This is a genomic window from Thermostichus sp. OS-CIW-29, from assembly GCF_054058195.1.
In genome coordinates this window covers 1-55,986 of the sequence record NZ_JBSSAB010000014.1, presented here as the reverse complement: position 1 = coordinate 55,986, position 55,986 = coordinate 1, and the positions used below count along the sequence as shown (strand labels likewise).

Below are 55,986 nucleotides of genomic sequence, written 5' to 3'. Positions count from 1 at the left end.
AGCTGGGCTTTTTGGGGGCGCTGCGGGCGCAGGGCTCGGTGATCCTGTCGCAGCCTCTGGGAGAGGCAAGGGGCCAGGTGGCCTGGGATGGGGCGGGCCTAGTGATCCAAGAAGGTGAGATCTTGGCCGACGCAACTCGGCTGGCCGGCATACGGGGGCGGATCCCGGTGGATCCTCAAACCCTGCAGGTGGGATCCCTGGATTTGGCCTTGGCTGTGGATGGGGTTTCCTTGGCAGAAGTGCCCGGCCTGCCACCCTTGGTGGAGGGGGTGCTGCAAGGTTCGGGGCAGATTCGGGGATCCCTGGACAACCTAGAGGTGGAGGGAGAGGCTCGGCTCCAGGGCCTCAGCATAGCAGGAGTTGAATTTGAAGACTTGGCCGGATCCTTCCAGGGGTCTGCTCGAGGGGTAGAGGTGGATCTCCAGGGACAGCAGGACAGGCTGGCGTTGCAGTTGGATCCCCAGTTGCAGCCTTTGCAATTTCAAGTCCGGCGAGGGGAGGCGGAGGCAGTAGGTCAACGACAGCAGGAACAGCTCCAGGTGACGGTGAATCGGCTGCCGCTGGCTTTGCTGGGGGGCTTAGCTGCCGGGCCGTGGGCCAGCCTACAGGGGAACCTCGATGGGGAGGTGGCAGTTGACCTGGCAAGTGGTGCTGCCCAAGGACGGGCTGCGGTAGCGGATCTGCAGTGGGGAGGGATGAAAGTGCAGGGCTTCTCGGTGGATTTTGACTACCAGACTGCGGGCGACTCCGGCTCTCCCCGGCTGACCATTGCTCAAGCCCAACTGGATTTGTTCGAGAGCACCTATACGGCTAGGGGCACCTTAGAGCTGCCTGCAACTCTTCTGCAAGCCGGTTTGGATCCCACCTTGGCGGCTCTCGCTCCCCAAATTGACCTAGAGATCAGCACCCATCAAGGTCGGCTAGAAGATATCATCTCCGCCTTCAAGTGGCGGCAGTGGCGCGACCTCACCACCCGGGGTTTCCAATTGCCCCCCTTGGGCCCTGCCTCGGTGTTGGAGACCGATCCGGTTGGTTTGCCCAACCATCCTCTCCTGGAGCAGCTAGAGTACTATGCCCAGATCCTGGCCGCCCACCTGGAGACTCTGGCCAGCCGCATGGATCCGCTGTTCGCGTCAGCGGTGCGGAGCACTTTCCCGCCGCCCACGAGTCTGCGAGGGGAGTTTCAGGGCAGCTTGAGTATTGCCGGCAACCTTGCCCAGCCCCGTGTCAGCTTTCAACTGGAGGGCCGGAATTGGCAAGCCGAGGAGTTTGGCATTGAAACCCTCACTGCGGTCGGCAGCCTTGTCGTTCCCACAAGCGGTGCGGAGGGAGCAGTGGTGCTGGAGCCGCTGCTGTTGCGCAGTGGAGAGCGGCAAGCCCTGTTCTCCGGCAGGCTGGGGCTGGAGGAGCAGTCGGGATCCTTGCAAATCCAAGGATTGCCTCTGGCTTTGCTGGACCGCTTCCTGCCAGAGGAGCTGGAGCTGCAGGGGGATCTCAACCTGGACGTGGAGCTGGCCGGCAACCTGCGGGATCCCCATGCCCGCGGATCCCTGACAGTGGTCAACGCCCAGATCAACCAGGTGCCGCTGCGGGAGGTGGGAGGACAATTTGACTACCAGCGGGGGCAGCTGCGCCTGGACGGCGCCCTGCTGGCCAATGGTGACGAACCCATTCGCCTCTTTGGCCTAGTGCCCTACACCCTGCCCTTTGCCGAGGTGCGGGCCGAATCCGACCAGATCGACCTCACCCTGCAAGCCAAGCATGGCGGTCTGCGCCTGATCAACCTCTTCACCGACCAGGTGCGCTGGGAAGGCGGCCAAAGCCAACTGGAGCTGGCCATCCGCGGCACCTTGCGAGAGCCCAGCCTGCAGGGGAACTTGAGCGTCAACTCGGGGATCCTCAAGCTGGCAGCCCTGCCGGAGCCCATTACCGACCTCACAGGCCAGATCGCCTTTAACCTCAATCAGCTGCAAGTCCAGGAGCTGCGGGGACAGTTGGGGGGTGGATCCCTTTTGGCTGAAGGCTTTTTGCCCGTCAACTCTCGCGGTGCCCTGCAGATGGACGAAACCTCGCCACCCTTAACTCTGCAACTCCAAGGGATCCAGCTCAACCTGCCTAGCCTCTACACTGGCCATCTGGACGGCGAGGTGGCTGTCAGAGGGCTGCTTCTGCAACCTTTGCTCGAGGGGCGGCTGGAGGTTTCTCAAGGGATCGTGGATGTCAGCCCCCGCCGGGCAGAACCTGAGGCCGCAACAGCTGCCGCCGGCTCGACTTCGCCGGATCCCTTCTGGCAGCCGCGGCTCAACGGACTGGAGCTGGTCTTGGGGCCAGGGATCCGCGTGCAGCGTCCCAATCTGTTTGAATTCAATGCTGCCGGCACCTTGCGCCTGTTTGGCACTCCCCAGGATCTGCGCCCAGCGGGCACCATTGCCCTAGAGCGAGGCCGCGTCAACCTGCCCCTTGCCAACTTTCGCCTGGATCGCTCCCGCTCCAATACCGCCACTTTTGACCTAGACAACCCCTTCGATCCCTTCCTGAACCTGCGCTTGATGACCCAGGCCATCGAGGTCTATCGCTTTCCCCAAGAGCTCTCCCCCTTTGACACCAACCGCAACCTGCCGGGATCCCAGCAGAGCATCGAGATTTTCGCCACGGTCAACGGGCGGGCCAGCCAGCTGGCTGAGGCGGATCCCCGCAACGGGGTTCTGGCCCTTTCCAGCAGCCCCAGCCGCTCCCCCGAAGAGATCGTCGCCCTCCTGGGAGGCACAGCTCTGGCCCGCCTCAACCCCGAAGCGGGAGTGGCCGGCCTGGCCGGAACTGCCTTGCTCAACGATGTGCTGGACACGCTGCGGGACACCCTGGGCCTAGACGAGGTGCGCATTAGCCCCGTCCCCCAGGTCGATACCCGCGCTGCCAACCGCTCCTCGATAGGGCTAGCGCTGGAGGTGGCCCGCGATCTGGGGCCAGCCACTTCCATCTCGGTGCAGCGCAACCTAACGGATCCCTTTCAGCCCACCCGCTACAGCGCCCGCTACCGCCTCAACGAGCAAACCCTCACCCGCGCCAGCACCGACCTCGAGGGCAACAATGTCATTTCCATCGAGTTTGAGACCCGCTTCTAATGGGATCCACTCCGGAGTTTGGCAGCAGGCTTTGGATGGCCAGGGATCCCTTGAAAAAAGATTTAGTGGAAAAAGCTGCCTTACAGGTAACGGCTAATGTCTTCTCCTCGCTCCGCCAAAAACGACAAGGCCCGGAAGCGCAGCCCTGCCACCTGGTCGTAGAGGGGGTTGAGCTTACACATGGGCGGAATGTGCATCACCTTATGGCCAAACAGCACCACATCTCGCTCAAAGGGGCAGCGGGCCGGGATCCACTGGCAAAGGAAATGGGCCAAGCGTGGATCGCGGATGCTAAAGTTATCCATAGCCGATTGAATGGGACGCAACGGAGCCTGCAACCAGTCGCGCAGGCGACCCGTGGACTTGAAAAGCACAGAAGTCATGGAACCAGACAGCTCCTGAGGAGCTTTGCGAGCACGTTGCCAAGAAATCGTTGTGGAACCCATACGCTTTCACCTCAACCTTTGAAGAAGCAGCAGCCTTTGGTCGGTTACGGCGCGCAAAATTACTAGCCATCGACAATTCTCTGTGTCGAGCTTGTATTCAGGGAAACATTAGCCATCTCTCTTCCCTCTGTTAGTCTGCCTTCTCCAACGGAAAACTTGCTTCTGTAAACAAGAATCTCTGCTCAATGTTGTAGAGCTACATGTTTTGTCTCCAAAAGTTAACATGTAACGAAAAATACAAAAACTCCTCTGCTCTTGTCCACCAGCCGATTCCCTGTCAGGATCCCTGAAGTTCCTCAGCTTGGGCTCTGGAGCCAGATGGGTATCCATCGCTCCTATTTCTAGGATGGAACAAGCCCTTTGGGCGGAGTAGGGGGATCCCCGTAATCACACTTGCCTTGGCAGGGTTGTTTTTCTTTTGATCGAGTTTGGCTTGGGAGCGTCTCGGTTGGGAGTTACGGAGGATAACAGCCAAGGGATGCCGGCTGCTGAGCGTTCTACAATGCCAGGAGAGATTCCCAGCGGGTGCACATCCGGCGGTGGGTTGGGATCCTTGATTTTGTCTCTGGCTTTCTTGAGAGGCTGCCCATGAAATTGGCCTATTGGATGTACGCTGGCCCTGCCCATATCGGCACGCTGCGGGTGGCCAGCTCCTTCAAAAACGTTCACAGCATCATGCACGCTCCTCTGGGAGACGACTATTTCAACGTGATGCGTTCCATGTTGGAGCGAGAGCGGGATTTTACTCCGGTAACCACCAGCGTCGTTGACCGGCAGGTGTTGGCGCGGGGATCCGACGAAAAGGTGATTCGCAACATCGTCCGCAAAGACGGCGAGGAGCAGCCGGATCTGATCGTCGTCACCCCCACCTGCACCTCTAGCATTTTGCAGGAAGATCTGCATCACTTTGTCCGGCAGGCCCAGTTGGCCAGTCGCTGCGATGTGGTGCTGGCAGATGTCAACCACTACCGGGTTAACGAATTGCAGGCAGCGGATCGCACCCTGCAGCAGATTGTGGAGTTCTATATCACCAAAGCTCGCAAAAGCGGGGAGTTAGACAGCCTGCCCCAAAAGACGGAGCGGCCTTCCTGTAACATCCTTGGCATTTCCACCCTAGGGTTTCACAATGCCCATGATCTGCGGGAGCTGAAGGTGCTGCTGCGGGATCTGGGGATCCAGCTCAACCTGGTGATCCCGCAAGGGGCCAGTGTCCACGATCTCAAACACCTGGGGCGGGCTTGGTTTAATGTGGTGCCCTACCGGGAGCTGGGGCCGATGACAGCTCGCTATCTGCAGCAGGAATTCGGCATGCCTTACATTGAGATCACCCCGATGGGGGTGGTGGAAACGGCCCGCTTCATCCGCCAGATCCAGCAGATCCTAAACGAGCAAGGGATCCCTGTCGATTATGAAGCCTACATCCAGGAGCAAACCCTGCACATTTCCCAAGCGGCCTGGTTTTCCCGCTCCATCGACTGCCAAAACCTAACCGGCAAAAAAGCGGTGGTCTTCGGGGATTCCACCCACGCGGCGGCCATCACCAAAATCCTGGCCCGCGAGATGGGGATCCACGTGGTGTGGGCGGGCAGCTATTGCACCTACGATGGGGAGTGGTTCCAGGCAGAGGTGGGAGGGTATTGCGATCAGATCTTGATGACGGAGGATCACACCCGCGTGGCGGACGCCATTGCCCAGGCGGAACCTGCTGCGATTTTCGGCACCCAGATGGAGCGGCATGTGGGCAAACGGCTGCGGATCCCTTGTGGGGTCATCTCGGCCCCCATCCACGTGCAGGATTTCCCCATCGGCTACCGGCCCTTTTTGGGCTACGAGGGCGCCAACCAAATTGTGGACTTGATCTACAACTCCTTTACCCTGGGCATGGAAGATCACCTGTTGGAGATCTTCGGTGGCCACGACACCAAGGAGGTGATTCACAAGAGCCTGAGCGCCGATTCCGACCTCATCTGGACGCGGGAAGCCCAGGCGGAGCTGAACAAGGTGCCCGGCTTTGTGCGCGGCAAGGTTAAACGCAACACCGAAAAATTTGCCCGCGAACGAGGCTTGACCGAGATCAGTGTGGAGGTCATGTACGCCGCCAAAGAAGCTTTTGGAGCTTGAAGGGATCCCGTTGACAACCTTTACCCTGGGTGGGATCTTCCATCTGACGTTTGCCTATGCGTCTCCTGGTTACCGGCGGGGCGGGCTACATCGGCAGCCACACTTGCAAAGCTCTGGCGGCCTCTGGCCATCTGCCCATCACTTACGACAACTTGGTTTACGGGCACCCCTGGGCAGTTCGCTGGGGGCCGTTGGAGATTGGGGATCTCGCCGACCGCCAGCGGCTTGATCAAGTCATCCAGCACTATCGCCCGGAAGGGGTGATCCACTTTGCTGCCTATGCCTATGTGGGCGAGTCGGTCAAGGATCCCGGCAAATACTACCGCAACAATGTGGCCGGATCCCTGAGTTTGTTGGAGGCCATGCGGGATCACGGGATCCCTTACCTGGTGTTCTCCAGCACCTGTGCCACTTATGGGATGCCAGAGCGGATTCCCATTCCCGAAAGTCATCCGCAACGTCCCATCAACCCCTACGGCCAGAGCAAGCTAATGGTGGAGCAGATCTTGCAAGATTTCCAGGTTGCCCACGGGATCCGATCCATTAGCCTGCGCTACTTCAATGCCGCCGGAGCCGATCCCGATGGTGAAATTGGGGAGGCCCACGACCCGGAAACCCACCTGATCCCCTTGGTGTTGGAGGTCGCCGGCGGCCAACGTCCCCACATCACGGTCTTTGGAGAGGACTACGATACCCCCGATGGCACCTGTATCCGCGACTACATTCACGTCACCGACCTGGCTCAAGCCCACGTGTTGGCGGTAGAAGCGCTGGCCTCTGGCCGACCCGTACCAGCAGCCTACAACCTGGGCAATGGCCAAGGCTTTTCCGTCAAAGAGGTCATTGCCACCGCAGCAGCCGTGACCGGAAGACAGATCCCCATGCAAATGGGAGCGCGCCGCCCTGGGGATCCCCCGCGCTTGGTGGGCGATGCCGGCGCCATCCTTCGCGATCTCAACTGGAAACCTCTCTACACCGACCTGGCCGAGATCATTCAAACTGCCTGGCGCTGGCACCAGAAGCGACCCTATTTCGGCAAATCTAGGCCCCCGTTGAGCTAGGAGCGTCTAACTTGGCGGGCGATAGGATAGGGAGGAACCGCTTGGTTAACCACTGCCCCGCATGGACGACAAGATCACACCCGATACCCTCGCGGTTGTCATGACCACGGTGGGATCCGAAACCGAGGCCCATCGCTTGGCCCATACCCTGGTGGCCGAACGTTATGTGGCCTGTGCCCAGGTCTTGCCCGGGATCACGTCCTACTATCGCTGGCAGGGATCCCTGCAGACCGATGCCGAGTTCCTCATCCTGCTCAAATTGCCCGCAACTGCCTACCCCCGCCTGGAACAACGGCTGCGAGAGCTGCACCCCTACGCTGAGCCCGAGATCCTGGCTCTGGCAGCCACTCAAGTGAGCACAACCTATTTGGCTTGGGCCCGAGACCAGGTAGGGTGAGGAATAGCACGAGGTTGGCCATGATCGCCCTCTACCCCGGCAGCTTTGACCCCATTACCCTTGGACATCTCGATGTTATCGAGCGGGCCAGCCGTCTTTTTTCCAAGGTAATCGTCGCCGTCTTGAAAAACCCCAACAAAACCCCTCTGTTCAGCCCAGAGCAGCGGCAAGCCCAGATTAGCCTGTCCACGGCCCATCTCAAAAATGTTGAGGTTGATACGTTTTCAGGTCTGACGGTGGCCTACGCCCGTCAACGGGGGGCAAAGGTGATCGTGCGCGGCTTGCGAGTCTTGTCGGACTTCGATGTGGAGCTGCAAATGGCCCACACCAACAAGCTGCTGGCTCCCGAACTGGAAACCCTCTTTCTGGCCACCGCCAGCGAGCACAGTTTTGTCAGCAGCAGCCTGGTGAAGGAGGTCGCCAAGCTGGGCGGCCCCATCGATCACCTGGTGCCCGCTCCGGTGATTCGAGATTTGCGGGAGCGCTTTCCCCCGGCCTGAGGGCTCAGGGATCCCCTCTCCTTCCCCAATCAAAATTCAAAGGGCTGCATCCCTGCCGTCACCGGATCAAACCCCACCGGGAAGCAGGTGCTGTGATTGTAGAGGGATCCCCTCAAATTGGCCCCTTCCAAGCAGGCTCCCTCAAGGTCGGCATAGCGCAGGTCGGCACAGCGCAGATCAGCCTTCGCCAGATTGCTGCCCCGCAGGTTGGCGTAGCGCAGGTTAGCCCCATGCAAATCGGATCCCTCGAGATTGGCCCCTCGCAGATCGACCCCCCTCAAAAAGGCATACTCCAAGCAGGACTGGGGAAAATGGCGCTCTCCCTGCCGGTAGCGGCTGAGCAACTCTGAGGCCCCTTGTAGAGCACACTGGGCAATGGTTTGAGTCATGGTACTGCTCCCAAATCAGACTGGATGCTTTATCTCTATCCTCATCCCTATCATCGGGTTGACCAGGTTTTGATCATCCCTGCTTAACAAATAATTTCAGTTTTTGAGTGGATTGTTGCCCCCAAGTTTTTTTGGAAAGATCTATCCTCAGAGATATAGAAGTCTTTCCTAATCGGCAGCTTGTGCAGCAATGTTTCTTAATCCTTTTTGTGAAGGATGCTTAACGGCTGGGCTTGATCGCCAACCCCAAACCCCACCGGGAACGCAAGCTGACCTGATCTTGCTGGGCTGTATGGATCCCTCAATTTCTTCTTTTTCAGCACTCCCCCAACCAGAAGGTGTTTCTCCAGAGCTGATTGAACCAAGATAATTGGGATAATGATCGACTGGATCACATCCGTAGTTTGCGATTGAGTAGGGATTCTCTGCAAGCGATATAGACCCTTATCTCTGTTCAGGATGTTCACCTTTCTTTAACTAGAGCTCTATGCCCAAACGTAAGCGAATCGGGATCCTCACCAGTGGCGGCGATTGTGGCGGCCTCAACGCTGTGATTCGAGCAGTGGTGCGGCGGGCCCGCGACTACGATATGGAAGTTTATGGCATCAAAGATGCGACGGCAGGACTCATGGCTCGACCGGTGGAGGCGGAGCTGCTGGATGTGAAGCGGGTTTCCGGCATTTTGCGCTACGGCGGCACCATCTTGGGCACCGTGAACAAAGGCAACCCCTTCGCCTACCCTATGCCCGATGGCAGCTTGGTGGATCGCTCGGCAGAGGTGATCACCGGCTACCACCGGCTTGGGTTGGATGCGCTGATCGGGGTGGGGGGGGATGGCAGCTTGGCCATTCTCCGGCAACTGGCCCTGCAGGGGGATTGGAACTTTGTCGGGATCCCCAAGACCATCGACAACGATGTCGGTGCCACCGAGTATTCGGTGGGGTTCAACACAGCTCTGAGCGTGGCTGTGGAAGCTCTAGATCAGCTCACCTACACGGCCATCAGCCACAGCCGAGTCATGGTCATGGAAGTCATGGGGCGGGATGCCGGTCACATTGCCATCAGCGCCGGCATTGCCGGGGGGGCGCATGTGATTTTGATCCCGGAAATTCCCTACAAGCTGGAGAATGTCTGCAAAAGAATCCGCGACCGCAAAGAGCGGGGCAATAACTTCAGCATCGTGGTGGTGGCGGAGGCAGTTCGCACCGAGTCGGGGGAGCCGGTGACCTACACCAACAGCCTGGGGCAGTCTCTCTACGGCGGCATCGGCCATTACATCAGCAATGAGATCGCCCTGCGCACCGGCATCGAAACCCGGGTTATGGTTTTGGGCCACCTGCAGCGGGGAGGTACGCCTTCTCCTCTGGATCGCCTGCTGGGAGCAGCCTTTGGGGTGGCTGCTGTGGACTTGATCGCCCAAGGCAAATACGACCGCATGGTGGCCTGGCAAAATCGGCGGGTGGTGGATGTGCCCCTGGCAGAGGCCATCTCCCAGTATCGGCGGGTGGAGGTGGACGGGGCTTTGATCGCCACGGCCATTGGGCTGAATACCTACGTGGGCGAGGTGGATCCCCAGCTTTTGCGCAGCATTTCCCCCTGATCTTCCGGCAAAAACGACACGTGGGCAGAGACAATCTTCCAGCCGATATCGGGGAACCTGTACCACATCTGGCTTTGGCGGCCCAAGCGAGGGATCCCGTTCACCGGACGGCGAAACTCTAGGGTGACCGAGCCGCAATCTTCCCCAAAGGTGACCACCTGCAAACGCAGCATCTCGCGGGCCAAATTCGTGGGAGGGCGCTGTTGGCGAAAAGCCTTGATCTCCTCTCCCCCGTAGAGATTTTCCCCCACCCCAAAGCGCACCACCTGGGGGCCATCCCAAAACAGGCGGGTTAGGGTGGGCACATCATTGCTCGTCAGGGCAGCTTCGTACTGATGGTAGAGTTCGGTTAGCTCTGCCACCACCTCGGGGCGATTCACCACACTCATGGGCCGGGCTCTCGTGCAATCGAAATGGGATCCTATCGGCTCCAGGAGCAGCAGGAGGTTCTAAAAGAACAGCGGGATCCCCCACCTTGCTCTGTCAGACAGCAGACAGCGGCAAGACATCTCCGAGTAGTCGGATCCAAGTCTAGGGGCTGAGAACGGCTTGCAAAGACCACACATCGCAGTAGTACACCTGATGGCGGTGGGCATACCCCTTCAGCTCCACAGCCTGATGGGAGAAGCAGGCGGCTGCCTGCCCCAGCTGTTTGGCCAAGCAGGTATAGGTGTCCTGGCTGATCGCCAGGTCGGCGTTGAGGGTGCGGGTAGCGCTCTCGATGCGAAAGGCCAAATTCACCGTATCTCCCAGAGCCGTATATTCTTGGCGGGTGTTGTTGCCCACCTGGCGCACGATTGCCGAGCCTGTGTTGACCCCTGCCCCCAGACGAATGGGAGAAGGCAGCGGAAACTCACCGTTCAGCTGCTCGGTCATTTGAAACAGCTTCGCTATGGCCTGCAAAACCGACTTCACATCGAGGTGAATTCCCGGCGCTTCCGTGCCCAGAGAAGCAGTGTTGGCTTGGGGCACATGGAACCAAACGGCCATAATCGCATCGCCAATGTATTTATCGACAGTGCCCCCGTACTGCTGAATGATATCCCCACCCCGCCGGAACCAATCGCCCATCACCTGGGAAAGCAGGCGCTCGTCCAGTTGTTGAGTCAGTTGTCCGTAACCTCGCACATCCACCACCGCCACCGAGATCAGCCAGCGGGTTTGTAAAACCAGGGTGTCCGAAGGTTTGGCCGCAGGGCTGGGTTCCGAGCTGGCCAGGGATCCGCTGTGGAACTCCAGCTGGGATTGTCCAAGGGTGAGGTGATCCCCATCCTGCAGCAGGGTGGGAATGCTGACGCGGCGATTGTTGACAAACGAGCCGTTGCGGCTGCCCAGATCGATGAGATAGATGCTGTTGTTGTCGAGGTATTGCAGCAGGGCATGTTGGCGGGAAACGCTGGGATCGCTCAAGACGATGGCGTTGTCCTCATCACGGCCTAGGGTCCAAGCGGTCGCTCCCGAGAGAACGTGTTTTCTTTGGCTGCCATCCGGCTCTTTTAAGACTACATAGGGTGCGGCAGTGGCGGCAGATTCGCTCGTGACGCTCATGATGGGATAAGTTGTAGACGCGACCACACTTTAATAAATACGATACCCCGCTCCCCTTCGGTTGATCGGGAAGATGCCTGGGCTGGATTTCTAGGCTGTCTTCGTCGAGAGATGGAGGTCTGAGGATGGGCTTGGCGGGGGGCCAACCCGACCGATATCATTTTGTGTAGATACGTTAAGGTCTATGCTGGATCCCTCCCATCCCATTCCCGCTGAGCAACAGCCGCTCCGGCAATATGCAGAGCTGAGGGAAGCCTTTCCTTTTTCCTGGCCTGCTTTGGGGTGGATCCCTTACTTAAAACGAATCTTTGGGGTTTGGGGAGCTGTTGTGCTGGCGGTTTCCCCGCTGGTTTGGAGCAGCTTTGCCGGAGATTGGGGCCACTTTGTCTCTGGGTCGGTGCTGGGGGCCAATGTCTTGCTCGGCCTGGTGTTGCTCCATCTCTACTTGGGATGGGCTTATGTGCGGCGGCGCTTGGTACAAGCCCAGATTCCCTATGAAGAAAGTGGCTGGTACGATGGGGCGATGTATGCCAAGTCAGAAGAGGAGCTGGCTCAGCATCGGCTGATTGTCAGGTATCAGATTGATCCTGTGTTGCAGCGCCTGCGACGGAGCTTGTGGGGCGTAGTGGGCTTGAGTGGGTTGGTGGCCCTGCTGTGGCCTCTGGGGTAGGCAGTTGGTTGGCTGTTTTTAGGATCCCGAACAGTGCACATCACTTCTGATCTGGCTCAAACCTTGCGACCCACCGCTGTGGCCATCGGGAACTTCGATGGCTTGCATCTGGGCCATCAGAAGGTGCTGCAGCCGATTCGAGATTCTCTTCAGGGGGTACGTACTGTCCTCACCTTTCATCCCCATCCCCAGGAAGTCTTGACGAGGCGGCCTCAGCTGTTGCTCACTCCCCCTGCCGAAAAGCTGGATCTGTTGGCGCAAATGGGCTTTGAGCAGGTGGTACTGCTCCCCTTCACCCCTGCATTTGCCTGCCAGCCCCCCCAAGAGTTTATCCAAACGGTACTTGAACAGGGCCTGCGCGTTCGCCATCTCAGCGTCGGTTGGGATTTTTGCTTTGGTCACCGTCGCTCCGGCAACGCCCAAACGCTCCAGGCTTGGGGATCCGAGCGCTGCATTCCGGTGGAGGTAATCCCGGAGACGAAACTCAACGGGGAACGGGTGAGCAGCTCTCGCATTCGAGCTGCCTTGGCGACTGGGGAGGTGTCCACCGCCGAAGCGCTCTTGGGTCGTCCTTACCGGCTAACGGGAGAAGTGGTGCAAGGGGATCAGCGGGGCCGACAACTGGGCTTTCCCACCGCCAACCTCCGCTTGCCTCCGGAGAAGTTTTTGCCCCGCGATGGGGTGTACAGCGTTTGGGTGGATGTGCCTGCTGCTGCGGCAGCTCTACCTGGGGTGATGAACATTGGCCATCGGCCCACCTTTGCCGGTTTACAGCACACCGTCGAGGTGCATCTATTGGATTGGACAGGAGATCTCTACAGGCAAGAGGTGCGGGTGGCGCTACGGGGCTTTATCCGCCCAGAGCGGAGATTTCCCACGGTGGCAGATTTGATTCAGCAAATTCAGCAAGATTGCCAAACAGCCCGCCAGCAATTGGGTTTGGCTGAGCAAGTGGGTATGGTGTAGGGGGATCTATGCCGAAGAGAGCTCGCAAGCGCCAAGGCTCACCCAGGCGCTGGTGCCATCTCGCCAGTATTCTTTTTTCCAGATGGGGGCGTTGTGCTTGAGGGTGTCGATGGCAAATTGGCAGGCAGCAAACCCTTCGGCCCGATGAGGGGTGCCCACCGCCACCAAGACGCTGATCTCGCCAATGCGCAGCTTGCCGATGCGGTGGTGGATGACCACACTGTTGGCATCTGGCCAGCGCTGCTGAATTTGTCGGGCAATATCGGCGAAGACCTTCAGGGCCATGGGCTCATAGGCTTGGTATTCCAGGTAATCGACAGGGCGGCCATTGGTGTTGTCTCGAACGGTACCGCTCATCACCACCACGGCCCCATTGCCCGGATGGTAGGCCTCTTGGTGGACACGGTCGATGGACAGGGGAGCCAGGGTAATCTGGAAGGAAGTCTTCAGGACGGTCAGGAGCATGACTCTAGTCAATAATAAGCTCAACTATACTGAAAATAATGTATAATATGTTCAGTACGGATTACTACCAGTTGATCTTTCTGTTTACTTTCGAGTCTGCCAACATGGTAGCCAAAGCAAAGCAGAAAATTGGTAGTAAGACGACACGGAAACTGCGCTTTGGGTATTCTACTCAAAGCTTTGCGGGATACCGCCATTCTGTTTGGACTCCGTCCCGCTAACGCGAATGGAAACAAACAGAATGCTATCGCTGCATAGTTGAACAGTGATGTTCAGCAGTGTTCAGCGTAAATGTATCAGATTCATGATGGCCCAATAAGGGATCCCCACAGCAATGCTATCGCTTCTGACCATTCCACCGTAGCTCCGTAGGTATCGCCCGTGTGTCCTCCCAACTGGCGGTAGATCCAGTAGCCCACGGCCCAAGCCCCCAGGGCGGATCCCAGCGTCCAGAGCAGCAAAGGGGGCCAAGCCAAGATCCCAGCCCAGCCCAACCCCCCGGTGATGGCCAGCACAAGCAGAGTGCCCGGCCACAGGGATCCCGGCAGGGAAGTGGAGTCTTTGAGGAAGCGGGCGGATCCCTGCTCTCGCAGATAGGGGTACAGGGCAATGGCGAGCAACTGGCCCCAACGCCCCCAGGCGGGCACCAGCAGCAAGAGGGGCCAAGCTCGAACGCTGCTCAGGGCAGCAAATTTCAGCAGCAGCAGCAGCACCAAGGCCAGTACCCCATAGGCCCCGGTGTGGCTATCGCTCATCACCTGCAGACGGCGACGGGATCCCTGCAAGTCAGATTTTTGTCCATCCTCAGTTGACCGTTCCGGATCCCCTTTGTAAGGATTCTTGTGGACATTGATCGCCAAGCCATCGGCAGTATCGGCCACCCCGTCCAGGTGTAGCCCACCGGTCAAGAGAACCCACAGGGCCAAGAGCAAAGCGGCCCGCACCGGATTGGGGAAAATCTGCAGCAGGATCCCAGCCAGGGAGAGGATCCCGCCCAGCAACACACCTACCCCTGGCAGCCAGGCGGCAATGCCCTCAAACGGCAAGTCTCCGACCCACCCCAGAGGCAGGGCCGTGTAGAAAGTCAAGGCTGCCCAGAAGCGCCGCAATCGCTCAGTCCTTGAGTCTGTGTAAAGGGATCCGCCAATCCAGCCCTCTGGGAGAGAAAATAGGAATCCTTGCGAACGGTGCGCCCCACCACAATGGTGAGCTTGACAATGGTGAGCTTGGCCACCAAAGCTCCGATGGCGCCCACCGCGGCCAACACCAGAAAGAGGGCTGCTTTTTCAGAAAGACTGGGATCCGCGGAGTCTGGTTCGAGTTCATGCTGAAGATCCTCCATCGCGCGGGTTGGCAGTTCCAACTCAGTCTGCCTTAGGGGGCCGGGAACTCTCTTGGATCCCTTGCCCCGGCTCTCCCTGAGAGCTAGAAGGAATGGGCCCCAGAGTCACCGGATGTATTCCTTCAACACGCTGTTGCGGTTGGGGTGGCGCAACTTGCGCAGAGCCTTAGCCTCGATCTGCCGGATTCGCTCACGGGTGACATTAAAGATCTGGCCGATTTCCTCCAGAGTTTTCATGCGGCCATCATCCAAGCCGTAGCGCAACTTCAACACATCCCGTTCGCGGGCGGTGAGGGTTTCCAAAACGCTTTCCAGATCTTCTCTGAGCAAGACTTTGGCCACCCGATCCTCCGGCGTCTCCCCATCCGACTCGATAAAGTCTCCCAGCCGAGAATCCTCTTCCTTGCCGATGGGGGTTTCCAAAGAGATGGGAAGCTGGGCCGACTTGGCGATAAAGCGCAACTTCTCGATGGTGATCTCCATGCGGGTGGCGATCTCCTCTTCGGTGGGCTTGCGGCCCAATTCCTGGGAAAGCAACTTGGTTACCTTTTTGATGCGGGAGATCGTCTCGTAGAGGTGGACAGGCAGGCGAATGGTGCGGGATTGGTCGGCAATGGCGCGGGTGATGGCCTGTCGAATCCACCACGTCGCATAGGTGGAGAACTTGTAGCCCTTCTCGTGGTCGAATTTCTCGGCTGCCCGAATCAGGCCCAGGGATCCCTCCTGAATCAAATCCTGAAAAGACAGGCCCCGGTTCATGTACTTTTTGGCGATGGACACCACCAAACGCAGATTAGACTGCACCATCTTTTCTTTGGCCCGCCGCCCCCGATGCAACCGCCGCCGAAATTCCGGCAAGGACATCTTGACCTCTTCTGCCCAGAGGGTGTCCGGCACCTCTTCTGGGTCTGACCAGAGGCCCATACGCTGAAAAACGGCCTCGCGAGCGCGCTCTAGCTCCAGCAGATCGGCAATTTTTCGGGCTAGCTCGATTTCTTCATCGGCCCGCAGCAGCCGGATACGCCCAATTTCTTGCAAATAGACCCGGATAGAGTCATCGGTGTAGGGCTTTTTCTTACTGGCCGCCTTGCGCTTTGAGCGACCTTTGGCACCGGCGGCGGCAGTCTCTCCATCCTCCTCTGCTGCCTCTTCGTCGTCGTCATCCTCATCAAAAGCATCAGTGTCACCGGTATCCAGTTCGCTCTCGAGGGTATCTGTCTCCGTGTCCAACTCCAGGGTGCCAGAAGGTGGATTTTCCAGATCCGATTCGAGAAGAGCTGTTTTACCCGATTTCACCAATTCCTTTGCTTGAGCCATGCTGAGTTCCTCGTGATCCTAATCACAGACAACTAAAGGTGACTAAGGGAGCTTAGACGCCAAAGGGAGAGGAGCAAGTTGCAGCCCTGCTGCATCCCACAACGCCAGAGTGAGGGAGCCGATATCCGCAAGCCAAAGCCTGAGTTGCCCTAGGCAAGCCTGCCCGCTTCTGGATAACCGATTGCTCGGGTCAATCTGGAAGCAGATATCGCTCATGGGGCTCAACTGAACTGGCGCAAGACCCGTCATCTTGGTGGGCGGAACCTCTCAAGATGGCGAGAGGTGGATCTTTCTCTTCGCCAATCCTGCGACGGGGTGCGAGGCACTTCACTGGGGGGGCGGAACATTCAGCACCTCAACCACTCCAACCTGCGAGGAGAAGATCGCTCTACAGCAGGCGGCAAGTGACCCTGGGAGGAACACTTGCGAGCAACTGTAGCCGTTCACACCAAAACGTCTTCCCTAAATTAGCCCGACCTGGGGGAAACAGCAACGGGGCAGGCAAAGAAAATGTTAAATTCGCCTCAACAATGGCCAGAATGGAAGCCCTGGCCAGGGATCCATCCTTCGGCCTAGTCCGGGCAAATGGCTCGATGCTAACTTAAATCAGACTCTAGGTCGATGACACCCTGCCTGACTTTGACTTCTATGACCCATCCCTTCCTGCAGCATCTCCAGGAACGTGTGATTGTCTTTGATGGGGCGATGGGATCCTCCCTCCAGGCCCAGAACCTGACGGCAGCGGATTTTGGTGGGCCGGAGCTGGAGGGTTGCAACGAGATGCTGGTGCTGACCAAGCCGGAGGCGGTGGAGCGGGTACACCGCGGCTTTCTGGAAGTGGGGGCCGACGTTGTTGAGACCAATACCTTTGGGGCTACCTCCATCGTTTTGGCCGAGTACGGGATCCCGGAAAAAGCCTACGAGCTGAACGTGGCGGCGGCGCGACTGGCCAAGCGGGTAGCAGCCGAGTTTGCGACGCCGGAAAAGCCCCGTTTTGTGGCCGGCTCCATTGGCCCCACCACCAAGCTGCCCACCCTGGGGCACATCAGCTTTGATGAGATGCGGGCTGCCTACGAGGAGCAGGTGCAGGGGCTAGTTGACGGTGGGGCGGATCTGCTGATCATCGAGACCTGCCAGGACATTTTGCAGACCAAGGCGGCCCTGGTGGCCGTGCAGCAGGAGTTTGCCCGACGCGGGATCCGCCTGCCGGTGGTGGTGTCCCTCACCTTTGAGGTGCAGGGGACAATGCTGGTGGGCACGGAGATCGGGGCGGCCCTGGCCATCCTGGAGCCCTATCCCATCGATGTGCTGGGCCTCAACTGCGCCACCGGCCCAGACAAGATGGTCGAACACATCCGCTATCTGTCCCGCCATTCTCCTTTCCCCATCTCCTGCATCCCCAACGCTGGCCTGCCGGAAAACATCGGCGGCAAAGCCCACTACAAGCTCACCCCGGAGCAGTTGCGCTTCCACCTGGAGCATTTTGTGCGGGATCTGGGGGTAGCGGTGGTGGGAGGGTGTTGCGGCACCCGTCCCGAGCACATCGCCGCCTTGGTGGAAGCCGTGCAGGGGTTGCGGCCCAAACGTCGTAGCATCGAACGGATCCAGGCTGCTGCCTCGATCTACACGCCCCAGCCCTACCTGCAGGACAACTCGTTTTTAATCATCGGCGAGCGCCTCAACGCCAGCGGCTCCAAAAAGATGCGGGAGCTGCTCAACGCCGAAGACTGGGACGGCCTGGTGGCCCTAGCGCGGGAGCAGGTGCGGGAGGGAGCCCACATCCTGGACGTGAATGTGGACTACGTGGGCCGGGATGGCGTGCGGGATATGCGGGAGCTGGTCTCGCGGCTGGTCACCCAAATCCAAATCCCCCTGATGCTGGACTCCACCGATTGGCAAAAGATGGAGGCGGGCCTCAAGGTGGCGGGAGGCAAATGTCTGCTCAACTCCACCAACTACGAGGATGGGGAAGAACGTTTCCTAAAGGTGCTGGAGCTGGCCAAAACCTACGGCGCCGGGGTGGTCATCGGCACCATCGACGAAGAGGGCATGGCCCGCACCGCCGACAAGAAGTTCCAGATTGCCGAGCGCGCCTATCGCCAGGCGGTTGAGTACGGGATCCCGCCCTACGAGATTTTCTTTGACCCTTTGGCCTTGCCCATTTCCACCGGCATCGAGGAAGACCGGGCCAACGGGGCAGCCACCCTGGAGGCCATCCGCCGTATCCGCCAGGCTTTCCCGGAGACCCACATTCTCTTGGGCATTTCCAACATCTCCTTTGGGCTCTCGCCGGCAGCCCGCGTGGTGTTGAACTCGGTGTTTTTGCACGAGTGCCGCGAGGCCGGCCTGGATGCCGCTATCGTCAGTGCCGCCAAGATCCTGCCCCTGAACAAGATCCCCGCAGAGCAGCAGCAGGTGTGTCGGGATCTGATCTGGGATCGGCGGCAGTTTAACGCCGTTCGCGTTAGCGGGACGGAGTCCTCGGGCATTTGCACCTACGATCCCCTGGCGCGGCTGACGGAGCTGTTTGCGGGCGTTTCCGGGAAGGAACTGCGCTCTGGCGGATCTTTTGCAGATTTACCCCTGGAGGAGCGGCTGCGGCGGCACATCATCGACGGCGAGCGGATTGGCCTGGAAGAAACCTTGGCAGAGGCGCTGCAGAACTATCCTCCCCTGGAGATCATCAACACCTTTTTGCTGGATGGCATGAAGGAGGTGGGGGAGCTCTTCGGCGCTGGCAAAATGCAACTGCCCTTTGTGCTGCAATCGGCAGAGACCATGAAAGCGGCGGTGAAATACCTGGAGCCCTTCATGGAAAAGGTGGGAGGGGAAGTGTGCAAAGGCACTCTTTTGATTGCCACCGTCAAGGGGGATGTCCACGATATTGGCAAAAACTTGGTGGACATCATCCTCACCAACAACGGCTACAGGGTAATTAACTTGGGCATCAAGCAGCCGGTGGAAAACATCATCGAAGCCTATGAAAAGAGCAAGGCCGACTGCATTGCCATGAGCGGCCTGTTGGTAAAATCCACCGCCTTTATGAAGGAGAACTTGGAGGTGTTTAACGAGCGGGGCATCACGGTTCCCGTCATTTTGGGAGGGGCTGCCCTCACCCGCCGCTTTGTGGAAGAAGACTGCCGCCAGACCTACAAAGGCCAGGTGATCTATGGCCGCGACGCCTTTACTGATCTGAACTTTATGGATCGGCTGATGCAGGCCAAAGCTGCCGGACGCTGGGACGACCGGCTGGGTTTTCTGGATGACTTGGAGCAGGGATCCCCCTCTGCCAATGGCCAGAAAGAGGCTTCTTGGGTTCCAGAGGAAACGGATCCCAGCCTGCCCCCTGCGGAGACCACCGTGGGAGCTGCTCCCGCCCTCACCCTCTCCGAGTCCCAAGACACCCGCCGCTCTGAAGCCGTTGCCCTGGAGACCGAGCGACCCATCCCGCCTTTCTGGGGATCCAAACTTCTCGCCTCGGATCAGATCCCCTGGCCGGAAGTCTTCTTCTACATCGACAAGCAGGCCCTGGTGGCCGGACAATGGCAGATTCGCAAGCCCCGCGACCAGTCGGCGGAGGAGTTTGCCGAGTTTATCGCCACCCAGGTGGAGCCGGTGATCGAGCGCTGGAAAGAGCGGATCCTGGCAGAAGATCTGCTGCACCCCCAAGTGGTCTACGGCTATTTCCCGGCGCAGGCGGAAGGAAATACTCTAATCCTGTTCGACCCGGCCAGCTTCCCGGAGCTGTTTGCCCTGGAGCCAGGCTCCACCACCTATTTCCAACTGCCGACGGTCGAGCGGCCCCAGCTTTCTCCCCAGGTGCGGGAATTGGCCCGCTTCACCTTCCCCCGCCAAAAGAGCGGCCACCGCTACTGTATCGCCGACTTCTTCGCCGCTCGCTCCACTGGCCTAGTAGATGTCTTCCCCATGCAGGCGGTCACGGTAGGGGCAGAAGCCACCGCCTATGCCCAGCGCCTCTTTGCCGAGGGCCAGTACACCGACTACCTGTATTTCCACGGCCTGGCTGTGACCCTGGCGGAAGCCCTGGCGGAATGGTGCCATGCCCGCATCCGGCGGGAGCTGGGGTTCGGCCACGAAGATAGCCCCGACATCCGCAAGATCCTGCACCAGGGCTATCGGGGATCCCGCTACAGCTTCGGCTATCCCGCCTGCCCCAACATCGCCGACCAACGGGTTCTGCTGCAGGTGCTCCAGGCCGAGCGCATTGGCCTCACCATGGACGAAAGCGATCAATTGGATCCGGAACAGTCCACCACCGCCATCGTTGCTTACCATCCGGCAGCCCGCTACTTCAACACTTAGGCTTAGCTTGTCGGGGTGTGGGGGTAGCTAAGCCCCGCACTGTACTCGTAGAGTCAGTGTCGGGATACAGATACCCCCACATGGTGTATGATGGGAGTACTTGCACAAAACGGCTTTTGCCGGAATCTGGTGCAACTACGCGGTAGGGCATTCCGTGTCTGCTCGTGGAGGGTTCTTGCGTAGGCTCCCCGTTCGCGTCAGCGGTGCGTAGCACTTTGAAGCGAGAAGCCCACGCTGTACCCGTAGGGTCAGCGATGGGAGTATGTCACGCCCTCATCTCCAACCTCTCTCAGGGGGAGAGGGGGAACTGTCGAGAACGGCTAGCGGGATCCCAGGCGGGAGCGGCTGTTCGCGTCAGCGGTGCGGAGCACTCCGCAGGGGGAAGCCCACGACCAAGATCAAGGTAACCAGAATGATCAAGGTGGAGAGGGCATTGATTTCCGGGGTAACTCCTCGTCGCGCCGTGCTGTAGATCAAAATTGGCAAGGTCAGGCTCTCCGGCCCACTGGTAAAAAAGGAGATGACAAAATCATCTATCGAAAGGGTAAAAGCCAGCAAAGCGGCAGCTTGGATCCCTGGCATGGCCAAGGGCAAGGTGACATAGCGTAGCTTTTGCCAGGTGTTTGCATAGAGGTCATAGGCTGCTTCTTCCAGGGCGGGATCCAAAAGTTGGAGACGGCTGCGCACCACAATAGCCACAAAAGCAATCTGAAACGTAATGTGGGCCAAGATCATCGTCCCCAAGCCCAGCTCAAAGAGGCCCGTGTAAAAGCGCACAAACTGGTAGAATAGCAGCAGCGCGATGGCCATCACAATATCGGGGACGATCACCGGCAACAGCATCAGCCCCTGCAGGATCTTTTTACCGGGGAAGCGATAGCGATACAGCCCATAGCCCAGCAGGGATCCCAGCAGCGTGCTGACCAGCGTGCTGACCAACGCCAGGACGAGGGTATTTTGCGTGGCCTGCCAGACCAGGGCATTCTGAAACAGGGAAAGGTACCAATCGAAGGTAAAACCTGTCCACGCCAGGCCAAAGCGGGCTCGGTTAAAGGAGTAGACGGCGATCAGCAGAATTGGCAGGTAGAGAAAGCCATAGATGGCATAGCTGACTCCCCGCAGCCAGGTGGGTATCCTTGCCAACATTCGCGTGTGCTATCTCAGTTGCGTCTATCCCACTGTAGAGCAGGCTGCCAAAATTGCAGCAACTCCCTAGGCTTTATACATCAGCCTGCAACCCTGTCTATCACGCCAAAGTCCGTTATCAATGGGATATCAATGTGAGGTTATCTGTGGCTGGATTTGTTGAATTGATGATGGGATCCCTGAAGCTGTAAAGACGGCAATCAAAGAACGTGAGCCAAACGAAATGTTTTGCTGTTCGCGTTAGGGGGACGGAGTCCTTGCCTTATTCGGGCAACCCGATACCTGTGACTGGGAAATTGGCAGCACAGGCATTCCCCAACGCCGGCAGTGGGCACTTCCGCGAGGATTGCTAAACTTAGGCTCGGAGTGGTGTGAAAAAGCTGCAACCCATGCCCAAAAGCAGTTCTGGTCGTCTTCGAGAAAAACAAAATCCAGAGGAACCGCACGCGAAAACCAAGGGTATGTCTCGGCCTGTCGGTCGCGTCAGCGGGACGGAGTCCAAACCGTTGCGGTGGGGCAATACAGCCTACTGGGAGGCGGTTGGGTTGATGTTGCTAGGGATCCTGCTGATCGTTTATCGCTGGCGGGGCACCCTGCTGATGTTGATCAATCCCGGCTATGTGAATGTGGCGTTGTTGGCTGGGCTGTGTCTGTTGGGCTTGGGGATTGGCCGTTGGCGAGGAGCCAAAGTTGCCTCTTCTGAAGTCCATGCCTCACTATTGGGGCCGCGGCTGGGCGCAGGACTGTTGATCCTGACGGCCCTGCTGGGGTTTTGGGTCGAGCCACGACCACTCTCCAGCCAAACTGCCCTCAACCGAGGGGTATCTCCCTATCTGGGGGTATCTCGTAGCCAGCCGCAGGCTTTTCGCCCCAAGCTCGACCCCCGTCAGCGAACTCTGCTGGACTGGGTGCGCACCTTGGATGTTTACCCGGATCCCTACACCTATGAAGACCAGCCGGTGCGGGTGCAGGGGTTCGTCATTCCTGACGAGCGACCCGACCACTTTGTTATTGCTCGGTTTTTGGTTAGCTGCTGTGCTGCCGATGCTTACCCCGTGGGCTTGCCGGTGCGCTGGCCAGAGGCAGAGCAGTTAACTGCCGACAGTTGGCTGCGTCTGGAGGGGCGCATGGCCGTGGAGCAGCGGGATGGCCAATCTCAGTTGGTAATCGCTGCCGAGCAGGTGGAGCCGATACCGGTGCCGGCCAATCCCTACGCCGACGAGTGAGAGTAGGCGCTCAGATATCGGTTTCGCTCAGCTTAGCGCTCAGGTAATCGAAGGGCTCGGCCACAAAGCTATAGTCTTCGCCGGAGCCAAGCAGCTCCAGGGTGCGGGTTTTCATGTTTTGGATCCCAATCACCGTCGGGGCGATGGGCACACCGAGGGAGTTGTAGGTCTCCCGCAAGCCCGCCAACACCCGCTCATCCAGAATACTGTTATCGGCAGCCACCAGCGCGTAAGAAGCGTAGCGCAAGAAGTAGTCCATATCCCGCAAACAGGTGGCATAGCGGCGGGTGGTGTAGGCGTTGCCTCCCGGACGAATGAGATCTGGCACCTGGGCGAACATGGCCGCAGCAGCCGTTTTGACGATATCCACTGAGTTGAGATTGATCACGTTCACGGCCTTGATGCGCCGCAGCCCCGAGTCATAAAAAGCCTTGAGCGCATCCATTGCCTCCCGATCCAAGTAGCGGCCCGTCAGGTCGTAGGTTTTGATCAGCGTGGTTACGGCATCCCGCATATCCCCAGCTCCATTCTTGTGACTTTATTTTGTAAAGTAGCTTGAGATGAAAAAATGAGAAGAGATTTTGCCGGACAACATCCAAAGGTCAACCTTGGAAAATCGAGCCAGAGCCCGGCAACGGCGACGCTTCAGGCTCCCCTTCGCCCTCAGAAGTTTAGCATGCAGGGGTTTCTTTCCCGCTTCCCCCTGAGACAATGGCAAATGTTGTTACGAAAATGTAACTTTTCTGCAACACTCTAGGGATCCGGCGACAACACCCGCAGCGGCTTGAGCTGACCTGCCTGACCGTACCCCAAGCCCAAAAACTTGCCCTCCTCATCCAGCACCCGCAAAGTAGGGGCACCGATAATGGGCCGGTCGAGGGGAATGGCCTGACCCTGCAGCCACTGCTTCGCTTCGGCGGAAGAGAGCTGTACCGCACCCCAATCGGCAAATCCCCACTCAATGGGCAGCAGGGCAGCAGCGGGATCCGCGGATCCCTGCCATTTCTCCAGGGGCAGGCTTTCTGCGATGCGAAAGGGGCCACTTTGCAGCCGTCGCAGCCGGCTCATCAGCCCTCCACAGCCCAATTTTTCCCCCACATCGCGGGCAAGGGCACGGATATAAGTGCCGGGGCCACAGGCAATTTCTAGATCCACTTCCGGAAAGTCTCCGGCTCGCCAGCCCAGGATGCGCAGTTGCCGAATGACCACCCGTCGGGGTTCCAACTGGAGTTCCGCAGCCTCCACGCCGGCACGGGCCAACTGGTAGAGCTTTTTCCCCTGCCGCTTAAGGGCGCTGTAGAGGGGCGGCACCTGCCAGATCTCGCCGGTAAACTCCCGCAAGCACTGCTCCACCTGCTCGCGACTCAACCCAGGACAAGGGGATCCCAACCGGATCTGCCCTTCAGCATCGTCGGTGTCGCTACGCTGTCCAAATCGGAAGGTTGCTTGATACACCTTATCCCCCGACAAAAACGACAAAAAGCGTGTTGCCCGTCCCACCGCAATCGGCAAAACCCCCGTTGCCGCCGGATCCAAGGTGCCCCCATGCCCCACCTTGCGGGTGCGCAAGACCTGCCGCACCACTGCCACACAGTCGTGGGAGGTGAGCCCCGCCGGCTTGTCCAGGTTGAGAAAGCCCTCCAGGGATCCCATGCCAGGCATAATATGCATCAACAGTTAAGATTTGTAACTGAGCTGCCCCAGCGCTTAACATGGGGTTAACTTCCGTCTCCAAGTTTGAAGCACCTATGGCTCAGTCTGACCTGTTCTTTCAGCCTATCTGGCAACGCCTCCTGATGATTGCCCCCTTTTTCCTGTGGGGCTCGGCGATGGTGGTGATGCGAGATGCCCTCTCCGAGACCACCCCCCTCTTCATTGCCATTCTGCGGTTGCTGCCGGCAGGGATCCTGGTTCTGGCCTTTCGGCTCTGGCAGGGGCGGGGTTCTGCGTCTCACGCCTGGCATCCCAGAGGGCTGCGCGGCTGGCTATGGGTGTTGGCGTTTGCGCTGGTGGATGGCACATGTTTTCAGGGATTTTTGGCCCAAGGGCTGAAAGAGACAGGGGCGGGCCTGGGATCCGTGCTCATTGACTCGCAGCCGCTGGCGGTGGCTCTGATGGCCACCTGGTTTTACCGCGAGCGGATGGGATCCCTAGGCTGGCTGAGCCTGGGGCTGGGGGTTTTCGGCATTGGCCTCATCGGCCTATCCGGCGAGGGATCCCTGCAGTTGGGGGCCGGCGTCGTTTGGATGTTGATGGCCTCCCTGTCGATGGCCATCGGCACCGTGATGATGCCCAAGGTGGCGGAGGTGGCGGATCCGGTGCTGGCGACGGGCTGGCACATGGTGTTGGGCAGCCTGCCCTTGATCCTGCTGTCGGGACTGACGGAGACTCAGCAATGGCAACACCTGAGCGGGATCCACTGGCTGGGCCTCCTCTACGCTTCGGTGATGGGGAGCGCCTTGGCCTATGCCCTCTTCTTCTATTTCGCCTCCCAGGAAAACCTCACCGAGTTCAGCTCCCTGACCTTCCTCACCCCCATCTTTGCCCTGCTGTTTGGCAGCACCTTTCTGGGGGAATCGCTGACGCGGCTGCAATGGCTGGGAGTGGGCATCACTCTGGTCTGTGTGTACTTGATTAACCACCGGCAAGAATGGCAGGAGCGCCTCCACCTGGGCTGGAAAGGGATCCTCTCGGAGCTGGGTTTAGACTGGCTGGTGAGCGCCTTCAGCACCGTCGAGATCCGCGATGGCAACCCCGACTGATCCCATCAAAGCTTGGGCAGGGATCCCTTAGGGGGGCAAGAACCCCATGGCCTCTCTCACCCTTTGTAGCGTTTGCTCGGCGATGGCCCGGGCCTTAGCGGCATTCTCCCGAATCAGAACGAGCAGGTGGTCGGGGTTGCTCCACAGTTCCCGGTAGCGCTGCTGAATGGGCTCCAGGGCAGCGATGATGCTGTCGGCAAGGAGGGGCTTGAACTGCCCCCACCCCATCTCGGCACACTCAGCCGCCACCACCTCCTTGCTTTTGCCGGAGGTGAGCATGTAAATCGTCAACAAATTGTGGGCTTCGGGACGAGCCGGATCGTCAAAAGTAATGCCCCGAATGGGGTCGGTCTTGCATTTTTGGATCTTCTTGCGGATGGTATCTGGGTCATCCAGCAGATGGATACGGCTGAAATCCGAGGGATCCGACTTGGACATCTTGCGCGTACCATCGGTCAAGCTCATTACCCGCGCCCCCTCCGGACGAATCAGGGCCTCCGGGATCAGAAACACCTCTCCAAAACGGTCATTGAAGCGGCGAGCGATGTCCCGACACAGCTCAATATGCTGCCGCTGATCCTCCCCCACCGGCACATACTTGGGTTGGTAGAGCAAAATATCCGCCGCCTGCAAAATCGGGTAGCTGAACAAGCCAACGCTGGTCTCCTCTCCCTGTTTTTCTTTCTTCTCCTTGTATTGGATCATGCGCTCCGCCCAGTTCATGGGGGTGATGGTGTTGAACAGCCAGGCCAGCTCCGTATGGGCAGGCACGTGGGACTGGACGAATAGCACGCAATGCTCCAGGCTGAGACCGCAGGCCAAATAAAGGGCAAACAGCGAACGGGTACGCTCCCTCAGCAGCTTGGGATCCTGAGGGACGGTGATGGCGTGTTGATCGACGATGCAAAAAAAGTTCTCGTAGTGCTCCTGCTCGGCCACCCAATTCTTAATCGCCCCCAAGTAATTGCCCAAATGCAGTTCGCCAGAGGGCTGAATGCCAGAAAGGGTGCGCGGCTTGGCCATAGGGAAAGCAGATCTCAAACGCCAACAAGACGGAGGACAAGAGCAAGGAAAGTCTTTTTCAGGATATCAAGAGAGGCGCAACCCGTTGGTTCATGATGGAAAAAAGACGCCCAACCCCACACCATGTTAGACTCAGAACCCGAACTGTTACGTGCTGCCAACCACTATGTGCTGCTGATCCCGGGCTTGCCGGAGCAATTTCTCAGCCCTGAGGAATTGCAGGAGTTTCTCGTGCGGCTGTTGCAGGAACATCCCCACCTGGTGGATGCAGATCTGGCCCGCTATCCCACCCCTCAAGCGCAGGCACAGCGGCTGATCGACACCGCCTGTGAGCTCGAGGTTTGCCCCGGCGAAACCGTGCAGTGGCATCCTGTGCGCCTGAGCAAGCGCTCCTCGACACGGTCTTAACAGGCTCGGAAGTTCCTTGGCCAAGCCGTTTGCAGCCTCGTTGCAGCAGCGTTGCAGTTCCCCTCCCGCAGGCATAGCAAAAACCTCACCAGAGGTGGGGCGGGCAGTACGGGGTTGTGTTTCGGATCCCGCCTTGGGCGTGATACAACGCAAGAGTAGAGATCCTTAGTCCTAAACTTAAAAGGGGTCAGCCATGCCGCGCAGCATGAAGAACGACAACTTCATTGACAAGACCTTCACCGTCATGGCCGATCTAATTCTGAAACTGCTGCCAGGGGTGAGTTCCGAGGAAAAGAAAGCCTTTGCCTACTACCGGGATGGCATGGCCGCTCAGAGCGAAGGAGAATACGCCGAGGCCCTAGAAAACTACAGAGAAGCCCTCGCCCTCGAGCAAGGGGAAGAAGACCGCAGCTACATTCTCTACAACATGGGCCTGATCTACCAGAGCAACGGCGAGCTTGACAAAGCCCTCGACCACTACCACCAAGCTCTGGAGTTAAACCCAAGACTTTGCTCTGCCCTGAACAACATTGCCGTATTGCTGCACCACAAGGGCGAGCTGAGCCTGCAAGCCGGGGATGAGGAAACAGCAGAGGCCCTGTTCAACGAGGCTGCCCAGTACTGGATTCGGGCCATTCGCATTGCCCCCAACAACTACATCGAGGCCCAAAACTGGCTGAAAACCACCGGGCGCGCCAACCTGGAGGTGTACTGAGCTTTCCTGCAGAAGGACTCCGTTCCGCTAACGCGAACGGTTGATCTCGGCTACCCTGGGCTAAGTCAAGTCGATAATCTGGGAGCCGGAGGAGAGGATGCTGAAACGGGAAGAAGTCCAACATGTTGCTCACTTGGCTCGTCTGGAGCTGACCGAGGAGGAAGAGATCCAGTTCACAGAGCAGCTAGCAGACATCTTGGCCTATGTGGAGCAACTGAAGGAGCTGGACACGGAGGGGGTAGAGCCCACCTTTCACGTCCTGGACATGGAACTGCCCACCCGCCCCGATGAAGTCGAGCCCTACCCGGATATCGAAGGGATCCTGGCCAACGCCCCTGACCGGGCAGACATGTTCTTCAAGGTGCCCCGCATTTTGGAAGGGGAAGACTGACATGGGTCGGCAGGGATTCGAACCCTGGGCCAATCGGTTAAAAGCCGAGTGCTCTACCGCTGAGCTACCGACCCAAGTTTGCAGCTTTGTCATATTAGCAAAGCTTCTGTCACATTCGCAAAGGTTCTGGCCGTATCCCCAAAAATCTTGCTATGCTGGACTCAAGTCAACCCTGGGGCTGTAACGGTTTCGACGGGGTGGCGAACATGGGTTCATGAGGCAGGTCGGGATTGAGCTTATCCCGTTACCACCAGGCTCAAAAAAGTACGTGCGAACAACGTCGTACCCTTTGCTCGTAAAGCAGCTGCTTTGGCTGCCTAAGGCTCAGTAACCGAAAACTTACTCTGAGCTCGAGGATCTGCTCACGACCCCGTTAAGTGGGCGGATCACAACCCCAACGGGTGCAGCTCTCTACTCTGGCTCCGTCGAGGGAGAGACCAAGATTAGGCGGAGAACTCCCATCGCTGGGATCCAAACGGCGATCCCCGCCTCGAGGGTCAAAGAGGCTAAACCTGTGAATGAGTGATCCCTCAGTACCCATCTCGGACACGGGTTCGACTCCCGTCAGCTCCATCTCCCAGCAGTTAACTACGAGTCAAAAACTGCCAGCTTTCAGCCATGCCCTAGGAGCAGATCCTGCTCAGTTTCTAAAGGTTTTACGGAGCGTGGGCGAGTTTGATGACAAGGTGCCGGTTTTTGTCCACCGCAACCCAGCCCTGCTGGCGAAAGCGGTTTAGGAGACGGGTAATGGTGACTCGGGTAGTGCCGATGGCATTGGCCAAGTCCTGGTGGGTAAGGCGCACTTGCAGGCGCACCCCTGTTGCAACCGGGGATCCCAGCTCCACAGCCAAAAGGGAGAGCAACTGGCGCAGCCGATCCTCTACCCGCCGCCGTCCGGCCAAGGCGAGCAATGCTTCGGTTTGGCGCAGCCGACGCACCACCTGCTTGAGCAGCCCTTGACTCAGGATCTCTGAGGCTTCCACCTCTGCTGCCGGCAGCCGCAGCACATCAACTGCCGTCAAAGCCTTAGCTTGGTAGGGATCCAGCATCGTCAGCGGGGATCCCAGGGGCATGGAGGGGCCGGCAAACCCCAACAACGCCTCACCGCCATTGGGATAGAGGGTGGTCAACTGTACCACGCCCCGACAGACGATCACCCATTCCTCAGGAAACAGAGGGATAACCTGGCCAGGAGTGTAGGGGGATAAACTGCGGCTGCGGTAGAGGTCTTCCAGCAGTTGGCGCTCCCGTGTGGACAGGCCGGCAGCAAAATGGCTAGGCATCGCTTCAGGCATAGGCTGGCTCCGCTAGGAAAACTGGGCGCACCAGTCGTTGGGCTCCCCCTTGCAAACCAACAGCAATGGGCTGGCCGTCAATGCTGAGGTTGGGGCATGAGATAAGTGTTCCCGACAACACCTTAGCGCTTGCCTCCCAGTCTGAAGTAAAGGCAAGGTTATGTCCAGGTTAAGTGTAGCTGCCCCGAGAGAATAAAGACAAAAGGGGAACCAGGCAAAGCTGCAGGGATCCTAATCCGCTAGGATCGAAACCAGGGTGCTCCGCACCGTCGACGCGAAAGTGCTCAAGCTTTCAGGAGATCTGTCGTGACGCTGATGGTTCGTGTGATTACCCCCGACCGCACGGTTTGGGATGCCCCCAGCGAGGAAGTGATCCTCCCTGCCACTTCGGGCCAATTGGGCATTCTCACTGGGCACGCCCCCCTCTTGACCGCCATCGGCAATGGCGTTATGCGGGTCAAAGCCGATGGAAAGTGGTTGGCCATTGCGGTCATGGGCGGATTTGCAGAAGTCGAAAATAACGAGGTAACCGTCCTGGTCAACCGAGCAGAGCGGGGTGAAAAAGTGGATAAGGCAGCGGCTCAGGCCCTCTTGGACGAAGCAAGCAAAGTTTTGAATACCAGCAGCGACAAGCAAGAGCGCTTGCAAGCCAAGTTGGATCAACAGCGAGCCAGGGCCTTGATCCAAGCTGCCGAGATGGGCAGCAAGACTGGAAGCTGACCCTGTCCCGGCGCGGGATCTGCAGATGGAGCTAAATGTCCTTTTCGCGCCAGCGGCGCGGAGCGCTTTGCATCAGCATGAGTGCGGGAGTATGTCACAACAGCTCAAGTTGGAATAGAACTGTTTCGTCGCGGTATCCATAGCACCCCTCTCCTTTTGGAAGAAGGGCTGGGAGTGAGGGAGAAAGGCTCAAGTCAAAGGCTGCCAATGGCCCGTTTCAGTTGTACCAGGGCGCGATTGTAGGCGATTACAGCATTGGAAAGGTTGCCACGGGCAGTGGTGAGGGCAGCTTCAGCATTGATCACCTCCGTTTGGGTGCCCACCCCCGCTTGCAGGCGCAGCCGGGCCAAGCGCAGGCTCTCTTCTGCTGAGGCAATTGCCACTTTGGCCGAGTCGATCTGTTCGCGGCTGGAGCTGAGGGTCAGGAAGGCTTCTTCCACCCCCCGCTGGATTTCATTGCGGGTGCCGACGAAGTTGCTCACGGCCACCTGTCCATCGATCTGGGCTTGGCGGGCTTGGGCAGCCGCTTCTCCTCCATCGAACCAAGTCAAGCTGAAATTGGCTCCCACCGAATAGCCAACATCAAAACTGTTGCGGCTGGCGTTGAAATCGTTAACGGCATCGAGGCTGGCGAATAAGCCAATTCGGGGGCCATTGCGGGCCTGTGCCAGGCGCAGGCGGCTTTGGGCCTGCTCCAATTCTCGGCGTCGGCGCTCCAATTCCTGTCGTTGGGCAAAGGCAGCAATGATGGTCTCTTCCAGGCTGAGATCCCACTCTCCCATCGGCTCAATGCGGTCGCTGGCCAACACGTCGGTGGGGCTGGGAAAATTCAGCAGTTCGGCCAGGCGGCGGCGATTCAGTTGCTGGGTGTTCTGGGCCACCAGCAAGGTTTGTCGATTGTTGGCCAATTCCGTCTCTGCCTGGAGAATCTCAAAGCGGGTACCCAGCCCGGCCCGTTCTCGGGCTTGAGCATCCCGCAGGGTGGCTTCGGAACTTTCGACGGCAGCTTGGCTGATGGCAACCCTGGCATCTGCGCTTTGCAGATCGTAGTAGGCATTGGCCACAGCTTGTTTGACCGTCTGCAGCGTTTGCTCCAGCTGCAGTTGGGCGATGCGCAGCGCTTCTTGGGCCAGCTTCAGGTTTTGCTCCCTGAGGCCACTGTCAAAAGCGGTATACTCCACCCGCACCACACTGGCCGAGAGGGTATGGGATTCGCGCCTTGGCCCACCACCCGGAGAGGGAGCCTCACTGTACTGGTAGTTGGCACGGCTGGAGAGGGTGGGAGCAAAGGCAGCTTGAGCCAGGGCTACCCCGGCCTCGGCCCGCTCGACGGCCAGTCTGGCCTGCTGCACAGCCGGGTTCTGGGCAACGGCGATCTCCAGAGCTTCTTCCAAAGACAAGCCCTCCCTGCGCTCAATGCGCACCTGCAAGGGGGATTGGGGCACCACCAATTCTTCAGCCGTCAAAGCCCCCTTTAGAGTCAGGTCAGCCGCAGGGGTGGAGTCAGCAGGGTTGGGGGGAATCGATAGGGTGGGGGGGGGTGGGGGGGTGAGGATTTCGCGGCTGTTGGGCAGAGCAGAGGCAGCGGAGCTGGGAGCTTCTGGCTGAGCAAGAGCAGGGACAGCCCAGAGCAGGCTCAACAGTAGGCCACAGGGGGCAGAACAGGCAAGGTTCAACTGGGATCCCGCCGAGTTTGTCTGCCGTTGAGGAAGTTGAAGCGGATCCCTGGCTCCATTTTGCATCGCCATCGTGCGGTCATTCTCAACATCACCCCTAGCAGTATCGCAAAATGAAGGACAAAGATAAGACGGTTTTCCGCAGGCTCGCTGGCTGCCCTGTTCGGGCCAGTGGAAGCGAGTCCTCGCATTTGCCCCTGCAACGATGAGGCCGACCTGCGTCTGCCAGGAGCTCCGAGCACGGGCGGGACTCCTCTACACTCAGCAGAGACGCTTGGATTGAGACCGAGTCGATTTAGATTTAGACTCAGTTTAGAATGGTGGGGCCATCTGTCCGTGATGGCGGGGGTGGGTGTTGTGGGTGATGAAAGGGGGCAAGGTGGCAGACTCTCAGAGCACGCCCAAGCAAGGGGAGACCTCTTCCGGTCGGGATCGGGCCTCGCGGCCGAAAAAAAGTAAGCCAAGCCCTTCTGCCCAGTCCGGGGATTTGGGAACCTCAGAAGCAAGAGCGCGGCCAAAACAGGCCGATAGCACTCCGCGCCGTGCGGAGCAGCAGGAGATTTTACAAGATCACCCTTCTGGCTTGAACCCGCCCAAAAATCTCTCTATACTGCAGGGAACTTTATCATTTGCTCCCGCTTCTTCATCTCTCCTTCAATCTATGCGTGCTCCTTCCTCAGGCGACTTGGATCCCATCCTTTCAGAGACTCATGCGGGCTGTTCAGCATCCGAGCCGGATCCCAGCACGGAGCGCCATTTGGCCCTGAGGCAGCAACAGCCCTTGGAGAGCCGTCTGCTCAAAGCCGAAGCCGAGCTCCAAGAGCGGCGAGTTCTTCAGGAACAACTGCAGGCTTTGCACCAGAAGGTGGCCGAACAAGAGAAGGCGCTGCAGGAGCGGGAGCATCTCTTGCAACAGTTGCAGCAGACTTTGGCGGCTCAGAAAGTCCAGATCTCGGATCAGGAAGCTCAGCTTGCTGCTCGGCAACGCTTAAATGAACGGCAGCGGCAGGATATCGAGGCCCTGCAGGAGCAGATTGAGCAGCTACGCTTGGCCCACGCTCAGGAGCGCCGTCAATGGGAACAGCGCCAGCAGGAGCTGCAGGCCTCTCTGCTGGAAGCCCAGGATGTGGCGGAAAAGCGGGTGGAAATGCTGCAACGCTTTAAGGCAGAGCTTTCTCTGGCCCGCACTCAAATTGCCGAAACTCAGGCGGAGCTGAGCAGCCTGCGGGCTTTGTACAGCGACCAACAGGCAGCCTGGCAGGAGCAACGGGAACACCTCGAGGCCCGTTTGGCGGGCTATGCCGAGACGGAAGCCGAGGCCGAGCAGCGCTGGCGGGAACAACGGCAAGAGCTAGAAGCAGCCCTGGCCGAAGCCCAAGCTCAATTGGCGGCTTTGCAAGCTCAGCAGGAGCATCTGCGCCAGGGATCCCTGGCGCAGCAACAGCTTCAACAGCAGTGGCAGGCCCAGGCCGAAGCGCTGCAAGTGGCCCTCTCTCAAGCCCAGGCGGAAGTTACCCGTTGGCAGCAAGAGCACCGCCATCTGCAGGAACAGTACGCCCAAGCCCAGCAGCATCTCTCCGCCATGGAGCGGCAGTTGCAGGCTGCCTTGGAGCAGTTGGCCGCCCAACCCGACTGGCAGCCACAGTTGCGCTCTGCGCAGGCAACCATTCTCCATCTGCAAGAAGAAATTGCAACCTTGTCCACGCAACTGGAGAAGCAAGCAGAGCAGATCAAAGCCCTGCAAGGGGAGCGTGCTGCCCTGTGGGAAGAAAACCGCTCTCTCCGAGAAAAATACGAGCAGCAGCAGATGCATGTGCTGAGCTTGAAGGCGGCTTTGGAACGCAAAGGCTTGGATGTCCCACCTCGGGCCGATACCTCCAGCGCCCTCACGCGAACAGAGTCCCTTGGCCAGGCTCTGTCTCCAACCCCTGCTGCCAAGCCTACAATTCAGCCCCTGGCCCAACCTCTACCGTCTCGGGCAAGCAAGCGGGCGGTCGATCTGCCGAGGTTTCTGCCCCGTCCGTGAGGGATCCCGTGTTGCAGCCTGTTCCTCCCCGCTGGCTGGAAGTGTGGGTGGATCATCCCCATTTGGGGGGTTGCTTTACCTATCGTGTGCCAGAGGGATCCGCGCCAGAAGCGGGCGACCTGCTCAGCGTGCCCTTTGGTCGGCAAATGGCGGGGGCGGTGGCCTTGGGTTGGCGCTCCGAGCTGCCGGCAGGGGTGGATCCGCAGTCGGTGCGGGAGATCGAGGCGGTGGTGGCCAAAGGGATCCTGCCCAAAGAATTCTGGCCCCTGCTGCAGCGGGTGGCCGACTATTACCTCACCCCTCTGGCTCAGGTGGTGCGCACGGTATTGCCCCCCGGCTTGCTCAGCCGTTCTCAGCGGCGTGTCCGCTTGCTCAGGCTCCCTGCCGAAGGGGAGGAATGTTCGCCGGCTGCCCAAACCCTGCTGCAGCTGCTTCAGGCCAAAGGGGGAGAGCTGTCTTGGCGCTATGTGCAACAGCAGGTGCCCACTGCCGCCCTCGCCCTGCGGGAACTGCAGCGACGGGGTTGGGTGGAGAGCTTTTGGCAGGAGCAACAGGGGGGCAGGGTGAGGACCCAACTGGCCGCCAGTCTGGCCGACGACTCCCCAGAGGGGCTGAGCCTCCCTCAGCAGAAGGCGCTGCAGATCCTCAAGCAGAAGGGGGGAGAGCTGCTGCTCGCCGAGTGGGAGCGCCTGGCAGGAGTGAGCCGAGCGGTTCTGCAGGGGTTGGCCCGCAAAGGCCGTGTCCACCTCTACGAGCGCCCACTGCTGCGGCTGGGAGATGCCAGCCTGCCGGGGTGGCGGGATCCGCCCAGGCCCTTGACGGCCGCCCAGGCCCAGGCGGTAGAGGCGATCCGGCAAGCTTTGGGCCGGTTCCAGCGGTTTTTACTGCACGGGGTCACCGGTTCTGGGAAAACGGAAGTGTACCTGCAGGTGATCGCCCAGGTGCTGCAGCAAGGACGGTCGGCGCTGGTGCTGGTGCCCGAGATCGGCCTTACCCCGCAACTGATGGATCGGTTTCGGGCGCGGCTGGGATCCCAGGTGTGGGCCTACCACAGCGGCCTCTCGGAAGGCGAGCGCTACGACACCTGGCGGCAGATGCTGTCCTCCACCCCCCAAGTGGTGATCGGCACCCGCTCGGCGGTGTTTGCCCCCTTGTCCAAGCTGGGCCTGATCGTCTTGGACGAAGAGCACGACGACAGCTTCAAGCAGGATCAGCCCCAGCCCTGCTACCACGCCCGTCAGGTGGCCGAGTGGCGGGCCGAGCTGGCCGGTTGTCCCCTGGTCCTGGGCAGTGCAACCCCAGCGGTGGAAACCTATGCCGCCCATCTGCAGGATCCGCAGCGGTGGATCCGGCTGGCCCTGCCGCAGCGCATCCCCCAAGCTGGGATCCCGGCCACCCTGCCCCAACTGGAGCTGGTGGACATGCGCCAGGAGCTCCAAGCCGGCAACCGCAGCATCCTCAGCCGCCGTCTACACCAGGCCCTGCAGCAGACGCTGGACAGAGGGGAACAGGCCATTCTCTTTGTCCCCCGCCGCGGCCACAGCACCTTCGTCTTGTGCCGTAGCTGCGGGTTTGTCCTCACCTGCGAGCATTGTGATGTTTCTCTCACCTTTCACCTGGCCCATCTCGGCGGACAAGAACTGCGCTGCCACTACTGCGGCGCCCGCCAACCCCATCCGCAGCGCTGCCCCGCCTGTGGATCCCCCTACCTGAAGCACTTCGGCACCGGCACCCAAAAAGTGGTGGAAGTGTTGCACCAGCATTGGCCGCAGCTCTCGATTTTGCGCTACGACAGCGACGCCACCCGCCGCAAGGGATCCCATCGCGATTTGCTGGAGCAGTTTCGCAGCGGCAAGGCCCAGGTGCTGGTGGGCACGCAAATGCTCACCAAAGGGCTGGACATACCCCAGGTAACCTTGGTGGGCGTGATGGCCGCCGATGGGCTGTTGCACCAAGCCGACTATCGCGCCGGCGAGCGCAGCTTTCAACTGCTCACCCAGGTGGCAGGGCGCTCGGGCCGGGGATCCCTGCCAGGACAGGCGATTATCCAGACCTATCTGCCGGAGCACCCGATTTTGAGGGCGGTACTGGCCCAAAATTACGAGGGCTTCTTGCAGGCAGAACTGCAACAACGGCGAGAGGGGGGCTATCCTCCCCACCGAGCTTTGATTTTGATCCGCTTGAGCAGCACCCGCCTGGAAGCCCTGGAGCGTTATTGCCATCGGGTGGCCGAACGCCTACAGGGGATCCCAGCAGAGGTGTTGGGGCCGGGGCCGGCCCAGGTGGAGCGGGTTGCCGGACGCTACCGCTGGCAGATCCTGTTGAAGCAGCTTCCCGACCAAGGTTGGGATCGCCCGAAGCTGGCTGCGCAGATCCAGGCCGCCATTGGCCATCCCCCCCAAGGGATCCGCGTCAGCATAGATGTGGATCCCCTGCGGATTCTCTAGGAACAGTTGACCCGGCGCGCGGCAAGCCCGCCGATCCCGCGAGATCTTCCCGCGAGATCTTAAGGTAGTCTGGTTTCGGGGCCACCCGTATCCAACTCAACTCTGGCAAAGCATGGCTGAAAACCGGACTGGCGCGTTTATTGGTGGGCTGTTGCTGGGAACTGCTGTGGGCACCGCCATTGGCCTGCTCTTGGCTCCCCGCAGCGGACGGGAGACGCGGCGACTGCTGAAGAAATCGGCAGAGGCCCTGCCAGAGGTGGCAGAAGATGTGACCAGCAGTCTGCAATATCAATCGGAAAAGTTGTTCGACGCTGCCCAACGCAGTTTGGATGAGGCTCTGCTGCGGCTGCAGCAGGCAGTGGCGGTGGGCAAAGAAGCCATGTTGCAGAAGCGAAGGGAGCTGCTCCAAGCCCAGAACTCGCGTCCCTTTGGCGGGGAAGAAGCTGACCTAGAAGCTCGGGATGGGGAGGAGGCGGCGGGATGAACGACCCGGTCTTTTGGCTCGGCCTCTCGGTAGGCCTGGTAGCAGTGGGCATTTTGGCAGTGATCCTGACCCTACTACCTGCCGTCATTCAACTGGGTCGAGCTGCCCAGAGCGTGGAGCGCTTTTTCGACACGCTGCTGCGGGAATTGCCGCCCACGCTGGAGGCCCTGCGCCTGACCAGCCTGGAAGTGAGCGAGATTGCCGACAGCCTCGACGAAGGGGTGAAAGGGGCTGGGCAAGTGGTGAAGCAGGTCAACCGCTCCATCGAAGGAGCACGCACCCAAGCCCAGGGCGCCCAAGTCAATATCCGCAGCTTTTGGGCAGGGGTACGGGCAGCCTGGCAGACGCTGTCCGGCGAAGTGCCCCCCACCACTGGCGCGATTCACAACCCGCGGCTGCGCCCATCCGACCCATCCAACCGTTCTTTCTCCGCTGCTTCATCAACACTTCCCCTGGGAGGTGACCGCCCTTTTGCCGGCGGAGCCACACCAGAGGGATCCCAAGCCGCTGCCCAATCTTCCCGACCGGACATCGCCAATCCCTAGGCGTTCCTCAGGATCTTCTGAAAGACAGGCGTAGGAGGCTGGGGCTCTTGCCCGGGGGGAAGCTGGCCCCAAGTCGCATCGGGATCCCAGCGCAGTTGCAGGGTGTCGGCGAGGGAGAACCCCAGCTGCTGCAGGATCTTGAGGCTGAGAGCGGGAATGAGGGGGGAGAGCAGGACTGCCACCCAGCGCACACTTTCCAAAACGGCGTAGAGAATCTGGGCCACCCGTTCGTTTTGCCCTTGCTTGTGCAGCGTCCAAGGAGCCTGCTCATCAAGGTATTTGTTGCTGGCCTGGGCTAAGCTGAGGGCTTTGCGGGCAGCAGAGCTGGGATCCAGCCGCTCGTAGGCGTCGGCCACTGCCGGGGCAAGGCGCTCGGCCAGGGTTTTGAGGGGGTGATCTGCAGGGATCCCGACGGCGGGAACGCGGTAGTCGGATTGATATTTCCTGAGCATGTTGAGGGTGCGGTTGAGCAGATTGCCCAGGTCGTTGGCCAGATCGGCGTTGAGCACGTCAACGAAGCGGCCCTCGCTGAAATCGCCATCCTTGCCCAGCTCGATTTCCGTCAGAAAGTAGTAGCGCACGGCATCGGCGCCGTATTGCTGCACCAGCTCAAAGGGATCCACCGTGTTCCCCAAGCTTTTGCTCATCTTGAGGCCATCTTTGGTGAGAAAGCCGTGGCCAAACACCTGCTTGGGCAGGGGCAGACCTGCGGACATGAGCATGGCCGGCCAGTAAATGGCGTGGAAGCGGACAATATCCTTGCCCACCAGGTGGACATCCGCAGGCCAGTAGCGGCGTAGGGCATTTGCCAAGGTGGGCTCGTCGTCAGGATCCAGAGCGGCACTGATGTAGTTGATCAGGGCGTCAAACCAGACGTAGAGGGTTTGGCCGGGATCCGCCGGAAAAGGGATCCCCCAGGAGACACTAGGGCGAGAGATGGAAAAGTCCCGCAGGCCCTGCTTGACAAAGTTAATCACCTCATTGCGGCGGCTTTCTGGTTGGATAAACTCCGGGTGCTCCGCATACAGGGCCTCCAGCTTTTCTTGGTAGCGGGAGAGGCGAAAGAAGTAGTTTTCCTCGTCTTTCCACTCCACCTTCTTGGTGGGGTGCAGGGGGCAAAATCCTCCCTCCAGCAGCTCGGCCTCGTCTTTGAACTCTTCGCAGGCCACACAGTACCAACCCTGCTGCCGGCCAATGAAAATATCTCCCTGATCCCAGACCCGCTGAAAAAACTCCCGCACAATGGCTTTGTGGCGAGGGTTGGTGGTGCGGATAAAGCGGTCGTAGCGGATGTCTAGCAACTGCCAAAGCTGGGCAAACTGAGCCGCAATCTCGTCACAGTGCTGCTGAGGGGGAATGCCGCGCTCTTCGGCGGTACGCTGGATCTTCTGGCCGTGCTCGTCGGTTCCCGTCACCATCAGCACATCCTTGCCCCGCAGGCGGTGGTAACGGGCGATGGCATCCGCCACTAGGGTGGTGTAGGCGCTGCCAATATGGGGGGCAGCGTTGACGTAGTAGATGGGGGTGGTGATGACAAAGGTGGAATCCGGCATGAGCATCCGCAAGGCTTTCTCCCATGATAGAGGTTGCCGGAAAGTCCAAAAGGCCAAGCCAGAGCGTGGGTGGGGAGAGGCTCATTCGATGAAACTTCAGGTTAACCTTCCGGGGTGGAGCAGGGTAGCCTTGGGAGCAGGGATCCTGGGCGCCGGAGCGGCTCTGGCCCAGCCCTTGCCGGAAACCCGCATCCCCTGTGAGATCTTCATTGCCGGGGGTGGGCTGGGGGGGGTGGCGGCGGCCTATGACGCGCTGCAACTGGGCCGGCAGGTGTGCATGACGGAGATCACCGATTGGATCGGGGGGCAGGTGAGCGCCCAGGGAGTCTCCGCTTTGGACGAGCGACCCCTGCAACGAGAAAATGACATCTTCCCCAAAGGCTACAGCGAGTTTCGCCGGCGGGTACGGGAAAAATACGGCGGGGATCCCAATCCGGGCAAATGCTGGGTGAGCGTGCTCTGCTTTTCCCCGCAGGTGGGCCACCAGGTGATTCGGGAGATGTTGGATCCCTATCTGCAGTCGGGGCAGTTGCGGCTATTTACGGAGACGGTGGTCAAAGACTTGGAGATTGCGGATTACCAAATCCGCAGCGTGCAGGCCATCCGCAACATCCCCAAACACGCCAGCGTCCAGCCAGAGAATCGAGGGGATCTCTCCAGCTACTTTCTCGATTTTTATCGTCTAGAACCCACCGAGGACTGGGACAAGGAGATCCTGCGCTTTGAGCCGCCGCCAGAACGCCAAGACAAAACCCTGCCCTGGGTGGTGATCGACGCTACTGAAACCGGCGAGCTGCTGCCCTTGGCGCGGGTGCCCTACCGCCTGGGAACTGATGGCCAAAGCCGCTGGGAACCCAGCTCCAAGCCCTATGTGGATCCCTACTGTACCCAGGGCTTCACCTACACCTTTGTCATGGAGCGCTTCCCCGTGCCGCAGGTGCCGGTCAAGCCGGAGTTCTACAACGATCCCCTGCACGGCCCCTACTACAGTTACGAACACCCTCGCTTCAACTTTGCGCTGATCTTCACCTACCGCCGCATCCGGGGGCAGGTGTTCGGCTTTGGGGAAGAGGCCATTCGGGTGGGGGATCAGTCAATGCAAAACTGGACTTGGGGCAACGACTGGCGCATCACAGGGCCGGATAAGAATTTCATCCTCACCCACGAGCAACTGCAGGCCTCAGGCCAACTGCAGCCGGGCGGCTGGATGGGGGGCTTGCGGGTGGAAGCCCTGCGGCGAGCTGAGCAGCATGCTAAGGGCTTTTTCTACTGGCTGGTGGCGGGAAGGACGGATTTTCTCCTGCAACAGGAGGATCCCAACTTTCAAAAAGACTTCTACTTGCGCTATGCCTACCTACGGGGGCCCAATACCCCCATGGGAACTGCCAGCGGCCTCTCCAAGTACCCTTATATCCGCGAGTCGCGGCGCATCATTGGTCGGCCCAGCCTCTCCTACCCAGAAGGATTTACCATCTACGAGTCGGACATCACCACACGGGAATCGGAGCTAAACCGCGGGCGGCCCTTCATCTTCTACGACTCGGTGGGGGTGGGCCAGTACCCCATCGACTTTCACGATTGCCTGCTGCCGGGTTTTTCCCCGCCCCCCAGCAACAACAAAGACGCGCAGGCCCCCAGCTACCCTTACCAGATCCCCCTGCGGGCGCTGATCCCCCAGCGCATTGACAATCTGCTAGCCGGCAACAAAAATATCGCCACCAGCCGCATTGCCAGTGCCTCCTACCGGGTGCATCCGGTGGAATGGGCCATTGGCACCGCCGCCGGCCACGCGGCCCACTTTGCCCTAGAACGGGATCTGATCCCGGCAGAGATCGTGGAGGAGCCGCTTTTGGATTTGCGGCTGTTGCCGGCTCTCCAGGCCCAAATCCAGAGCTTGGGCAACCCCATTCAATTTCCTGGCACCACCATTACCGCCACCGATTGGGCCCAATCCCGCTAGCCTAGAAAGGCAGGGTTGGGAGTTGACCGGTGGATCCCGTTGGGGTTGGACTTGTGGGCTGGGAGATGCTTCGCCCCTCTTTATGGGCCGCCACGGCTCTGTGGGGCTTGGGACTGATGTGGGGGTTTTCGCCGCTGCATCAAAAGCTGCAGGAGAGCTGGGAAAAGCAATTGCTATGGGATCCCAGTGGAGCTTTGGCTTCCTTGCTGAGCACCCTTCCCTTTTTGCTGGCAGCAGGCTTGGTGGTAGCCCTGACGGAGATCTCCTTGGGCAAAAGCTGGGCCGTCTCCTGCGGCCTGATCGCCTGCGTCGGCGGAGGCCTCTATGAACTGGGCCGGCGGGACAATGCCAGGTAACTCAAGCGCTCCGTGTTGTTAACGCAACTACCCCCAGTCTCCTCCCCTAGGGAGCGGATAAGCAACGCCAAGTTAGAGCGGCTTCAAGCGATGACCCCCCTCCAAGAAGCAGCAGAAGCAGCGGCCAAGCTGCTGGTATTCCGGGACATCTGCACCCACCCCCTAGCCCTAGCCTGGCAGGAGCTAATCCAGCAGTTGATGAGTGGGGATCCCCTGCCGTGCTGGAGGGCCTACGGGCGCTGGTTTGAGCTTTTGGCCCGGCAGGGCCTGAGCTGGCGGCAATGGCTGATCCGGGAGATCCGCTGGGCCGATAACCCCTTTGCCCGTGCAGCGCTGCAGCCCCAAGGGATCCCAGAGCCTCTTATGCAGGCGGCCCGCCACGACCTGCGCTGTCTGCAAACCCTAGCGGACAGTCAGGAGACCATTGCCGAGCAGATGCAGGCGTTGGGGTTGGGGATCCCCTGGCCCGATGGGGAAACCGATAGCGCTGGCTGGGATCCCCGCTCTTTTGCCGATTGGGGCCAGAGCTTGGAGACCTTAATTGCCCACTACCGCCAAAGGGGGGTAGGGCTCTGTGGTCGCTACTGGGCCTTTCGCTGGGGGCCAGCAGGGCTAGAAGGGATCCCTGCTCCCGATCTGTCTGACTGGGAGGAGATCTACGGCTACGAACGGCAGAAACAGCAGTTGGCGGCCAACACCGAAGCCCTGCTGCGGGGGGATCCGGCTTTGCATGTGTTGCTCTACGGGGCGCGGGGCACCGGCAAGTCTTCTCTGGTGAAGGCCTTGTTGCGCCGCTACGGCCTGCAGGGGCTGCGCCTATTGGAGCTGAGGCGAACAGACTTGATTCAGTTGCCGGAGATTTTGGCAGAGCTGCGGGCGCAGGTGTTGCCTTTCATCTTGTTTGTGGACGATCTCTCCTTTGAGGCAGAGGAAACCGAGTTCAAGCAGCTCAAGGTGCTCCTGGAGGGGGATCTCGTTGCGCCGCCCCCCAACGTGCGCCTTTATGCCACCAGCAACCGCCGCCATCTCATCCGCGAGTTTTTTGGCGATCGTCCCAATCCCCAAGATCAAGAAGTCCACGCCTGGGATACGGTCCAGGAAAAGCTGTCGCTGCGGGATCGCTTCGGCCTCACCCTCACCTTCACCCCCTTCACCCAGGGAGATTACCTGGCAACCGTAGAACACTTGGCCCAGCGGCTGGGTTTCACCCAATCTCTGGATGCCCTGCGCCGCCAGGCCTTAATCTGGGCCCAACAGCAAAACGGCTTTTCCGGTCGCACTGCCCGCCAGTTCTTGGATGCCGTTCGGGCAGGGCTGGTGAAAGGCAACGATGGACTTCCGAGCTAGAGGTGGTGACTATTCCAAACTGATACATTTACGCTGAACACTGCTGAACATCACTGTTCAACTATGCAGCGATAGCATTCTGTTTGTTTCCATTCGCGTTAGCGGGACGGAGTCCAAACAGAATGGCGGTATCCCGCAAAGCTTTGAGTAGAATACCCAAAGCGCAGTTTCCGTGTCGTCTTACTACCAATTTTCTGCTTTGCTTTGGCTACCATGTTGGCAGACTCGAAAGTAAACAGAAAGATCAACTGGTAGTAATCCGTACTGAACATATTATACATTATTTTCAGTATAGTTGAGCTTATTATTGACTAGAGTCATGCTCCAAAAAAGACAGAAGTTGCTGAGCTACACTCGCTACACGAAGGGGCGCCGGTCAGCCTGTCTCTGCCGTTACAAAAGCCAGGCGTCATAGCCATAGTCCGACCAAGGGCTGGCCCCAGAAGAAGGCAAAAGAAATGCACGATGGAAGCCATGGTCGCATCAGCGTTGGGTAGCAACCTCGATCCGGCCAATCTGGATCAGACGGAAGCAAGCCGCAGCTTGGCCCGCCTGGGGATCGATGTGGGGGGCACCTTTACTGATCTGGTGCTCTTGCAGGATGGCCAGATGCAGACGGCGAAGGTGCTGTCTACCCCCAGCCCTGAGGAGGGGGTCTTTGCGGCGCTGGACAAGCTGGGGGTGCTCTGGGTTGACCTCTTCTGTCATGGCATGACGGTAGCCACCAACGCGCTGCTGGAGCGCAAGGGATCCCCCACCCTGTTTTTGACCACGGCGGGCTTCCGGGATGTGCTGTCCATTGCCCGTCAAAACCGCCCCTCTCTGTATGACCTGACGCAGCCCAAGCCGGAGCCGGTGGTGCCCCGCCACCACTGCCTGGAGGTGAAGGAGCGCTGCAGCGTGGGTGGAGTGTTGGAGCCGCTCACCGATGCCGAAATCCGGCGGGTGGTGCAGGAGGTGGGGGAACGAGTGCAGCGGGATGGGATCCGCGCTATTGGGGTGGGGTTTTTGTTTTCTTTTCTCTACCCGGAGCACGAACAGCGGCTGGGAATGGCCTTGCGACAGGCTTTCCCGGAGCTACATCTTTCCCTGTCTTGCGAGGTGGCGCCGGAGTTCCGAGAATACGAGCGCTTCAGCACCACCGCCATCGATGCCTACCTCAGCCCGGCATTGGCGGGCTACCTGCACCGCTTGGCCCAAGGATGTCGGGAGCGAGGGATCCCCCAACCGTTGATCATGCAGTCTTCCGGCGGGGTGACCTCCATCCCTCAGGCGGCGGCCCATGCTTCGGTGGCTTTGCTCTCAGGGCCGGCAGGCGGAGTTTACGGGGCGGCCTATCTGGGTCGGCTGAGTGGCTACCCCCACTTGCTCAGCTTCGATATGGGGGGAACCAGCACAGATGTGGCCTTGATCCAAGATGGGATCCCCCAGGTTACTCCTGCAGCGGTGGTGTGTGGCTTGCCCGTGCAACAGCCCCAAATTGATATCCACACCGTCAGTGCCGGCGGCGGATCCCTGGCCCATTTGCTGCCCGGCGGTGGGCTTCAGGTGGGGCCAGAGAGTGCCGGATCCAACCCCGGGCCGGCCTGCTACGGTCGGGGGGGAACAGCTCCGACGGTTACCGATGCCAACCTCTGGCTGGGGTACCTGCCGGATGGCGGTCGGCTGGGCGACTCGGTGCAGCTACGGCGGGGGCTAGCGGAACAGGCTATTGCCACGCTGGCGGATCCCTTGGGTTTGAGCTTGCAGGAAACTGCCGTTGGCATTCGCACCTTGGCCAACGTCGCCATGTCGCGGGCCTTGCGGGTGATCAGCGTGGAGCGGGGTTTGGATCCCGCCGATTTTGCCCTGTTGGCCTTCGGCGGAGCCGGGCCCATGCATGCCTGTGCTTTGGCAGAAGAGCTGGGCATCCGCACGATCTTGATCCCGGCTGCCTGTGGGGTGCTCTCGGCGCTGGGAATGGCTTTGGCAGATCTGCGGCGAGACTATCGGCGGGCCATCCTCCAACCTCTGCGGCAGCTCACGTCCGCTTCAGGGGGATCCCTGCTGGCCCAATGGGCAGAACCCCTGATCCGCCAGGCCCAAGCCGATCTGCAGGAGCCGGCGTTGCACTTCAGCTTGGACTTGCGCTATCGCGGCCAGTCTTTTGAGTTGGGGATCCCAGTGCAGTTGTCAGATCCGATTCCTCATCTGGAGCAACAGTTTCACCAGGCCCACCGACAACGCTATGGATGGCAGGATTTGGCCCAGCCGGTGGAGGTGATTCAGTTGCGTCTACAGGCGGTGCAGGCCCTACCCACCGTGCCTTTGACTGCACCCCACCCTTTGCCAGGGGATCCCCTCAAGGGTCGGCGAGAGGCATGGTTTGGGGGCAGGATGCGCCTGGTGCCGGTCTACGATCGGCAGCGCATGGATGTGGGGTTTCAACTGCGCGGGCCGGCAATTGTCGAGATGCCGGAGGCAACGGCGGTGATCGAAGCCGATTGGACGGGGGTCATTGACGAAGTGGGAACCCTAATCTTGAGCTGTGTTCGCGATAGCGGGACAAAGTCCTGGTGAGTCCATCCGCAAGCAGAGCGTCATGGTCATTTCGATTCAAACTAGGATACTGTGCCCACACCCAAAACGTTGCTCGCGTCGGCGTTGCGGAGCAATAATGCAGGGGGCCAGAAGCTCACCCTAACCTGAAAGACCACAGCAGAGCTTGTTTTGAGAGGGAGAGGCAGGTGCTCCAGATCACCTTGACGAATACCTTCACGATTTTTGCGTCCAGATAGGGTGTTGTCTGTTTTCGTTTGTCAGGGTCTAGATAGATGGACTGGCCTCTGCAGCCCTTGCCCTGACTGGATTTTCGCGATTTCCCTCAAGGGCGGACGATGGGACTCGAACCCACGAATGGAGGATCCACAATCCTCTGCCTTAACCGCTTGGCTACGCCCGCCGCGATTCCGGCTATCTAGCTTAGCATGGGAAAAACGGGACTGAACCACAGAGGTCGAAGCACCCCAAATGCTACCCAGAGCCGATTTGTTGCGAGGGGCAGAGCATCGAGAAACCTTGGCACGGGTCTTGGATTTGGGAGAGCAAGCTCTCAAAACCTGGCAAGTGGTCTGGAGCGACTTCCTCTCGCCACCGGAAATAGCAGAGGTGCAAGCTCGGCTGTGCAACTTGACCGAACTACAAGTGGGGGCCTGGGGAGGGTACCCCCAAGCAGAACGCCAACGCATAGCCCTGGCCCGCTCTGAGGTGGGTCTGGATGTCCGGGATCCCAAGCCCGACCCAGAAGGGATCCCATTGGCCGCCATTCAGATTCAAGGCAACTTTCTCTTCGACCCGGCTACCCACCGCGATTTTCTGGGAGCCCTTTTGGGAGCCGGCATCGCCCGCGAGAAAGTGGGAGACATCCTTGTGTTGGGAGACTCAGGCGCCCAGGCCATCGTTGTGCCCGAAATGGTGGACTACCTCGCCCTAAACCTGACGCAGGTGCGCACAGTGCCTGTCAAAGTGAGCCGGATCCCCCTGAGCCAGTTGAACATTCAGCCCCCCCGCGTCAAATCCATCACCAGCATAGAAGCCTCTTTGCGCTTGGATGCGGTAGCCTCAGCCGGGTTTGGCATCTCCCGCAGCAAGATGGTGGAAGAAATCCAACGGGGGGAAGTGCGGGTCAATTGGAAGCCCATTACCCAAGCCAGCTACACCGTTGGCCCTCAGGATTGGATTGCCATTCGAGGTCGGGGTCGGCTGCAAATTGAAGAGGTAGCCGAAACGAAAAAAGGCCGCTTTCGAGTGCAAATGACGCGGTATCTCTAGGTTTTTCTTGCCTGAGTTTTGGGAGATCGTTATGCTCATTTTGGTTCAAACTAGGATACTGTGCCCACACCCGAAACGTTGGTCGCGTCAGTGTTGTAGAGCAATAATGCATAGGGCCAGAAGTCTTTTCAAGGACTCCGTCCCGCTGGCGCGATCAGTAGCTCAGGTGTCCACCCTAATTTGAAGCGACTGCAGCTTCAAGAAATGCTCTAGAAAAAAGAGAAAAAGGCCCAGGGATAAAGCAAATACTCCAAGTAAAACAACTTCCAGATCAGTTGATAATAGCCAACGATCGCATCTCGGCGGTTGAGATCCAGATGAACACCATAGCCCAAGAGGATCCCCAGCCCCAACACATGGCTCACCAACAGCCAGAGGCCGTTGCCCGCAAGGAGAAAGGAGATTCCCACCCCGATAAATCCCAGATAGCACAAGGCCAAAATGCCGATACAAAACCTTGAGATCCGCTCTGGCCCAAAGCGCAGCGAGAAGGTGGCAATGGCAAACTGGCGATCCCCCTCCATGTCGGGAATATCTTTGAAAAGGGCGATCACCAGCCCAAAAATCGACATAAACCCCGTCAGCCAAACAATCGCAGCCGAAAGCTCGACCCTTCCCTGCATCACCTGCTGAAAATGGCTGTAAAGGCCCAAATTGACGATCAAACCCCGCACGCTGTAGATGCAAGCCGAGGCCGCCAGCGGAAAACGCTTCAACCGCAAGGGGGGCAGCGAATAGGCCGTGCCGATCCCATTGCTCAAAAGCACCGTCAGCAGCAGATAAGGGATCCCAGCCATGGCCAGTAGGACGGACGCCGCTCCACAACCCACGACGATCCCCACTCCCTGTCGCCAACCCAGGGATCCAGCAGCTAAGGGCAAATGGGGCTTGTTGATGCGGTCGATTTCAACATCCGTCAGTTGATTCAAGCCGACGATGTAGACATTGGCCGCCAGACAAGCCGCCCAAGCCCAGACCAACTGGGGCAGCGCCGAGAGAACCGGTTGCAGGGATCCGGCAGCCACAAACCCCGCCAACAGGTAGAGGCCCACCACGCTGGCGCTGGTGCCGTAGACGGTGTGGGGTCGAGCAAAACGCCAGAGAACTTGTGGGCGCAACATCAAAAAAGCTAGGGAGAGTCTTCCAGGAGAGAAGCTAGGGCTGCCCAGCGGGGATCCGCCGTTGGTGCTGTAGCTTCCACCGCAATGCCCGGACAATCGGGACGGCAGGGCAACTGGCGGGGCATCTCCAAATGCAGGTGCTGGTACATCCAGTCTTCGACATCCAGCTCACCATTGGGGGGCAGGCTCTCCAGCAGATCTTCTTCGTCTTGCAATTCCAGCTCCAAGGGGAGAGGTTCGGGATCCCGAATCAAAATGATCTCCTGAACTTCCAGGTGCAGCCGGTGGTTGAACTGCTGGAGGCAGCGGTGGCAGGTGAGGGTGACAATGGTACGAGCTTCAGCACTCACTTCGAGAAAATGGCCCCGATGGCTGACTTCCAGGGATCCCTCCACAGGGGTCAAACTCTCAAAGCCCGAAAAAAACTGCCTAAACTGCAATTCTTGGGTTTGATCCGGCATCTGCCGCAGATCGGATAGACGAATTGGCCTTAACATTGCGCCCCCTTTCGCACGTTTTGGATAGCCGGGATCCCTGTCGTCACCGTAGCAAGAGGGCCAACTTGTTCCCAGCCCTCTGCCCACTCTCAAGATGGGGAAGCTGCCCGACGGATAACCAAGCGCCGGTCAGGCTCTTTGCCACGGCTGAAAGTTTCCAGATCGGCATAGGCAGGGTCATTCAAGAGAGTATGAATTTGCCGACGCTCGGCAGCCGAGAGATCGGGAAACTCGTATTCCCGGCCAGTGGCCCTCACCTTTTCCACAGCAGCGGCAACCAAAACCTTCAGCTCCTGCAAACGCCGCTGCCGATAGCCGTCCAAATCCAAAATGTAGGGCTGCTGCTGGTCTTCCGGCTGGTTCAGGTTGAGAAGGGTGTTGGCCAGGTACTGCAACGCATCCAGCACCACAGGGGAGCGATCCTCCTCTTGAGGGGAATCTCTGGAAGATGGAGAGGGCAAGGGGGGGGCTTTCGCCAACAGCAGTTGCTTCTGAGCTGGGGTCAAAGAAGACGCCTCGATTTCCAGCACCTCCCCCACCACCCGCACCGCCGCTGGGATCCCCATAGCCGCCAGCACCTGCTGTAACCACTGCCTGGCTCGCTCTTGATTGGCCGCAAAGGTGGACTTGTTTGGCGAAGGGGCAACGGTTCCCTCAGATTTCTTAGCAGCAGATCCCGTAGAAGACTTAGGACGGCTCATCCTGGGCAGCTTCCAACTTTGAAGAGCATGACTCTAGTCAATAATAAGCTCAACTATACTGAAAATAATGTATAATATGTTCAGTACGGATTACTACCAGTTGATCTTTCTGTTTACTTTCGAGTCTGCCAACATGGTAGCCAAAGCAAAGCAGAAAATTGGTAGTAAGACGACACGGAAACTGCGCTTTGGGTATTCTACTCAAAGCTTTGCGGGATACCGCCATTCTGTTTGGAAACAAACAGAATGCTATCGCTGCATAGTTGAACAGTGATGTTCAGCAGTGTTCAGCGTAAATGTATCAGGTATCAACACTCCACCACAAGTCCACCCCAACAGCGAGGATCCCCTAGGGCTCAAAGGGCAAGGATTCCCGTCCCTCCTTGGCTGCTCTGGGCTTGGTCGATTTTTCCACTTCCTTGGCCTCCACCGTGATCGCCTGGGCAGCCCGACGACGCTCCTCTTCCACCAACTGCTGTAAGTTCTCCGGCAACGGCTCCCGCGAGAGCAGGAAAGTCTGCACCGTTTGGAAGATATTAGAGACAAGGATGTAGAGCAAAACCCCTGCCGGCAGAGGGAAGAACAGGAACATCGCCGAGAACAGCACAGGGGTGATGCGAGCCATGGAACTTTGGCTGGGATCCTCTTTGCCGGTATCCTGTCCGGCATTGGTTAGGTACTGGTTCAGGTAAATGGACACCCCAAAGATGACGATCATGGCGATGATATCCCAGTGGATGGTGCCATCCTCGTCGAAGGCTCCCACACGGCCCAACTTGTCGATGAACAGAAAGCCAGTCTCAGAGGCCAAACCGGGAATAGACACCTGCACGGTCACATCCCCCGGCTGCAGAGCCAGCAAGGTGCCATCCGGCTTTATCTGGGCACGATCTTCTCCTTTGGTGATCTTCCAGGTGGGCTGTAACAGATTGGGATCCCCACCCGCTTCGGCCACCAACTGCTCAAAAGGCTTGCCCCCCGGCCCTTGAAGCAGAAATTGCACCTCCTCCCCAACGGCAACCTTGGTGCCTTTGGGTTCCACCAGCACCACCGGCTTGTGGAGAGAGTCGGTGACAAAAATGTTCTTGCTGGGGCTGACGTAGGGGGCGGGCACCACCTCAGCCGCCATTTCCGCCGGCAGGATCTGCAAGTTGACATCGTAGGTCACCGCTGCAAAGGGGGAGCCCCGCAGGGTGGCAAACAGGGCAAACAGCACTGGCATTTGAATGAGCAGTGGCAGGCAGCCCCCCAAGGGATTGGCCCCCAGCTCGCTGTAAAGCTTGGCCTGGGCTTCCCGAAGCTTCTGCGGGTCGTCTCGGTATTTCTCCTGGAGTTCTCGCATCCGCCGCTGCATCACCGGGCTGATCACCTTCATGCGCCGCATGTTGCGGATGGATCCCACATTGAGCGGGTAGAGGGCAAAGCGGATCACCAACGTCAGGAAGATAATGGCCAGTCCATAGCTGGGCACGATCCCATAGAAAAAATCCAGGATCGGCAGCATGACGTTGTTGGAGAGAAATCCGACTCCGAAGTCCATGAGGGGCGCTGGCAAATGTCCGTAACCATTGTAATGGCTTCCGTTCGGTTGACGAGGGCGTTTTCAGGGTTTGTCCCCTGGATCCGTCAGATAGACCTGAGAAAGGCGAGCAATTGAGCAAAATCAAGCCCGCTCCACTGAGCAGGGATCCCAAGGCCAAACCAGAACCCCTCATCGGCAGTTGCCTAGCAGTCCTTTTTTCCCCTATGATGAGAAACGCTTGATCCTCGGTAGCTCAGCGGTAGAGCGGTCGGCTGTTAACCGATTGGTCGCAAGTTCGAATCTTGCCCGGGGAGTATGTCTGAGCCAATCAAGGAAGCCGGATCCGGAACCCTATCCTTCCAGGCGGCTCTGGGCCTGCTGAGGGAAAGGGGGAGAGAAAACCCAGTCTCCCATCTCGTCGAGGAAGATGCGACGCTAAGCCAGACGTGGAGAAAATAATGTGAAGCAATGTGAAGGCGGCTAAGGGTTTCGTCCCGCCTGTTCCCGGCAAGTGTCAAGAGTCTCTGTCCTTTGGGGCAAGGAGTATGTCAGAATACCCTCTGGCTGTCTATTCCCAATCCGAGGGTGCTTGCTGTGATCGACCTGTCGCGGATCCCTGCCCAACCCAAGCCCGGCCTGCTCAACATCTTGATTGAGATTCCCGGCGGCAGCAAAAACAAGTATGAGTTCGACAAAGACATGGGAGCGATGGCGCTGGATCGGGTGCTCTACTCCTCGGTGCAGTACCCTTACGACTACGGCTTTGTGCCCAATACGCTGGCCGGGGATGGGGATCCCTTGGATGGCTTGGTGATCATGGATCAGCCCACTTTCCCAGGGTGTGTGGTCACGGTGCGACCCTTGGGCATGTTGCAGATGATCGATGGCGGGGATCCGGATGAGAAGCTGCTGTGTGTGCCTGCCAAGGATCCCCGCTATGCTGCAGTGACCAAGCTAGAAGACATCGCCCAGCACCGCCTGGATGAGATCGCGGAGTTTTTCGCCACCTACAAGCGCTTGGAAAAGAAAGAAACCCAGATCTTGGGCTGGAAAGGTTTGGCCGAAACCGAGGCGGTCATTGCCAGCAGCATTGCGGCCTGCAAACAACCCCAATAGACATCTCTAAGGGATGCGAACAGAAAGAGCTTCCTGGCGATGTTGCAACAGTCGCTCTGGGGTGAGGGGCCCTTCGATGTGTTGCCAAGGCAAGGGATCCCCTGGATCCCAGTGGCTGTGCACGTAGTAATCCAGAGGCGGCAGTTGCCCTTTAAGCGCTTTGAAAGCGCGCCGGTAGCTCCCCAAAGATTCGCCAAAGTCCCGCGCCAACTGCAAGACCTTTCCCACCCGCCGATCCCCTCGCGAGATGAGGGCTTGGATCACCGACCAGCTATAGCTTTCCGGGCGCAACTCCACCCCCAAGGGACGCAGGTGTTTCTGGAAAAACTGCAGTTTTTTCTCGGCTTTGGGATCCACCCCGTGCCACTGAAAAGGGGTGTGGGCTTTGGGCACAAAGGTGCTGCAACCCAGCGTTAGGCGCAGGCCGGGAGCCGCTTTTTTGAGCTCTTGGAAAAGATCCACTGTGGCCTCCAAATCCGCCTGGGTTTCCGCCGGGATCCCTACCATGCCGTAGAACTTAATGCCCTTCAGACCTCCAGCCTGGGCGTGGGCTGCTGCTGCCAAGATTTCCGGGTTGCTTAACTTCTTGTTGATGATCTGGCGCAGTTGTTCTGAGCCACTTTCGATGGCCACCGTAATGGACTGGCTGCCCCGGCGGGAGAGTACCTGCGCCAGACGTGGGGTTACGGTAGCGGTGCGCACCGAGGCCAAACTGAGACGCACCTGCTCGAAGCGATCCTGGGCCAAGTGCTCCAGCAACTGCTCAAATTGGGGGTGCTGGGTTACAGAAGCCCCCAGCAACCCAATCCGCTGAGTGACCTGCAGCCCCCGCTCTACCGCCGGGATCAAATGCCCCTCCACATCCGCCACCCGGAAAGGCAGGGTGAGATAGCTGGCCAGGCAAAACCGACACATCTCCGGGCAGCTGCGCACCACCTCCACCATGTAGATGCTCTCCCAAGCCGCTTTGGGGGTAACCACCGTAGAAACCGAGAGGGTGTTGCCGCGGAAGGTGTGTTTGCGGATGGAGCTAGGGATCCCGGCCACTTTGGGGAGCACCTTCTCCACTGGGCCGTCGGGCTCCCGGTATTGGGGTTCATACAAGCCGGGCACATAGATCCCTGGCACCTGCGCTAGCGCCTGCAATTTCTCAGCCCGGGATCCCTGGCGCACCTCCCGATAGACCTCGATCATCTTCTCCAGAAGACCTTCCCCATCCCCCAACAAGATCAGGTCAAAAAACTCGGCAAAAGGCTCGGGGTTGGCCGTCAGTACCGGGCCGCCGCCAAAGACCAAGGGGTGGGCTTCTTCCCGCTCCTCAGATCTGGGAGGGATCCCGTGCCGTTCCAGCAGAGCCAGGATATGGACATAATCCAGCTCCCAGGATAGGGAAAAGCCGAACAGCTCCGGCTCCCGGGGCAGGGGTTCAGCCAGATCCGTAAAGAGGCGGGAGACGGCCACATCTCGGCGGCTGGCCAGCAGACTCCAGATGACTTGATAGCCCAGGCTGGTGATCCCCACTGCGTAGGTGTTGGGAAAGGCATAGATCACCCGCACCGCGTCGGGGTCGGGCGTAGCCGGGGCGAAGAGCAACTGCTCCAGGGCAAACTCTGAACTAGCCAAGGGATCCCGCTGTGTTGGATTGAGGTTTGGGTTCTGGCTCGGAAGAGTTTTGATTTGCCTGCCGAACTTTTTTGGCTCCTGCATGCTAACAAAAGCTAGCATCTTTCACCAATGCAGATTGCCGGAACAGGGCAGTTCTGCCCAAGCAGGCAGGAAAACCCCACATGCGCCATTGCGGTCTCGGTGCAACCGCGATCCCCTGCAGCAAAACTCATTCCAAAGCCCAGACTTCCGGCAGAAGCCGCCCTCTACGAGCAAAGTGTACGGGCAAAGTGAGGGTAGAGCGTATATCATTACCCCTTCGGCTGGGCAATGTCGAACTCGGCGTCGTAGTCGAAGTCCTCCTCTTCGTCAGCCCAGTCTTCTTCCAGCCTATCGTCCCCCGCCAGCTCCTCTTCCTCCAGGCGGCGCTTTTCTTCGTATTCCTCATCCTCTAGGCCCAAAGCAGCCCGCTCTGCCCGCCGCCGGAAGCGCTCCAGTGCCGCCGGAGTGATGAAGGGATAGGGCAGCCCTTGGGCTTGGGCTTCCTCCAGCGCTGCGCGGTAGCTCTCCACTTCCTTGATGTCAATTTTCCAACCGGTGAGGCGGGCTGCTAGGCGCACATTTTGCCCCTCTTTGCCAATGGCCAAACTGAGCTGGTCGCTGTTGACCAACACATGGGCCTGCTGGATTTCCGGATCCACTAGCCGCACCTCCACCACCTTGGCCGGGCTGAGGGCGTTGGCAATGTAGGTGGCAGGATCCGGCGACCAGCGGATGACATCGATTTTCTCGTTGCGCAGCTCTGCTACCACCGCCTGAATCCGGGATCCCCTCGCGCCAATACAGGCCCCCACTGGATCCACGTCCCGCTCCACCGTATCGACCGCAATCTTGGTACGTGGCCCCACATTTCGGGAAGGGGGGTTGGCCTCCCGCGCCACTGCCACAATCCGCACGATATCCTCTTCAATTTCTGGCACCTCGTTGGCAAACAGGTTCACCACCAAGCCAGCATCGGCCCGGGAAACCAAAAGCTGTGGCCCCCGCCGGGATCCCTCATAGACTTTCTTGAGATAGACCTTCATCACCGCGTTGGGAGTGTAGCGATCGCTGGCCAGCTGTTCCTTCTTGGGCAGTTCTGCTTCCACCTCAGGTTGTCCGAAACCGCTGGATACCGACATGATCACCGTCTGCCGCTCGGTGCGCAGCACCCGTGCCTGCAGTACGGTTTTTTCCAGATCGCGGAACTCTTCCTGAATCAGACGGCGCTGCTGATCCCGTAACTTTTGCGCCAGCACCTGCTTGGTTTGGATGGCCGCCATGCGGCCAAATTCCGCCTGTTGTGGGGTGACATCATCTGTGACTTCCCAGCCTACTTCGGCTTCTGGGTAATCCTGCTGCACGTCGTACAGAGAGATCTCGTGATCCGGATCCTGTACCTGCTCAACGATGGCTTTGGTGGCCAAAACGCGAAAGCCTCCTGCCTCCACATCCAACTCCACATCGAAATTGCGGAAGTGGTCTTCTGCAAAGACCACATCTCGCTGGATGGTTTTGCGGTAGCGTTCGTAGCCCTTGAGCAGCGCCTCTCGCAGGGCATCGGTGACCACATGGCGGGGCAAGTTGCGCTCCCGCGAGATCATCTCCACCATTTCCGCCAAACCCGGCAGAGGCACCATCGCCATAACCACTGTCCTCCTGCACAAACTTCGTGAAACTTGCTGTTGCTATTGCTCCACAGCGGGAACTGAACCCGCATCTCTGATGCGAAGGGAGGGCCGCACCACCTGCGGTCAAACGCTCTCTCTATCTCCGGTCTCCTAGTCAGTTTCCGATGAGAGGGCAACCCGCTGCACCGAAGCGCGGGGCAACTGAACTCGCCGCCCCTTGAGGGATAAGGCAACCCTCTCCTCATCCCGACCCAGCAGGTGTCCTGACCAAACGGCTTTGCCCTTGTAGGGTGGATCCAAGGTCACCTCCACCGCAAACCCTTTGAAAACCACAAAGTCGCGATCGCTGGTGAGAAGGTTGCTGATGCCAGGGCTGGACACCTCCAACACATACTGGCCTGGGATCAGATCCACCCGATCCAGCTCGACTTCCAAGGCTTGGCTCATGGCTTCGCAATCGGCATGGCTGGTTTCTCGGTCGGGATCCAGTGGACGAATATCCACCCGCAGAACTGGCGGATGCTGGTTGGTGTGGAAAACCATCTGCACCAACTGGTATCCCAGTTGAGCGGCCAAGGGACGGGCCAAGCTCTCCAACTGTGGAATAAGAGGGTGAACCATAACCAACTTGTCACCAACCGGGTGTTGCCGCCAGATCCAAACCCCTTTGAGCCGGAGCCGGCAAAGGGGACAGTAAGCCCCCTCAAAAAGCAAAGAAGTGGGTACCACCCACTCCCCGTTGCTATCGCGGAGCTCCTTGAGGCTCGCCCAGAATCAGTACAGACTTCGAGCGCATCCCCCCTACCTCCTAATTTAGAAGATCTCCTCCGGTTTTGTCATGGGGATCCCCAAAAGGCAACATCTATAATGTGGACAACTGCGGATTTGCCCAGATATCCAGCCGCGTTTTGTGGGGTTTCCTATGACTGTTGCCTTTTCCTACCCGATCTTCGGCCCCAGCATTCAGTGCCCCCACTGTCGGCAAACGATTGCGGCCCTCACCCTGACCGATACCTACCTCTGCCCTCGCCATGGTGCATTTGAGGCGGATGCCGAACAAGAGGAGCTGGTACACCTGCAATCCGGACGGCGCTGGCGCTTTTGGGAAGGTCGCTGGTTTCGTCAGCACACCCACGCCGATGGGATCCGTTTTGAGATTCATGAAGAATTGGATCGGCTGCGCATGCAAGGAATGCGAGCCACTCAGGTGATCGTGGCCGAGCGCTACCGCCAGCTGCTCACCCCTTATCTGGAGCAGGGATCCCACCGTCGCCCCGGCCCACCTCGCCTCTATGGCTTGCCCGTCAGCTTCAGCTCCCAAATCCCAGAGGATAGGGGTGGATCCCCTCAGCGCTGGCGGGTGATCAACTTTGAGCTGACCTACGAGATCGACCCGGCCATGCGGCAGCCGCAATCCCGTCTGCAACTGTGTGATTAGACTGTGTGATTAGAAAGGCGAACAGGTAGAGAGCTGTTGGAAAATTGGTGGCTGCTCAAGTCTTCTAGGTTGTGTTGATCTTTCATTTGAGCCAAAAGAGAGCACTGACGAGATAGAGAAAACTCAAGAAGTTCCTGGCCAATTTGTCAAAACGAGAAA

48 protein-coding genes, 3 tRNA genes, 1 other RNA gene and 1 pseudogene (1 of these 53 only partly in view) are annotated in these 55,986 nt (G+C 59.1%); 29 read left to right on the top strand and 24 right to left on the bottom strand.

The genetic code is table 11. The annotated features are described in order from the left end of the window. On the top strand, positions 1–3,122 hold the 3' portion of the coding sequence (locus ACVWZJ_RS06965; protein WP_457395486.1) for a translocation/assembly module TamB domain-containing protein. 1,711 nt of this gene lie to the left of the window's left edge; the window shows 3,122 of its 4,833 coding nt (coding positions 1,712–4,833); its start codon lies beyond the left edge, outside the window; the stop codon is at positions 3,120–3,122. 80 nt (positions 3,123–3,202) lie between these two features. On the opposite strand, the pseudogene ACVWZJ_RS06960 reads toward ACVWZJ_RS06965, so the two are convergent. Beyond that, a pseudogene (locus ACVWZJ_RS06960) lies at positions 3,203–3,448 on the bottom strand (Mo-dependent nitrogenase C-terminal domain-containing protein); the annotation flags it as partial. Positions 3,449–4,156: 708 nt separating this feature from the next. Between ACVWZJ_RS06960 and bchB the strand changes: the two are divergent. From bchB to coaD, 4 genes are all read left to right on the top strand, one after another. Then, complete coding sequence (gene bchB, locus ACVWZJ_RS06955) at positions 4,157–5,689, top strand: ferredoxin:protochlorophyllide reductase (ATP-dependent) subunit B (protein ID WP_457395483.1); 1,533 nt, start codon at positions 4,157–4,159, stop codon at positions 5,687–5,689. A gap of 56 nt (positions 5,690–5,745) precedes the next feature. Continuing rightward, entirely contained in the window at positions 5,746–6,750 is a 1,005-nt protein-coding gene (gene galE / locus ACVWZJ_RS06950) for a UDP-glucose 4-epimerase GalE (RefSeq protein WP_457395501.1), read from the top strand. Between the two features lie 61 nt (positions 6,751–6,811). After that, the gene (gene cutA / locus ACVWZJ_RS06945) at positions 6,812–7,147 is read left to right on the top strand and encodes a divalent-cation tolerance protein CutA (RefSeq protein ID WP_414330961.1); all 336 of its coding nucleotides are present in this window, start codon (positions 6,812–6,814) and stop codon (positions 7,145–7,147) included. Between the two features lie 20 nt (positions 7,148–7,167). Beyond that, positions 7,168–7,647, top strand: a complete 480-nt coding sequence (gene coaD / locus ACVWZJ_RS06940) for a pantetheine-phosphate adenylyltransferase (protein ID WP_414355759.1) — start codon at positions 7,168–7,170, stop codon at positions 7,645–7,647. Positions 7,648–7,676: 29 nt separating this feature from the next. Here the strand turns inward: coaD and ACVWZJ_RS06935 are convergent, their stop codons facing one another. Further along, positions 7,677–8,036, bottom strand: a complete 360-nt coding sequence (locus ACVWZJ_RS06935; protein ID WP_414350044.1) for a pentapeptide repeat-containing protein — start codon at positions 8,034–8,036, stop codon at positions 7,677–7,679. Positions 8,037–8,523: 487 nt separating this feature from the next. Here ACVWZJ_RS06935 and ACVWZJ_RS06930 point away from each other — a divergent pair, with 487 nt between their 5' ends. Beyond that, on the top strand, positions 8,524–9,636 hold the full coding sequence (locus tag ACVWZJ_RS06930; protein WP_011433778.1) for an ATP-dependent 6-phosphofructokinase: 1,113 nt from the start codon (positions 8,524–8,526) through the stop codon (positions 9,634–9,636). Here ACVWZJ_RS06930 and hpxZ read toward each other — a convergent pair. Then, positions 9,588–10,025, bottom strand: a complete 438-nt coding sequence (gene hpxZ, locus ACVWZJ_RS06925) for an oxalurate catabolism protein HpxZ (protein ID WP_011433779.1) — start codon at positions 10,023–10,025, stop codon at positions 9,588–9,590. The two genes, ACVWZJ_RS06930 and hpxZ, sit on opposite strands and share 49 nt — an antisense overlap. 142 nt (positions 10,026–10,167) lie before the next feature. Beyond that, the gene (locus tag ACVWZJ_RS06920) at positions 10,168–11,184 is read right to left on the bottom strand and encodes an adenylate/guanylate cyclase domain-containing protein (RefSeq protein ID WP_011433780.1); all 1,017 of its coding nucleotides are present in this window, start codon (positions 11,182–11,184) and stop codon (positions 10,168–10,170) included. 184 nt (positions 11,185–11,368) lie between these two features. Here ACVWZJ_RS06920 and ACVWZJ_RS06915 point away from each other — a divergent pair, with 184 nt between their 5' ends. Next, positions 11,369–11,854 (top strand): CGLD27 family protein, encoded by a 486-nt coding sequence (locus tag ACVWZJ_RS06915; protein ID WP_011433781.1) that lies wholly within the window; start codon positions 11,369–11,371, stop codon positions 11,852–11,854. 33 nt (positions 11,855–11,887) lie between these two features. Beyond that, positions 11,888–12,820, top strand: a complete 933-nt coding sequence (locus ACVWZJ_RS06910) for a bifunctional riboflavin kinase/FAD synthetase (RefSeq protein ID WP_011433782.1) — start codon at positions 11,888–11,890, stop codon at positions 12,818–12,820. Positions 12,821–12,826: 6 nt separating this feature from the next. Here the strand turns inward: ACVWZJ_RS06910 and ACVWZJ_RS06905 are convergent, their stop codons facing one another. The 4 genes from ACVWZJ_RS06905 to rpoD all read right to left on the bottom strand — a co-directional run bounded on the left by ACVWZJ_RS06905 (position 12,827) and on the right by rpoD (position 15,944). After that, positions 12,827–13,285: a molybdenum cofactor biosynthesis protein MoaE gene (locus ACVWZJ_RS06905; RefSeq protein ID WP_041436693.1), complete on the bottom strand. Its 459-nt coding sequence runs from the start codon at positions 13,283–13,285 to the stop codon at positions 12,827–12,829. Positions 13,286–13,587: 302 nt separating this feature from the next. Beyond that, on the bottom strand, positions 13,588–14,373 hold the full coding sequence (locus ACVWZJ_RS06900) for an adenosylcobinamide-GDP ribazoletransferase (RefSeq protein WP_238376764.1): 786 nt from the start codon (positions 14,371–14,373) through the stop codon (positions 13,588–13,590). After that, positions 14,370–14,627 (bottom strand): hypothetical protein, encoded by a 258-nt coding sequence (locus ACVWZJ_RS06895; protein ID WP_148202754.1) that lies wholly within the window; start codon positions 14,625–14,627, stop codon positions 14,370–14,372. Before ACVWZJ_RS06895 ends, ACVWZJ_RS06900 begins: the two co-directional genes overlap by 4 nt. A gap of 105 nt (positions 14,628–14,732) precedes the next feature. Next, positions 14,733–15,944 carry an RNA polymerase sigma factor RpoD gene (gene rpoD, locus ACVWZJ_RS06890; protein WP_011433786.1) on the bottom strand — a complete coding sequence of 404 codons (1,212 nt, stop codon included), beginning with the start codon at positions 15,942–15,944 and terminating at the stop codon, positions 14,733–14,735. Positions 15,945–16,226: 282 nt separating this feature from the next. Between rpoD and ACVWZJ_RS06885 the strand changes: the two genes are divergently transcribed. Together ACVWZJ_RS06885 and metH are read left to right on the top strand one after the other, a co-directional pair. Continuing rightward, positions 16,227–16,352 (top strand): hypothetical protein, encoded by a 126-nt coding sequence (locus tag ACVWZJ_RS06885; protein ID WP_011433787.1) that lies wholly within the window; start codon positions 16,227–16,229, stop codon positions 16,350–16,352. Between the two features lie 240 nt (positions 16,353–16,592). After that, the gene (gene metH / locus ACVWZJ_RS06880; protein WP_457395472.1) at positions 16,593–20,267 is read left to right on the top strand and encodes a methionine synthase; all 3,675 of its coding nucleotides are present in this window, start codon (positions 16,593–16,595) and stop codon (positions 20,265–20,267) included. Positions 20,268–20,621: 354 nt separating this feature from the next. Here the strand turns inward: metH and ACVWZJ_RS06875 are convergent, their stop codons facing one another. Next, positions 20,622–21,413, bottom strand: a complete 792-nt coding sequence (locus ACVWZJ_RS06875) for an ABC transporter permease (protein ID WP_011433789.1) — start codon at positions 21,411–21,413, stop codon at positions 20,622–20,624. Between the two features lie 461 nt (positions 21,414–21,874). On the opposite strand from ACVWZJ_RS06875, the gene ACVWZJ_RS06870 reads away from it, so the two are divergent. Then, the gene (locus ACVWZJ_RS06870) at positions 21,875–22,639 is read left to right on the top strand and encodes a TIGR03943 family putative permease subunit (protein ID WP_414407250.1); all 765 of its coding nucleotides are present in this window, start codon (positions 21,875–21,877) and stop codon (positions 22,637–22,639) included. 10 nt (positions 22,640–22,649) lie between these two features. On the opposite strand, the gene apcB is transcribed toward ACVWZJ_RS06870, so the two are convergent. Both apcB and truB read right to left on the bottom strand, forming a co-directional pair. Then, a complete protein-coding gene (gene apcB / locus ACVWZJ_RS06865) occupies positions 22,650–23,153 on the bottom strand; it encodes an allophycocyanin subunit beta (RefSeq protein WP_011433791.1) in 504 nt (167 codons plus the stop codon). A gap of 239 nt (positions 23,154–23,392) precedes the next feature. Continuing rightward, a complete protein-coding gene (gene truB / locus ACVWZJ_RS06860) occupies positions 23,393–24,310 on the bottom strand; it encodes a tRNA pseudouridine(55) synthase TruB (RefSeq protein ID WP_457395469.1) in 918 nt (305 codons plus the stop codon). 77 nt (positions 24,311–24,387) lie between these two features. Between truB and ACVWZJ_RS06855 the strand changes: the two genes are divergently transcribed. Further along, positions 24,388–25,401, top strand: coding sequence for a DMT family transporter (locus tag ACVWZJ_RS06855; RefSeq protein ID WP_457395466.1), 1,014 nt, complete (start codon positions 24,388–24,390; stop codon positions 25,399–25,401). 27 nt (positions 25,402–25,428) lie between these two features. Here ACVWZJ_RS06855 and trpS read toward each other — a convergent pair whose 3' ends face one another. Next, a complete protein-coding gene (gene trpS / locus ACVWZJ_RS06850) occupies positions 25,429–26,424 on the bottom strand; it encodes a tryptophan--tRNA ligase (RefSeq protein ID WP_414331708.1) in 996 nt (331 codons plus the stop codon). 123 nt (positions 26,425–26,547) lie between these two features. Between trpS and ACVWZJ_RS06845 the strand changes: the two genes are divergently transcribed. From ACVWZJ_RS06845 to gatC, 3 genes are all read left to right on the top strand, one after another. Then, positions 26,548–26,832, top strand: coding sequence for a chlororespiratory reduction protein 7 (locus ACVWZJ_RS06845; protein ID WP_457395463.1), 285 nt, complete (start codon positions 26,548–26,550; stop codon positions 26,830–26,832). 193 nt (positions 26,833–27,025) lie between these two features. After that, positions 27,026–27,547 (top strand): photosystem I assembly protein Ycf3, encoded by a 522-nt coding sequence (locus tag ACVWZJ_RS06840; protein ID WP_414350803.1) that lies wholly within the window; start codon positions 27,026–27,028, stop codon positions 27,545–27,547. A gap of 97 nt (positions 27,548–27,644) precedes the next feature. Beyond that, on the top strand, positions 27,645–27,938 hold the full coding sequence (gatC, locus tag ACVWZJ_RS06835) for an Asp-tRNA(Asn)/Glu-tRNA(Gln) amidotransferase subunit GatC (RefSeq protein WP_414350806.1): 294 nt from the start codon (positions 27,645–27,647) through the stop codon (positions 27,936–27,938). A 2-nt stretch (positions 27,939–27,940) separates the two neighbouring features. Here gatC and ACVWZJ_RS06830 read toward each other — a convergent pair. Further along, a tRNA-Lys gene (locus ACVWZJ_RS06830) sits at positions 27,941–28,012 on the bottom strand. A gap of 100 nt (positions 28,013–28,112) precedes the next feature. Here ACVWZJ_RS06830 and ssrA point away from each other — a divergent pair. Continuing rightward, positions 28,113–28,514, top strand: a transfer-messenger RNA (tmRNA) gene (gene ssrA, locus ACVWZJ_RS06825). Positions 28,515–28,594: 80 nt separating this feature from the next. Here the strand turns inward: ssrA and ACVWZJ_RS06820 are convergent. Next, positions 28,595–29,233, bottom strand: coding sequence for a Crp/Fnr family transcriptional regulator (locus tag ACVWZJ_RS06820; protein ID WP_011433798.1), 639 nt, complete (start codon positions 29,231–29,233; stop codon positions 28,595–28,597). A gap of 306 nt (positions 29,234–29,539) precedes the next feature. Here ACVWZJ_RS06820 and atpC point away from each other — a divergent pair, with 306 nt between their 5' ends. Continuing rightward, the gene (atpC, locus tag ACVWZJ_RS06815) at positions 29,540–29,953 is read left to right on the top strand and encodes an ATP synthase F1 subunit epsilon (RefSeq protein WP_011433800.1); all 414 of its coding nucleotides are present in this window, start codon (positions 29,540–29,542) and stop codon (positions 29,951–29,953) included. Between the two features lie 194 nt (positions 29,954–30,147). Here atpC and ACVWZJ_RS06810 read toward each other — a convergent pair whose 3' ends face one another. Continuing rightward, positions 30,148–31,701 carry a TolC family protein gene (locus ACVWZJ_RS06810; RefSeq protein WP_011433803.1) on the bottom strand — a complete coding sequence of 518 codons (1,554 nt, stop codon included), beginning with the start codon at positions 31,699–31,701 and terminating at the stop codon, positions 30,148–30,150. A 589-nt stretch (positions 31,702–32,290) separates the two neighbouring features. On the opposite strand from ACVWZJ_RS06810, the gene ACVWZJ_RS06805 reads away from it, so the two are divergent. The 4 genes from ACVWZJ_RS06805 to ACVWZJ_RS06790 all read left to right on the top strand — a co-directional run bounded on the left by ACVWZJ_RS06805 (position 32,291) and on the right by ACVWZJ_RS06790 (position 37,131). Beyond that, positions 32,291–33,655 (top strand): hypothetical protein, encoded by a 1,365-nt coding sequence (locus ACVWZJ_RS06805; protein WP_457395459.1) that lies wholly within the window; start codon positions 32,291–32,293, stop codon positions 33,653–33,655. 8 nt (positions 33,656–33,663) lie between these two features. Beyond that, positions 33,664–36,102, top strand: a complete 2,439-nt coding sequence (priA, locus tag ACVWZJ_RS06800; RefSeq protein ID WP_457395456.1) for a primosomal protein N' — start codon at positions 33,664–33,666, stop codon at positions 36,100–36,102. 112 nt (positions 36,103–36,214) lie between these two features. Continuing rightward, a complete protein-coding gene (locus ACVWZJ_RS06795; protein ID WP_011433806.1) occupies positions 36,215–36,586 on the top strand; it encodes a YtxH domain-containing protein in 372 nt (123 codons plus the stop codon). Further along, a complete protein-coding gene (locus ACVWZJ_RS06790; protein ID WP_011433807.1) occupies positions 36,583–37,131 on the top strand; it encodes a hypothetical protein in 549 nt (182 codons plus the stop codon). Before ACVWZJ_RS06795 ends, ACVWZJ_RS06790 begins: the two co-directional genes overlap by 4 nt. Here ACVWZJ_RS06790 and metG read toward each other — a convergent pair. Further along, positions 37,128–38,684 (bottom strand): methionine--tRNA ligase, encoded by a 1,557-nt coding sequence (gene metG / locus ACVWZJ_RS06785; RefSeq protein WP_011433808.1) that lies wholly within the window; start codon positions 38,682–38,684, stop codon positions 37,128–37,130. The two genes, ACVWZJ_RS06790 and metG, sit on opposite strands and share 4 nt — an antisense overlap. An 88-nt stretch (positions 38,685–38,772) precedes the next feature. Between metG and ACVWZJ_RS06780 the strand changes: the two genes are divergently transcribed. The 4 genes from ACVWZJ_RS06780 to ACVWZJ_RS06765 all read left to right on the top strand — a co-directional run bounded on the left by ACVWZJ_RS06780 (position 38,773) and on the right by ACVWZJ_RS06765 (position 44,906). Next, entirely contained in the window at positions 38,773–40,644 is a 1,872-nt protein-coding gene (locus ACVWZJ_RS06780; protein ID WP_457395453.1) for an FAD-dependent oxidoreductase, read from the top strand. A gap of 65 nt (positions 40,645–40,709) precedes the next feature. Further along, positions 40,710–41,000 (top strand): hypothetical protein, encoded by a 291-nt coding sequence (locus ACVWZJ_RS06775; protein ID WP_011433810.1) that lies wholly within the window; start codon positions 40,710–40,712, stop codon positions 40,998–41,000. A 90-nt stretch (positions 41,001–41,090) separates the two neighbouring features. After that, positions 41,091–42,347, top strand: a complete 1,257-nt coding sequence (locus ACVWZJ_RS06770) for an ATP-binding protein (RefSeq protein WP_011433811.1) — start codon at positions 41,091–41,093, stop codon at positions 42,345–42,347. A gap of 465 nt (positions 42,348–42,812) precedes the next feature. After that, positions 42,813–44,906, top strand: a complete 2,094-nt coding sequence (locus ACVWZJ_RS06765) for a hydantoinase/oxoprolinase family protein (RefSeq protein ID WP_457395450.1) — start codon at positions 42,813–42,815, stop codon at positions 44,904–44,906. A 309-nt stretch (positions 44,907–45,215) separates the two neighbouring features. Here the strand turns inward: ACVWZJ_RS06765 and ACVWZJ_RS06760 are convergent. Then, a tRNA-His gene (locus tag ACVWZJ_RS06760) sits at positions 45,216–45,288 on the bottom strand. A 68-nt stretch (positions 45,289–45,356) separates the two neighbouring features. On the opposite strand from ACVWZJ_RS06760, the gene ACVWZJ_RS06755 reads away from it, so the two are divergent. Further along, positions 45,357–46,157 carry a photosystem II S4 domain protein gene (locus ACVWZJ_RS06755; protein WP_457395447.1) on the top strand — a complete coding sequence of 267 codons (801 nt, stop codon included), beginning with the start codon at positions 45,357–45,359 and terminating at the stop codon, positions 46,155–46,157. Positions 46,158–46,366: 209 nt separating this feature from the next. Here the strand turns inward: ACVWZJ_RS06755 and ACVWZJ_RS06750 are convergent, their stop codons facing one another. The 4 genes from ACVWZJ_RS06750 to yidC form a co-directional block, all read right to left on the bottom strand. Then, on the bottom strand, positions 46,367–47,278 hold the full coding sequence (locus ACVWZJ_RS06750; RefSeq protein ID WP_457395444.1) for a homogentisate phytyltransferase: 912 nt from the start codon (positions 47,276–47,278) through the stop codon (positions 46,367–46,369). Between the two features lie 8 nt (positions 47,279–47,286). After that, entirely contained in the window at positions 47,287–47,775 is a 489-nt protein-coding gene (locus ACVWZJ_RS06745) for a YceD family protein (RefSeq protein WP_457395441.1), read from the bottom strand. 89 nt (positions 47,776–47,864) lie between these two features. Beyond that, the gene (locus ACVWZJ_RS06740) at positions 47,865–48,476 is read right to left on the bottom strand and encodes a Jag family protein (RefSeq protein ID WP_041436702.1); all 612 of its coding nucleotides are present in this window, start codon (positions 48,474–48,476) and stop codon (positions 47,865–47,867) included. 349 nt (positions 48,477–48,825) lie between these two features. Beyond that, on the bottom strand, positions 48,826–50,016 hold the full coding sequence (gene yidC, locus ACVWZJ_RS06735) for a membrane protein insertase YidC (protein WP_011433818.1): 1,191 nt from the start codon (positions 50,014–50,016) through the stop codon (positions 48,826–48,828). 224 nt (positions 50,017–50,240) lie between these two features. On the opposite strand from yidC, the gene ACVWZJ_RS06730 reads away from it, so the two are divergent. Further along, positions 50,241–50,312 (top strand) — tRNA-Asn (locus ACVWZJ_RS06730). A gap of 283 nt (positions 50,313–50,595) precedes the next feature. After that, complete coding sequence (locus ACVWZJ_RS06725; RefSeq protein ID WP_041437514.1) at positions 50,596–51,114, top strand: inorganic diphosphatase; 519 nt, start codon at positions 50,596–50,598, stop codon at positions 51,112–51,114. A gap of 6 nt (positions 51,115–51,120) precedes the next feature. On the opposite strand, the gene ACVWZJ_RS06720 is transcribed toward ACVWZJ_RS06725, so the two are convergent. From ACVWZJ_RS06720 to rimP, 3 genes are all read right to left on the bottom strand, one after another. After that, positions 51,121–52,737 carry a B12-binding domain-containing radical SAM protein gene (locus tag ACVWZJ_RS06720; RefSeq protein ID WP_011433820.1) on the bottom strand — a complete coding sequence of 539 codons (1,617 nt, stop codon included), beginning with the start codon at positions 52,735–52,737 and terminating at the stop codon, positions 51,121–51,123. Positions 52,738–53,030: 293 nt separating this feature from the next. Further along, positions 53,031–54,404, bottom strand: coding sequence for a transcription termination factor NusA (gene nusA, locus ACVWZJ_RS06715; RefSeq protein WP_414381589.1), 1,374 nt, complete (start codon positions 54,402–54,404; stop codon positions 53,031–53,033). A 135-nt stretch (positions 54,405–54,539) separates the two neighbouring features. After that, the gene (gene rimP / locus ACVWZJ_RS06710) at positions 54,540–55,010 is read right to left on the bottom strand and encodes a ribosome maturation factor RimP (RefSeq protein WP_011433822.1); all 471 of its coding nucleotides are present in this window, start codon (positions 55,008–55,010) and stop codon (positions 54,540–54,542) included. 301 nt (positions 55,011–55,311) lie between these two features. Here rimP and ACVWZJ_RS06705 point away from each other — a divergent pair, with 301 nt between their 5' ends. After that, a complete protein-coding gene (locus tag ACVWZJ_RS06705; RefSeq protein ID WP_011433824.1) occupies positions 55,312–55,827 on the top strand; it encodes a TIGR02652 family protein in 516 nt (171 codons plus the stop codon). Positions 55,828–55,986: the final 159 nt, after the last annotated feature.

What these genes read in the sequence shown, in the direction of transcription:
- bchB (WP_457395483.1), top strand. Translation starts at nt 4,157, where the DNA reads ATGAAATTGGCCTATTGGATGTACGCTGGCCCTGCCCATATCGGCACG.
- galE (WP_457395501.1), top strand. Translation starts at nt 5,746, where the DNA reads ATGCGTCTCCTGGTTACCGGCGGGGCGGGCTACATCGGCAGCCACACT.
- cutA (WP_414330961.1), top strand. Translation starts at nt 6,812, where the DNA reads ATGGACGACAAGATCACACCCGATACCCTCGCGGTTGTCATGACCACG.
- coaD (WP_414355759.1), top strand. Translation starts at nt 7,168, where the DNA reads ATGATCGCCCTCTACCCCGGCAGCTTTGACCCCATTACCCTTGGACAT.
- ACVWZJ_RS06935 (WP_414350044.1), bottom strand. Translation starts at nt 8,036, where the DNA reads ATGACTCAAACCATTGCCCAGTGTGCTCTACAAGGGGCCTCAGAGTTG.
- ACVWZJ_RS06930 (WP_011433778.1), top strand. Translation starts at nt 8,524, where the DNA reads ATGCCCAAACGTAAGCGAATCGGGATCCTCACCAGTGGCGGCGATTGT.
- hpxZ (WP_011433779.1), bottom strand. Translation starts at nt 10,025, where the DNA reads ATGAGTGTGGTGAATCGCCCCGAGGTGGTGGCAGAGCTAACCGAACTC.
- ACVWZJ_RS06920 (WP_011433780.1), bottom strand. Translation starts at nt 11,184, where the DNA reads ATGAGCGTCACGAGCGAATCTGCCGCCACTGCCGCACCCTATGTAGTC.
- ACVWZJ_RS06915 (WP_011433781.1), top strand. Translation starts at nt 11,369, where the DNA reads ATGCTGGATCCCTCCCATCCCATTCCCGCTGAGCAACAGCCGCTCCGG.
- ACVWZJ_RS06905 (WP_041436693.1), bottom strand. Translation starts at nt 13,285, where the DNA reads ATGCTCCTGACCGTCCTGAAGACTTCCTTCCAGATTACCCTGGCTCCC.
- ACVWZJ_RS06895 (WP_148202754.1), bottom strand. Translation starts at nt 14,627, where the DNA reads ATGGAGGATCTTCAGCATGAACTCGAACCAGACTCCGCGGATCCCAGT.
- rpoD (WP_011433786.1), bottom strand. Translation starts at nt 15,944, where the DNA reads ATGGCTCAAGCAAAGGAATTGGTGAAATCGGGTAAAACAGCTCTTCTC.
- metH (WP_457395472.1), top strand. Translation starts at nt 16,593, where the DNA reads ATGACCCATCCCTTCCTGCAGCATCTCCAGGAACGTGTGATTGTCTTT.
- ACVWZJ_RS06875 (WP_011433789.1), bottom strand. Translation starts at nt 21,413, where the DNA reads ATGTTGGCAAGGATACCCACCTGGCTGCGGGGAGTCAGCTATGCCATC.
- ACVWZJ_RS06870 (WP_414407250.1), top strand. Translation starts at nt 21,875, where the DNA reads ATGTCTCGGCCTGTCGGTCGCGTCAGCGGGACGGAGTCCAAACCGTTG.
- apcB (WP_011433791.1), bottom strand. Translation starts at nt 23,153, where the DNA reads ATGCGGGATGCCGTAACCACGCTGATCAAAACCTACGACCTGACGGGC.
- truB (WP_457395469.1), bottom strand. Translation starts at nt 24,310, where the DNA reads ATGCATATTATGCCTGGCATGGGATCCCTGGAGGGCTTTCTCAACCTG.
- ACVWZJ_RS06855 (WP_457395466.1), top strand. Translation starts at nt 24,388, where the DNA reads ATGGCTCAGTCTGACCTGTTCTTTCAGCCTATCTGGCAACGCCTCCTG.
- trpS (WP_414331708.1), bottom strand. Translation starts at nt 26,424, where the DNA reads ATGGCCAAGCCGCGCACCCTTTCTGGCATTCAGCCCTCTGGCGAACTG.
- ACVWZJ_RS06845 (WP_457395463.1), top strand. Translation starts at nt 26,548, where the DNA reads ATGTTAGACTCAGAACCCGAACTGTTACGTGCTGCCAACCACTATGTG.
- ACVWZJ_RS06840 (WP_414350803.1), top strand. Translation starts at nt 27,026, where the DNA reads ATGCCGCGCAGCATGAAGAACGACAACTTCATTGACAAGACCTTCACC.
- gatC (WP_414350806.1), top strand. Translation starts at nt 27,645, where the DNA reads ATGCTGAAACGGGAAGAAGTCCAACATGTTGCTCACTTGGCTCGTCTG.
- ACVWZJ_RS06820 (WP_011433798.1), bottom strand. Translation starts at nt 29,233, where the DNA reads ATGCCTGAAGCGATGCCTAGCCATTTTGCTGCCGGCCTGTCCACACGG.
- ACVWZJ_RS06810 (WP_011433803.1), bottom strand. Translation starts at nt 31,701, where the DNA reads ATGGCGATGCAAAATGGAGCCAGGGATCCGCTTCAACTTCCTCAACGG.
- ACVWZJ_RS06805 (WP_457395459.1), top strand. Translation starts at nt 32,291, where the DNA reads ATGCGTGCTCCTTCCTCAGGCGACTTGGATCCCATCCTTTCAGAGACT.
- ACVWZJ_RS06795 (WP_011433806.1), top strand. Translation starts at nt 36,215, where the DNA reads ATGGCTGAAAACCGGACTGGCGCGTTTATTGGTGGGCTGTTGCTGGGA.
- ACVWZJ_RS06790 (WP_011433807.1), top strand. Translation starts at nt 36,583, where the DNA reads ATGAACGACCCGGTCTTTTGGCTCGGCCTCTCGGTAGGCCTGGTAGCA.
- metG (WP_011433808.1), bottom strand. Translation starts at nt 38,684, where the DNA reads ATGCCGGATTCCACCTTTGTCATCACCACCCCCATCTACTACGTCAAC.
- ACVWZJ_RS06780 (WP_457395453.1), top strand. Translation starts at nt 38,773, where the DNA reads ATGAAACTTCAGGTTAACCTTCCGGGGTGGAGCAGGGTAGCCTTGGGA.
- ACVWZJ_RS06775 (WP_011433810.1), top strand. Translation starts at nt 40,710, where the DNA reads ATGCTTCGCCCCTCTTTATGGGCCGCCACGGCTCTGTGGGGCTTGGGA.
- ACVWZJ_RS06770 (WP_011433811.1), top strand. Translation starts at nt 41,091, where the DNA reads ATGACCCCCCTCCAAGAAGCAGCAGAAGCAGCGGCCAAGCTGCTGGTA.
- ACVWZJ_RS06765 (WP_457395450.1), top strand. Translation starts at nt 42,813, where the DNA reads ATGGAAGCCATGGTCGCATCAGCGTTGGGTAGCAACCTCGATCCGGCC.
- ACVWZJ_RS06755 (WP_457395447.1), top strand. Translation starts at nt 45,357, where the DNA reads ATGCTACCCAGAGCCGATTTGTTGCGAGGGGCAGAGCATCGAGAAACC.
- ACVWZJ_RS06750 (WP_457395444.1), bottom strand. Translation starts at nt 47,278, where the DNA reads ATGTTGCGCCCACAAGTTCTCTGGCGTTTTGCTCGACCCCACACCGTC.
- ACVWZJ_RS06745 (WP_457395441.1), bottom strand. Translation starts at nt 47,775, where the DNA reads ATGTTAAGGCCAATTCGTCTATCCGATCTGCGGCAGATGCCGGATCAA.
- ACVWZJ_RS06740 (WP_041436702.1), bottom strand. Translation starts at nt 48,476, where the DNA reads ATGAGCCGTCCTAAGTCTTCTACGGGATCTGCTGCTAAGAAATCTGAG.
- yidC (WP_011433818.1), bottom strand. Translation starts at nt 50,016, where the DNA reads ATGGACTTCGGAGTCGGATTTCTCTCCAACAACGTCATGCTGCCGATC.
- nusA (WP_414381589.1), bottom strand. Translation starts at nt 54,404, where the DNA reads ATGGCGATGGTGCCTCTGCCGGGTTTGGCGGAAATGGTGGAGATGATC.
- rimP (WP_011433822.1), bottom strand. Translation starts at nt 55,010, where the DNA reads ATGGTTCACCCTCTTATTCCACAGTTGGAGAGCTTGGCCCGTCCCTTG.
- ACVWZJ_RS06705 (WP_011433824.1), top strand. Translation starts at nt 55,312, where the DNA reads ATGACTGTTGCCTTTTCCTACCCGATCTTCGGCCCCAGCATTCAGTGC.